Here is a 57,281-nt window from a genome sequence, read left to right as displayed (position 1 = left end):
CGTGCGCGGCGCGGCTCGACCGACGCGCGGCTGTCGCCCGTCGGCCCAACCGATCGGAGCAGCCACGACGGCACTGTCATCTGATCGTGAAGCCCGAGATGATCTTCGCATTGACCGTGGGCACCCGTACCCGTACCCGTACCCCCACCGCCCGGCGTCCCCACCCCCCTCAGCCCCTCAGCCCCTCAGCCCCTCAGCCCCTCAGCCCCTCAGCCCCCCGGACCCTGCCCCGTGGACCCCCGCACCACCAGCTCCGGTTGGAAGACGTACTCCGTGCGCTGGACCGGGGTACCGGCCACCGCCTCCAGGAGGGCTCCGACCGCTGCCGTGGCCATGGCCCGCACCGGCTGGCGGACGGTCGTCAGCGGCGGGTCCGTGAAGGCGATCAGCGGGGAGTCGTCGAAGCCGACCACCGAGACGTCCTCGGGGACCCGAAGCCCCCGCTCGCGGGCCGCTCGGATGACGCCGAGGGCCATGGGGTCGCTGCCGCACACGATGCCCGTGCAGCCGCGGTCCAGCAGGGCTCCGCCCGCCGCGTGGCCGCCCTCCACCGTGAACAGGGTGCGCTGGATCAGGCCTTCGGCCGGGGCGGAGGGGCAGGCGGCGACGAAGCCCGCCTCCTTGCGCGCCGAAGGCACGTACCGCGTCGGCCCGATGGCGAGGCCGATCCGGCGGTGGCCCAGGTCCTCCAGGTGACGGACCGCCATCTCCGCCGCCGCGCGGTCGTCGGGGGAGATGAAGGGGGCCGTGACCTGCTCGTTGAAGCCGTTGATCAGCACGAACGGCACCCCCCTCCCCGCGAGCCGCTGGTAGCGCGACGGGTCCGCGGAGGAGTCCGCGTGCAGGCCCGACAGGAACACGATGCCGGTGACCCCGCGCTCCTCCAGCTGCTCGACCAGCTCGTCCTCGGTGGCCCCGCCCGGGGTCTGCGTGCACAGCACCGGGGTGTAGCCGTGGCCCGCCAGGGTCTGCTCGATCACCTGGGCGAACGCCGGGAAGATCGGGTTGGTGAGCTCCGGGGTCAGCAGGCCGACCAGGCCGTTGCTGCGCCGGCGCAGCCGGACCGGGCGTTCGTAGCCCAGCAGGTCCATGGCGGCCAGCACCTTGTGCCGGGTGCCGGCCGCCACGCCCGACTTGCCGTTGAGGACGCGGCTGACGGTCGCCTCGCTGACCGCGGCCTGCGCGGCGATGTCCGTCAGCCGCAGCGGGGAAGTCACCCCTGCCACCACACCGCCGTGTCGGCGGGCAGGGACGAGGGGTCGCCGAGCGGGCCGCTCGACAGCAGGACCGTGCCCGGCGCGGGCAGGCGTACCGGCTCGTCCGTGGTGTTGACCGTGCACGTGAACTCCCCGCGGCGGAAGGCCAGGACCCCGGCCGGGGCCTCCAGCCACTCCACCGCGTCGCCCGCGCCCAGCGACGGGTGCGAGCGGCGCAGGCGCAGCGCGGCGCGGTAGAGCTCCAGGGTCGAGGCCGGGTCGCCGGTCTGGGCGGCCACGCTCAGTCCGGCCCACTCGGCCGGCTGCGGCAGCCAGCTGCCGCCGTCGCCGAAGCCGTACGGGGCCTCGGTGCCCGACCACGGGATCGGGACCCGGCAGCCGTCGCGCAGCCCGTCCTGCCCGGCGCCGCGGGCGAAGGCCGGGTCCTGGCGGACGGCGTCGGGGAGGTCGGTGACCTCGGGCAGGCCGAGCTCCTCGCCCTGGTAGACGTACGCCGACCCGGGCAGCGCCAGCATCAGCAGCCCGGCCGCCCGCGCCCTCGCCAGGCTGCCGTAGCGCGTGCGGTGACGCACCACGTCGTGGTTGGACAGCACCCACGTCGTCGGGGCGCCCACCGGGCGCATCGCGTCCAGGGATTCGTCGATGGTGGCGCGCAGCGCGGTGGCGTCCCACCCGGTGTTCAGGTAGTGGAAGTTGAAGGCCTGGTGCAGCTCGTCGGGGCGCAGGTACAGGGCCGTCCGGTCGGCGCTCGGCGTCCAGGCCTCGGCGACGCCGATGCGGTCGCCGGCGTACTCGTCGAGGACCCGGCGCCAGGATCGGTAGATCTCGTGGACGCCGTCCTGGTCGAAGAAGGGGAGCACCTGGTTGCCGAGCAGCTTGAGCTGTTCGCCGCGGCCGAGGTCGGGCAGGCCGGGGGCCTTGACGAGGCCGTGGGCGACGTCGATGCGGAAGCCGTCGGCGCCGAGGTCGAGCCAGAAGCGCAGGATGGAGCGGAACTCGTCCTGGACGGCGGGGTGTTCCCAGTTGAAGTCGGGCTGCTCGGGGGCGAAGAGGTGCAGGTACCACTCGCCGTCGGCGACCCGGGTCCAGGCGGGCCCGCCGAAGATGGACTCCCAGTCGTTGGGGGGCTCCGCGCCGTCGGCGCCGCGTCCCGTGCGGAAGTGGAAGCGTTCGCGCAGCGGTGTACCGGGGCCTTCGCGCAGTGCCTGCTTGAACCATTCGTGCTGGTCGGAGCAGTGGTTGGGAACGAGGTCCACGATGATGCGCAGGCCCAGCCCGTGCGCTTCGCGGATCACGGCGTCGGCGTCGTGGAGGCTGCCGAACATCGGGTCGATGGCGCGGTAGTCGGCGACGTCGTAGCCCGCGTCGGCCTGCGGGGAGGCGTAGAAGGGGCTGAGCCATACGGCGTCGACCCCGAGTTCCTTGAGGTAGGGCAGCCGGCTGCGGATGCCTTCGAGGTCCCCCATGCCGTCTCCGTTGGAGTCGGCGAAGCTGCGCGGATAGACCTGGTAGATCACCGCTTCTCTCCACCAGCCGGGCGTGGTGCCGGTGGAGGTGGGGAGGCCGTCCCACGAGGTTTCGGCGGCGAGGTGCTGGGTCATGTCGTCCTTGGGGAGATCGGGCCGGGGGTGGGAGGGGGCAGGCGGCGGGTGGTCAGCCCGTGCTCGCGAGGGCGTCAGCCCTTGGTCGCGCCTGCCGTCATCCCGGCGACGAGGTGACGCTGGGCGAAGAGGAAGAAGAACGCCGCGGGGATGGCGATGAGGACGGAGGCCGCGCTCATGGCACCCCAGTTGGAGGTGTACTGGGTGACGAAGGTCTGCAGGCCACCGGCGAGCGTGAGGTGCTCGTCGCCGACCATGAAGGCGGAGGCGTACGCGACTTCGCCCCAGGCGGTGATGAAGGCGTAGAAGCCGGTGACGGCGAGGCCGGGCTTGGCCAGCGGGAGGATGAGGCGCCAGAAGGTGCCGAAGGGGTTGAGTCCGTCGACGCGGCCGGATTCGTCGATCTCGACGGGGATGGTGTCGAAGAAGCCCTTCATCATCCAGGCGCAGAACGGCACGGCGATGGTGAGGTAGGTGATCACCAGGCCGAGCGGCTGGTTGAGCAGCCCGAGCTGTCCCATGAGGTTGTAGAGCGGGACGATGAGGATGGCCATCGGGAACATCTGCGTGATGAGCAGGGTCCACATCAGCGGCTTCATTCCGGGGAACTTGAAGCGGCTGACGGCGTATCCGGTGGTGGCGGCGATGAACACGCCGAGGACGGTGGTGATGCCGGCGACCAGGACGGAGTTGCCGAACCAGGAGAGGAAGGAGGTCGACTCCACCAGGTAGCGGTAGTTGTCGAGGGTCGGTTCCTTCACGAAGTCCGTGGTGATGGCGTGCTTGGCGGGCTTGAGGGAGGTCAGCAGGACCCACAGCACCGGGAAGACGGCGATCACGGACGCGACGATCAGGGTGCCGTGCAGGCCTGCGGAGGCGAGCGGGGAGCGCTTGCCGCGCGGGCGGGCCCCGGTCGCCGTGGAGGCCGCGGTCTTGGCGGTCGTGGTCTTGGCGGGCTCGGCCGGGGAGTCCGCCGTCTTGGAGGTCGTCGTCACGGTCACCACACCTCTCCCTGCTTGCGCAGCGAGCGCCGGTAGACCAGCGCGAAGATCATGAGCAGCAGGAGGATCAGTACGCCCCACGTCGCCGAGCCGGCGAAGTCGCGCGGGCTGGACACGAACGCCTCGCGGAAGGCCTGGGTCACCAGGATCTCCGTGGAGTCGCCCGGTCCGCCCCGGGTGAGCAGGAAGATCACCGGGAACATGTTGAAGGTCCAGATGGTGGAGAGCAGGATCACGGTCATGCTGACGGTGCGCAGCCCCGGCAGGGTGATGTGGCGGAACCGCTGCCAGGGTCCGGCCCCGTCCATCTCGGCGGCCTCGTAGAGCTCGCCGGGGATCGACTGCATTCCGCCGAGCAGGGCGACCATCATGAAGGGGACGCCGAGCCAGACGTTGACGGCGATGACGGCGACCTTGGCCCAGGTGGGGTCGTCGAGCCACGGGACGGCGGTGATGCCGCCGCCCTCAAGGATCTTGTTGAGGATGCCGTTGTCGCGGTTGAAGAGGAACCGCCAGGCGAAGACGGAGACGAATCCGGGGACGGCCCAGGGCAGGATGAGCGCCATCCGGTAGGCGGCGCGGCCCCTGAACTCGCGGTTGAGCACGGTGGCGAGGGCGAGGCCGAGCGCGAAGGTGATCGACACGCAGGCGACGGTCCACACCACCGTCCACACCAGCCGCTGCAGGAACACCGGGTCGGCGAGGACGGCGGCGTAGTTGTCGAGCCCGACGAACTTGTACGTCGCCTCGATGTGGTTGGCGCCGATCGTGCGGCCGACGTTGCGCTCGGTGGCGTCGGTCAGCGACAGGTAGACGCCGCGGACGAGCGGCCAGCCGATGATCACGCCGAGCACGAGCACCACGGGGGTGACCATGGCCCAGGCGTACCAGTGGGTGGCCAGCGCCCGCCTCAGCCCGGGACGGTTCCTGCTGTCAGTCCTGCGGCTGGGGCCGCGGGCGGCGCGGTCGGCGTCAGGACCGACCTCGCTGCCCGCGGCCTTCGCCACCGACTGGCTGGTGTGAGCAGCCATCTTTTCGCTACTTCCAACCCTTGAGGATCTTGCGGAATTCGACGCCGGACGCCTTGGCCGCGTCCTCCGGGGTCGAGGTCCCGGTGATCGCCTTGGTGTACTCGACCTTGAGCGGCTCGAAGAGGGATCCGTTCTCCGGGATCCAGGCGCGCTCGACGGCCTTGTCCACGGCCGGCTTGAAGAACTGCACCATCTCGTTGGACTTCACGTCGGGCTGCTCGTAGGCGGCGGTCCGGGTGGGGAGCAGGCTCAGCTCCTTGGTGGACTGCACCTGGACCTCCTGGGAGGTCATGTAGTCGACGAAGGCCTGCGCGGCGGGGATGTTCTTGGAGCCCGCGTAGACGGCGAGGTCGTGGCCGCCCTGCGGGGCGCCGGCCTTGACGGAGCCGGCCGGGACGGCGGCGATGCCGAGGTTGGCCTTGTCCTTGAACTGGTCGCCGGCGTAGCTGTCGGCCACCGCCCACGGGCCGTTGATCATCATCGCGACCTCGCCCGACTTGAAGGCGGTCTGCATGTTGGTCCAGCCGTCGGTGGCGTTGGTGATCGCCGCACCCGAGGTGACCAGGTCGCGGGCGGTCTTGAAGGCCTTGACGCCCGCCGCGTTGTCCACGGTGACGGTCTTGGTCTTCGCGTCGACGAGGTCGCCGCCCTCTCCGTAGATGAGCGGGAGGAACCAGTAGGAGTCGTCGCCGCGCAGGTAGAGGCCGGCCTTGCCGCTCTTGGCCTTGATCGCGGCGGAGGCGGTCTTCAGCTCCTCCAGCGTCTTGGGGGGCTGGACGCCGGCGTCGGCGAGCATCTTCTTGTTGTAGAAGAGGCCGAGGGAGTCGATGACCTGCGGGACGGCGTAGGTCTTGCCCTCGTACTTGCCGCTGGCCGCGGCCTGGGGCAGGAACTCGGCGTCGACCTTCTTGGCCGTGCCTGCCGGGACCTCGGCGAGGTAGCCGAGGGAGGCGAAGTCGGCGACCCAGCCCACGTCGGAGCGGATGACGTCGGGGGCCTCGGAGCCGCTGCTGAAGGCGTTCTTGACCTTGTTCTGGGCGTCGCCGTACGGGACGTTGACGTACTTGACGGTCACCTTGGGGTGCTTGGCGGTGAACGCCTCGGCGAGCTTCTGGAAGGACGCCTTCTCGGCGTCGTTCGAGGTGTCCCACCACGTGACCGTGCCGGAGAGCTCCCCGTCGGCCTTGGCGCCGTCGCTGCCGTCCTTGGTGTCACCGCCGCAAGCCGTCGCCGCGAGCGCCAGAGCCGCGACCAGCGCGGTGGCCGCTATGCCACGCCGCATATGAACTCCTTCGATGATCCCGGCCGCGCCTCGCGGTCCCGAGTTGCCGAGAACGTAACAAGCCTGAAAGCCGACCGAAAGAGCTTGCGGCAATTTTCTGCAAGAGACTCTGATCGTTACATCCGTGTGTCCGTACGGTTGCCGCGGCTTGCTGTTAGTTCGAACCGTCTTCGACCGCCCGGGCCCGCAACCAGGGGGTGTGTACGCGCGTTGACCCGATATGACCCACGAGTTGACCGCCTCCCGGCTTGCAAGCGCTTCCAGCAATGCCGTGTCCAGCGGCGGCTGGTGGCGCGATGCCGTCATCTACCAGGTGTACGTGCGCTCCTTCGCCGACAGCGACGGCGACGGCGTCGGGGACCTGCGCGGGGTCCGCGAACGCCTCCCCCACCTGGCCCGGCTCGGCGTCGACGCGGTGTGGCTGACCCCCTTCTACGTCTCCCCGCAGGCCGACGGCGGCTACGACGTCGCCGACTACCGGACCGTCGACCCGCTCTTCGGGGACCTCTCCGACGCCGACGACCTCGTCCGCGCCGCCCACGAGCTGGGCCTGCGGGTGATCGTGGACGTGGTGCCGAACCACACCTCCGAGCGGCACGCCTGGTTCCTGGAGGCGCTGGCCGGTGCGCCGGGGGTCCGGGAGCGGGCCCGGGAGCGCTACCACTTCCACCCGGGACGGGGGCCTGCCGGGGAGCTCCCGCCCAACGACTGGGAGTCGGTCTTCGGCGGGCCCGCCTGGAGCCGGACCCCCGACGGCGCCTGGTACCTGCACCTCTTCGCCCCCGAGCAGCCGGACCTGAACTGGGAGAACCCCGAGGTCGCCGAGGAGTTCGCCTCCGTCCTGCGCTTCTGGCTCGACATCGGGGTCGACGGCTTCCGCGTGGACGTGGCCCACGGCATGATCAAGGCCCCGGGGCTGCCGGACATCGGCCGCGGCGCCCAGGCCACCCTCATCGGCACCGAGCCGCTCCCCTTCTTCGACCAGGACGGCGTCCACGCGATCCACCGCACGTGGCGGCGGCTGCTCGATTCCTACGGGGGCCAGCGCATCGGGGTCGCCGAGGCCTGGGCCCCCACCTCCGAGCGGCTCGCGCTGTACGTCCGCCCCGACGAACTGCACCAGGCCTTCAACTTCCGCTTCCTGAACTGCCCGTGGGACGCCGGAGCGATGCGGGCCGTCGTCGACGAGTCGCTGGCCGCCACCGCCTCGGTGGGCGCCCCGACGACGTGGGTGCTGTCCAACCACGACGTGGTGCGTCACCGCACGCGCTACGGCAGCCTGGCGAGGGCGCGGGCGGCCGCGCTGCTGATGCTGGCGCTGCCCGGGTCGGCGTACGTCTACCAGGGCGAGGAGCTCGGCCTGCCCGAGGTCACCGACCTCCCCGACGCCGTCCGCCAGGACCCGGCGTTCCGCCGCGGGCGCCGCGCGCCGGACACCGGGGCCACGACCACCGCCGGGGCCGGGGCCACGGCCGCCGCCGGGGCTGGAGCCGGGGCCGGTGCCAGCGCCGGGGCCGGGGCCCCGGCCGGGGCCAGTGCCGAGGCCGGGGCCGGGGCCGGGGCCGGGGCCAGTACCGGGGCCGGGGCCGAGGCGGCCGGGCAGGAGGGGCTGCGCGACGGCTGCCGGGTGCCGATCCCCTGGTCGGGACAGGAGCCCCCGTACGACTTCGGGCCGGCCGGGAGCTGGCTCCCCCAGCCCGACGGCTGGGCCGGGCTCAGCGTGGCCGCGCAGACCGGCGATCCGCACTCCACCCTGGAGCTCTACCGCGCCGCCCTGGAGCTGCGCCGCGCCCTGCCGGGCCTCGGGGCGCCGGAGGCGGGCGCGGCCGGGGCCGCCTCCGCCACCTCCGACGCGGCCACCCCCGGCGCCTCCACCCCCGACGCGGCCACCCCCGACACCACCGGAGGTACCGGCATGCAGTGGCTGCCCGCGCCCGAGGGGGTGCTCCTCTTCACCCGGCCCGGGTTCGCCTGCACCCTCAACACCCGGCCCACCGTGCTCGAACTCCCCTCGCCCGGCCGCCCCGTACTCTCCAGCGCTCCGGTCGAGACGGACGGGCGGACCGTCCGCCTTCCCCCGGATTCGTGCACCTGGTGGGCTTTGTAGCGTGCGACCGGTACAGTCCAATCCCGTGACCGCACGGCTAGCCGACATCGCAGCCCAGGCGGGGGTCAGCGAAGCCACAGTCAGCCGCGTGCTCAACGGCAAGCCCGGTGTGGCCGCAGGCACCCGCGAATCCGTGCTGGCCGCCCTCGACGTGCTCGGCTACGAACGCCCCGTACGGCTGCGCCAGCGCAGCGCGGGACTCGTCGGCCTGATAACTCCCGAGCTGGACAACCCCATCTTCCCGGCGCTCGCCCAGGTCATCGGCCAGGCGCTGACCCGGCAGGGGTACACGCCGGTGCTGGCCACGCAGACGCCCGGCGGGTCCACCGAGGACGAGCTGACGGAGATGCTGGTCGACCGCGGGGTCTCCGGGATCATCTTCGTCTCCGGACTGCACGCGGACACCACGGCCGACATGGGCCGCTACGACCAACTCCGCGGCCAGGGCGTCCCGTACGTCCTCATCAACGGCTTCTCCGACAAGGTGCAGGCCCCCTTCGTCTCCCCCGACGACCGGGCCGCGATGCAGCTCGCCGTGACCCACCTGACCGCGCTCGGGCACACCCGGATCGGGCTGGCCGTCGGACCCAAGCGGTTCGTGCCGGTGGTCCGCAAGATCGAGGGCTTCCGGCTGGGCATGAAGGAGCGGCTCGGGCTCGGCGAGGACGAGGTCGAGGAGCTCATCCAGCACTCCCTCTACACGCTGGAGGGCGGCCAGGCCGCCGCGGCCGCGCTCATCTCCCGGGGCTGCACGGCGGTGGTGTGCGCGAGCGACATGATGGCGCTCGGCGCGATCCGGGCCGCGCGGCAGCAGGGGCTCCGGGTCCCGCAGGACGTGTCGGTCGTGGGCTTCGACGACTCCCCGCTCATAGCGTTCACCGATCCGCCGCTGACCACCATCCGGCAGCCCGTGCAGGCCATGGGGCAGGCCGCGGTGCGGACGCTGCTGGAGGAGATCGGCGGTACGCCGGCGCCGCACAGCGAGTTCGTTTTCCTGCCCGAGCTGGTGGTCCGCGGTTCGACCGCTTCGGGCCCGCAGCAGGGCCGGGGCCCCGCGCGCCCCTGAGGTCCGGGCCCCCGGTTTCCCCTAGGGACACAAGGGATCGGGTCGTCCTGAAGGCGGAGAGGCTGCGCCCAAGACAGTCCCAGGGGATGATCGAGGGCGAGAACGCATCTGGCAGACTCTTTTCCTATGGGTGAAGCGAGCGTGAAGACACTGGATACCCGGACGGACGTCTCGTCACCCCCCGTGACCGAGGGCCTGGACCGCCCGGCGCCCACGGCGCCCGGGCCGTCCCTGCTCGCCCGGCTGCGGATGGCCCGGCGGCCCCGGCTCTGGTTCGAGATCCTGCTCATCGTGGTCAGCTACTGGACGTACTCGCTGATCCGCAACGCCGTGCCCGAGCAGAAGGCGGCCGCCCTGGCGAACGCCGACTGGATCTGGAAGACGGAGCACGCCCTCGGCATCGCCGTGGAGCAGAGCGTCAACCACGCCGTGAACTCGGTGACGTGGCTGGTGGTGGGCATGAACTACTACTACGCCACGCTCCACTTCATCATGACCATCGGCGTCCTGGTCTGGATCTACCGCTTTCATCCGGGGCGCTACGCGGCGACGCGGCTGGTCCTCTTCGCCACCACGGGCGTCGCCCTGCTCGGCTACTACTTCTACCCGCTCGCGCCGCCCCGGCTGATGAACGGGCAGAGCTTCGTCGACACCGTGCTGGTCCACCACACCTGGGGCTCCATGGCCTCGGGCAACCTCAAGCACATGTCGAACCAGTACGCGGCCATGCCGTCCATGCACATAGGGTGGTCGCTCTGGTGCGGGCTGACGATCTTCGCGGTCGCCTCCGCCCCCTGGGCCCGGATCCTGGGCCTGCTCTACCCCGCGGCGACGCTGATCGTGATCGTGTCCACCGCCAACCACTTCTGGCTCGACGCCGTCGGCGGCATGCTCTGCCTGGCCTTCGGCTACACCGTCTCCCGTGCCTGGTACGGGTCCCTCCCGCACCGGCTGCCGCGCCGGCCGGAGGAGACCGGCCGCCACCCGGTGGCGGCGGCCGTGCTCAACCGCTTCCGGCGCTGAGCCGCTGAGCGTGAGGCCCGCGGGCCTCACCCCGCCCGGTGCGTGATCCGGCCCCCCGACATCGTGAGGCGGACCGGAGCCCCGGCCAGCTCGTCCGCCGGGGCCTCCACGGGGTCCACGCCGAAGGCCGTCAGGTCCGCCCGGAAACCGGCCGCGATCCGGCCCGCGAGCGCCCCTTCCCCCGCCGCGAGCGCGGCGTGCGAGGTCATGCCCTCCAGGGCCATCAGTCCGGTCAGGGCCGCCCCGGTCCAGGCCCCCGTACCGGCCGAGGCCGCGCCGCGCGGGCTGCGGGCGTCCGCCAGCACCTGGCGGGCGTCGTAGTGGGCGATGGGCCAGTCCGAGCCGAGGGCGAGCACCGCGCCCGCTTCGCGCAGGTCCCGGCAGCGCCAGGCGTGGCCGGCCCGCTCCTCCCCCAGCCGCTTGGACCACTCGTCGCTGTGGTCGGCCCGGGTGTACGCGGTGTGCGGCGGCTGCATCGAGGCGATCACCCCGAGCTCCGCGAACCGGGGCAGCTGGTCGTCCGGGACCGTCTCGATGTGCTCGATCCGGTGCCGCATCCGGGCCCGCTCGCCGAGTGCGGCCACCGTGTCCAGGACGTGCCGGACCGCCGCGTCGCCGATGGCGTGGGTCGCGGTGCGCACCCCTGCCGCGTCGAGGACCCCCACGGCGTGGGCGTATGCCCGCGGGTCGGGCCAGAAGGCGTCCGTACCCTGGCCGTGGCAGTCGGCGTGCTCCAGCCAGGCGGTGCCGCCCTCGACGGTGCCGTCCATGAAGAACTTCACCCCGCCGACCCGCCAGTGGCGGCCCGCGAGCCGCTGGGCCGCGATCAGCCCGCCCAGGTCCTCCGCGGTGGCGCCCGGCATGCACCAGGGCGACAGGTTCAGCCGCAGCGCCAGGTCCCCCTCGTACTCCGCGGTCGCGAGCAGGGCCGGTACGTCCCCGTCCCCGAGGTCCATGACGTGGGCGCCGGTCAGGCCGGTGGCGGCCATGTCGGCGAGGAGCCGGGTGAGGCGTCCCCGGCGTTCGGCGTACGCGGGCTTCGGCGCGAGGGAGCCGACCAGGTCCATCGCCGCTTGCTCGATCAGGTGGCCGGTGGGCCGCCCGGCGGCGTCGCAGACGATCTCGGAGCGCTGGGCGAAGGTGCGCGGTCCGGTGATCCCGGCGGCGGCCAGGGCCGCGCCGGAGGCGAGGGCGGAGTGGCCGTCGTAGAGGCGCAGGAAGGCGGGGGCGCCGGCGAGGGCCTCCTCGACCAGTGCCTTGTCCACGGGGCGGCCGCCGAAGGCATTGTGGTCGAGGCCGAAGCCGGTGACCCAGCCGCCGGGGCCCCGCCCGGCGGTGCGCAGAGCGGCGCGGAGCTGGTCGAGGTCGCCGACGGCGGAGAGGTCCGTACCGGTGGCCATCTCGATGCCCCAGACCGGGTGGTTGTGGGCATCGGTGAGGCCGGGGGTGAGGGTGGCGCCGGCGAGGTCGACGGTTTCCGTGCCGGGACCGCGCCAGTCGCGGACGTCCGCCTCTTCGCCGACGGCGACGATCTCGCCGCCGAGGACGGCTACCGCGCGGGCCTCGGGGCGGGCGGGGTCGAGGGTGCGGACTCGGGCTCCGGTGAGGACGGTGTCGGCAGCGGGCACGGCGGTTCTTCTCCTTGCGGGTGGGTTTGGGGATGGGTTTGCGGGTCGGCTTGCGCCTGGAGCTGCGCGTCGGCTCGCGGGTTCGCGGGCTCCTCGGCGAACCGGGCGTAGACCTCGGGTCTGCGGGTCTTCAGCCGCTGGGCGAGGACGAGCCCGGCCAGGAACACGGCGGGGACGAGGGCCACGAGGAGGGTGTTGACGGTGGTGGAGGCCATGGTGAACAGGCCCACCTTGGAGACGACCAGGCAGATCGCGACGGCCAGCAGCACGGCGGCGGTCACGGGCGCGACCAGGGTCCGCCAGGGGCCTTCACCGTGCCGGACGCGGCGGAAGTAGACGGGTACGGCGATGGCGGCGAGCAGCATCAGGGCCATGAGCCCGATCATGCCCGGGGTGTTCACCCAGAGCAGGAGCTGCTGGTACGGGTCGGCTCCGGCGAGCGCGAAGCCGAGGACGATGACGGCGCCGAGGACGGTCTGGGCGAGGCCCGCGAGGTACGGGGAGCCGTGGCGCGGGTGGATCCGGCCGAGGGCGGCGGGCAGGACGCCTTCTTCGGCGAGGGCGAGTGCGTACCGGTTGATGGCGTTGTGGAAGGCCAGGAGGGAGGCGATGACGCTGGTGACGATGAAGACGTGCATCAGGTCGGCCGCCCAGGGGCCGACGTAGGTGGTGATGGCGGTGAAGAAGAGCCCGGCGGGGTCCTCGGTGGCCGCGGTGATCACCTCCCCGGAGCCGAAGGCCTGGATGACGGTCCAGACGATGAAGGCGTAGAAGAGGCCGAGGAAGGCGACGGCGATGTAGGTGGCGCGCGGGATGGTCCGGTCGGGGTCGCGGGCCTCGCGGCGGTAGATGACGGTGGACTCGAAGCCGGTGAAGGCGGCGAAGGCGAAGGCCAGGACGGCGGCGGTGCCGGGGACGAGCACCGCGCCGGGGGCGAAGGATCCGGCGGAGAGGCCGTGGGCGCCGCCCTCGAGGAGGACGCCCGCGGCGAGCAGGACGAGTATTCCGGTTTCGGCGACGAGCAGGACGCCGAGCAGCTTGGCGCCGAAGTCGATGGAGCGGAAGCCGCCGTACCAGACGAGGCCGAGGCCGGCGAGGGAGACGGGCAGCCAGGGGACGTCGAGGCCGGCCAGGGAGCGGGCGGTGTCGGCGGTGGTGGTGCCGAGGAGGCCGTAGACGCCGATCTCCATGCCGTTGTAGCCGACGAGGGCGAGCAGGGCGGCGCCGATGCCGACGCGCTTGCCGAGGCCCCGGGCGATGTACGCGTAGAAGGCTCCGGCGCTGCGGACGTGGCGGCTCATGGTGGTGAAGCCGACGGCGAAGACCGCGAGGGTGAGGCCCGCGAGGAGGTATCCGGCGGGTGCGCCGATGCCGCCGAGCAGGATCGCGACGGGCGCGACGCCTGCCATGACGGTGAGCGGGGCGGCGGCGGAGACGACGAAGAAGGAGATGTCGGCCGTGCCGAGCGCTCCGTGGCGCAGGTCGGTACGGGGTCTCGACGGGTCCGGCGGCTTCGGCGGCTCGGGCGTTTCGGGCATGCGGGAGCACCCTTCTGCGGACGGCGGGCGGCAGTGATGGGGACGGGACGGGGACGGGGACGCGAAAACCTAAAGGCTTTCGGTTTGCGGCAATGTAGCCTCCGGTTTTGGCGTACGGGAAGACCTGACGGCGGGAGAAATACGATGGCGCGGCCGCGCACCCCCTTGCTCGACCGGGAGCGGATCGGTGCGACCGGCTTGCAACTGCTGGCGGAGCAGGGTGAGTTCAGTGTTCCGCAGATCGCCCGGGCGCTCGGGGTGCAGACCGGGTCGCTGTATCACCACGTGGACGGCCGGGCCGGAGTGATCGAGCTGATCCGGGAACGGGTGTGCGCCCTGATCGACGGCGGGGCCCTGGCCGCCGAGCCCTGGGACGGCGCCCTGGAGGCCTGGGCGCGCTCCTACCGGGCCGCCTTCGCCGCCTATCCGCGCGCCATCCCCCTGCTGATGACCACCCCGGTACGGGCGCCCGCGGTGCTGGCGCAGTACGAGCAGGCGGTGGCGCTGCTGCTGCGGGCCGGCTTCCCCGCGGAGCGGGTGATGCCGCTGCTGACGGGGCTGGAGAACCTGGTCCTGGGCTCGGCCCTGGACCTCGCGGCCCCGGACGCCATGTGGGAGCCGACCCCGCAGACCCCGCTGCTGGCGCGGGCGCTGGCCGCGACGCCGGGCCCGGGCCGCGCGGAGGCCGCCTTCGAGGTGGGCCTGGCGGCGTTCCTGGCCCACGCCCGGACCCTGCGGGGCGGGGGCGGGGGCGGGAACGCGGGCGCGGCGGAGGCGGAGGCGGAGGCGGAGGCGGAGGCGGGCTAGCGGAGCACCGCCTCGCCCTCCTGCGCCCGGCCCGCCTCCTTCGCCCGGTCGTACGCCTCGCGCGCCTGCTGCACCGCATCCATGCGCAGGCCGGTCCAGCGGGCGAGGGCGCGGACCTGTTCGGCGGCCTCGCGGCCCAGCGGGGTGAGCGAATAGTCGACGCGGGGCGGGATGACGGGCTTGGCGTCGCGGCGCACGAAACCGTCGCGCTCCAGCGTCTGGAGGGTCTGGGCCAGCATCTTCTCGCTGACGTTGGCGACCCTGCCGACCTCCCGGCGCAGTTCGCTGAACCGGTACGACCGGTCGAGCAGCGCGTCCAGCGCGAGGACTCCCCAGCGGCTGGTGACGTGCTCCAGGACGAGCCGGTGCGGGCACATGGCCTCGGCCCGGGCCCATTTGTCGCTTACTCCCATGCCAGTACCTTACTTCAAAGTGGGTACTGTCGTTTGGTTAGTGCCCGCCGTACGGTGAGTGCACAAGCCCGGAAACGGGGAGCAAGGAAGCAAGACCAGGGAGTCGTTCACCATGAGCATCGTCGTCACCGGAGCCACCGGAGCCCTCGGCCGTCTCGTCATCGACGAGCTGCTCGCCAAGGGGGTCCCCGCCGGGGAGATCGCCGCCGTCGTCCGCGACGAGGAGAAGGCCGCCCCGCTCGCCGCGCTGGGCATCGAACTGCGCATCGCCGACTACAGCGTCCCCGGGACGCTCGCCGGCGCCTTCCGCTCAGGCGACCGGGTGCTGATGATCTCCGGCAGCGAGGTCGGCCGCCGGGTGCCCCAGCACGCCGCCGTGATCGACGCGGCGAAGGAGGCCGGGGTGGCGCAGTTCGCCTACACCGGCATCCTGGGCGGGCCGGAAGCGGACTTCGAGCTGGCCGCCGAGCACCGGGCGACCGAGGAGCTGATCCTCGCCTCGGGTCTGCCGCACACCTTCCTGCGCAACGGCTGGTACACCGAGAACCACACCGGCAACCTGGCCCCGGTGCTCGCGCACGGGGCGGTCCTCTCCAACGCCGGCGAGGGCCGGGTGGCCTCGGCGGCGCGGGCCGACTACGCGGCTGCGGCCGCTGCCGTGGTGACCGGGGAGGGCCACCTCGGCAAGGCGTACGAGCTGAGCGGCGACGTGGCCTGGTCCTTCGCGGAGTACGCGGCGGCGGTGGCGGCGGCCTCCGGGCGCGAGATCGCGTACAACCCGGTGACCCCGGAGGCCCACCTCGCCGTCCTGACCGGCGCGGGGGTCCCGGCCCCGTTCGCCGAGATCCTGGTCGACGTGGACCTGGCCGTCGGGCGCGGCCGCCTGGCGGGCACCTCCGGTGACCTGGCCCGGCTGATCGGTCGCGCCACGACGCCGATGGAGCGGACGGTCGCGGAGGCCGTGGCCGCCGTACCGAGCGCGGGCTGATACCTGCGCGGCTCCGGGCGACCGGGGTCGGGCTGGGGTCTGGCCCGGGTCCGGCCCAGGTCCCTACGGCTCCGCGCGACGACCCGGGTCCCCTACGGCTCGAGGTGGCCGAATCCGACCTCGAAGCGTTCGACCGAGACGATCCGCTGGCCTTCCCGCTGCGCCGTTTCCTCGCGGATCTGCGCACCGCGGTCCTCGCTCTCGCGCATGGTCCGCTCGTCCTCCCACAGGGTCAGCGACATGGCCCTGCCCGAGGCCCGGTCGACGAGGTAGTACACGCCCCGGAAGCCGGGAACGTCCCGGACCCGCTGGACGATCGCCTCCGAGCTCGCGGCGACGTCTCCGGTCGCGGGAACAGGTGATCCCTGGTAGGTGCTCAGTCTCGCGAACATCTCCCGCAGTCCTTCCCTCGGGTCCCGCTTCGGTCTTCGGTCACTACGGTCACTTCGACCCAGGACCAGCGTCCTCCGGCAGATCACGCGCCGCATGCCGGGCGGCGCGACAATGATGGGGAGGGGGAAAGGAACGCGTCTGCCGTTGCGGAGAGGCGGGACCTCGTGGTGGCGTACATAGCCGTGACCGCCCTGAGTCATGTCGGGCTGGTCCGCGAGCACAACGAGGACAGCCTCGTCATCGGACCGTGGACGCTGTGCGGGACCACGACCCGGAGCCCCCAGACCCTCCTGTTCCCCCTCGGCAGACCGCTCGTCGTCGCGGTGGCCGACGGGCTCGGGGGCCAGCCGGCCGGGGAGGTCGCCAGTGAGCTCGTCGTCCGCCGGCTCGCCCTGCTCGGCCCCTCGCTGGACGGCGCCCTGGCCGTCGAGGACGCGCTGAACCTCTGCAACCGCGCGGTGCACTCGGCCGCCGACGGCCGTCCGGACCTGACCGCCATGGGGACCACGGTGGCCGGCGTCCTCGTGCTGGAGGATTCGCTGCTGTCGTTCAACGTCGGCGACAGCAAGGTCTTCCACGTGACGGCCGGCGGACTGCGCCAGGTCAGCGTGGACGACAGCCCTCCACCGGAGCCGGGGCGGCGTACGACGTCGGTCGTCACGCAGACGCTCGGCGGCAGCCGCGCCGAGCACGTCCTCACCCCCCATGTGGTGAACCTCCCGCTGTCCACGGGCGACCGCTACCTGCTGTGCAGCGACGGGCTGACCGACCCGGTGCCCGAGGAGGCCATCGACGAGGTACTGCGGGTCCACGAGGACAGCAAGGCGGCGTACGAGCTGTGGAAGGCCGCCATCGAGGCCGGGGGCCCCGACAACATCACCCTCGCGCTGGTCCGCATCGGCGCGTGAAAACGCCCTCTTGACCGTCCGCCGATCCGCGGACACGATCTGCTCGCAAGCTCCGCACGCACATTCCAGCGAACTCGACAGAGAGATGGACATGGGCTTACCGAGCGATCATTCGGCATCGACACCATCCAGCCGGCGCGCATTCCTGGGCCGCGCCGCCGGAGCGGGGGCGGGGATCATCGCCGTCGCGGCTGCCGGGACCCTGGTGGGAACCTCATCCGCCACGGCCGCCCCTACCGGCACACAGGCCGATCAGAACAACTGGCGCTTCTGTCAGAAGTGCTACGTGATGTTCTTCTGGGGCTATTCGGGCGACGGCGTCTGCCCGGCCGGAGGTGCGCACGGCGCCCAGGGCTACAACTTCGTCCTGCCCCATGACGTTGCCGAGACGTCCACGGCGCAGAAGAACTGGCGCTTCTGTCAGAAGTGTTACGCGATGTTCTTCTGGGGCTATTCGGGCGACGGCGTCTGCCCGGCCGGAGGTGCGCACGGCGCCCAGGGCTACAACTTCGTCCTGCCGCACGACATTTCCGAAACCCCGACCCGGCAGCGGAGCTGGCGCTTCTGCCAGAAGTGCTACTCGATGTACTTCTGGGGTTATTCGGGCGACGGCGTCTGCGCCTCGTTCGGTGCGCACAGCGCCCAGGGGTACAACTTCGCTCTCCCCCACACGTAGGCCGCCGGGCCGTGAGGGCCGGATCGACCCGTTGGTGACGGGCGATCCGGTCCCTGGGCGGTGGCGGTGGTACCGCTGGTGCCGGAGGTGCCGGACCGCCGGGGGGCCACCGCGCTCCCGCTGCCACCGCTTCCCCTCGCTACGCCCCGTAGAACAGCTCGTCCACCACGCCCCGCGCGCGGCGGGTGATGCGGCGGTAGTCGTCCAGCATTTCGCCGACCCGGCCCTCCTGGTAGCCCAGGTAGCGCCCGATCGCGGCCAGTTCGCGGGCGTCGGAGGGGAAGGTGTCGCCGGCGCGGCCGCGGACCAGCATCACGGCGTTGCGGACCCGGGTGGCCAGTACCCAGGCCTCGTCCAGGATCTGCGCCTCCTCGGTCGGGATCAGACCGGCCGCGTGGGCGGCGGCGAGGGCCTGGCGGGTCCGGGTCGTGCGCAGGCCCGGTTCGGCCCAGGCGTGCCGCATCTGGATCAGCTGGACGGTCCATTCGACGTCGCTGAGGCCACCGCGGCCGAGTTTGGTGTGCAGGGTCGGGTCGGCCCCCCGGGGCAGCCGCTCGGACTCCATCCGGGCCTTCAGCCGCCGGATCTCGCGGACGGCGTCCTCGTGGAGGCCTTCCACCGGGTAGCGCAGCGGGTCGATCAGGTCGATGAAGCGGCGGCCGAGGTCGATGTCCCCGGCGACCGGTTCGGCGCGCAGCAGGGCCTGGGACTCCCAGGTCAGTGACCAGCGGCGGTAGTAGGCGGCGTAGGAGGACAGCGTACGGACCAGCGGGCCGGAGCGGCCTTCGGGGCGCAGGTCGGCGTCGATGAGCAGCGGCGGGTCGGCGGTGGGGAGTTGGAGGAGCCGGCGCATCTCGGCGATGACGGCCTGGGCGGCCTTGGCCGCTTCCTGTTCGTCGACGCCCTCGCGCGGCTCGTGGACGAACAGGACGTCGGCGTCGGAGCCGTAGCCGAGCTCGTGGCCGCCGAACCGGCCGACGCCGATGATCGCGAAGCGGGTGGGCAGGGTGTCGCCCCAGTGGTCCTGGACGGCGGCGCGCAGGGCTCCGGCGATGGTGGCGGCGGTGAGGTCGGAGACGGCGTCGCCGACCCGGTCGACCAGGGCTCCGTGGTCCTCCTCGGCCGGGCTGTCCTCCGTACCGTAGGAGCCGATGATGTCGGCGGCGGTGGTACGGAACAGCTCGCGCCGGCGCACCCCGCGGGCGGCGGCGACGCCCGCTTCGGCGCTGTCGGCGCGGCCGACGGCGGCGAGCACCTCCTGCTCCAGGGCTTCGTGGGTACGGGGCTGCAGTCCTTCGGGGTCGCCGAGCAGGGCGACGGCTTCGGGGGCGCGCATCAGCAGGTCGGGGGCGAGGCGCCCGGCGGACAGGACGCGGGCGAGGTTCTCCGCGGCGGCGCCCTCGTCGCGCAGCAGGCGCAGGTACCAGGGGGTCTTGCCGAGGGCGTCGGAGACCTTGCGGAAGCCGAGGAGTCCGGCGTCCGGGTCGGCGGAGTCGGCGAACCAGCCGAGGAGGACGGGCAGCAGGGTGCGCTGGATGGCGGCCTTGCGGGTGACTCCGGAGGCGAGGGCTTCGAGGTGGCGCAGGGCCGCGGCCGGGTCGGCGTAACCGAGGGCTTCGAGGCGCTGGCCGGCGGCGCGTGGGGAGAGCCGGGTCTCGCCGGGGGCGAGCTGGGCGACGGCGTCGAGGAGCGGGCGGTAGAAGAGCTTCTCGTGCAGGCGGCGGACGACGGAGGCGTGCCGGCGCCAGGCCTTGTTGAGCTCGGCGACGGGTTCGGTGCGCAGGCCCATGGAGCGGCCCAGGCGCCGCAGGTCGGCCTCGTCCTCGGGGACGAGGTGGGTGCGGCGCAGCCGGTAGAGCTGGATGCGGTGCTCCATGGCGCGCAGGAAGCGGTACGCGTCGTGCAGCTGGGCGGCGTCGGCGCGCCCGACGTACCCGCCGGCGGCCAGCGCGTGCAGGGCGTCGAGGGTGGTGCCGGAGTGCAGGGTGGCGTCGGAGCGGCCGTGGACGAGCTGGAGGAGCTGGACGGCGAACTCGACGTCGCGCAGGCCGCCGGGGCCGAGTTTGAGTTCGCGGTCGACCTGGGCGGCGGGGATGTTGTCGACGACCCGGCGGCGCATCTTCTGGACGTCGGCGACGAAGTTCTCGCGTTCGGCGGCCTGCCAGACGAGGGGAGTTATGGCGTTGATGTACTCGGCGCCGAGTGCCTCGTCGCCGGCGACGGCGCGGGCCTTGAGGAGGGCCTGGAACTCCCAGGTCTTGGCCCAGCGCTGGTAGTAGGCGAGGTGGGAGGCGAGGGTGCGGACGAGCGGACCGTTTCTGCCTTCGGGGCGGAGGTTGGCGTCGACGGGCCAGATGGTGCCTTCGACGGTGGTCTCGGAGCAGATCCGCATGAGGTGGGAGGCGAGGCGGGCGGCGGCCTGGACGGCCTTGCCCTCGTCCGCGCCGGGGGCCGCGTCCCCGACGAAGATGACGTCGACGTCGGAGACGTAGTTCAGTTCGTTGCCGCCGCACTTGCCCATGGCGATGACGGCGAGCCGGCAGACGGCCGCGTCCGCGGGGGCGGCGGCGATCGCGATGCGCAGGGCCGCGCGGAGGGTGGCGGTGGCGAGGTCGGCGAGTTCGGCGGCGGTCTGGGCCACGTCGATGGTGGCGCAGACGTCGCGGGCGGCGATGGAGAGCAGGCAGCGGCGGTAGGCGATGCGCAGGGTGACGGGGTCGTCGGCGCCGGCCAGGCCGCGTTCGAACTCGGGGAGCCCGGGGTGCAGATCGGCGGCTTCGTAGGTGACGAGGGCCTGCCAGTCGCTGGGGTGGCGGGCGAGGTGGTCGCCGAGTGCCTCGGAGGCGCCGAGGACGCCGAGGAGGCGGTCGCGCAGTGGTTTGGCGCTGACGAGGGTGTCGAGGAGTACGGGCAGTTCCTCGGGGGTCTGGGCCTCGGCGAGCCGGACCAGCCCGAGGAGGGCGAGGTCGGGGTCGGCGGTGGCTCCGAGGGCGTCGAGCAGCACCGGATCGGTGCGTACGGCGGCCAGCGCGTCGGTGTCGAGCAGCCTGGCGGCGGCGGAGGGGTCGGTGAATCCGCTGCGCAGCAGTCGGCTGAAGGTACTGCTCCTGCGTCCCGGGACTGTCATCCCGTCGCCTCCCGCGTACGTCGGCTGTCGGTGCCTCTGCCCTGGCCGGGCGGTTCGCGGGAGCCGTGGTCCCCGGGAGCCGTGGTCCCCGGGGCTCGTTCCCCGGGAGCCGTGGTCCCCGGGGCCGGTGGTCCCCGGGAGCCGTGGTCGTCGGGTCCCGGTGCGGTCCGTGATCGCCCGGGGAGAGCCTAGCCGGAGCGGCCGTTCGACTCACCGACACGTACGACGGGACGGATTGTCATACTTCTTGCAGAATGTGGCGAGATGGTGTGATGGGGTTCGCTCCCCGCCGACCGGCCAGGAGGAGTCCCGATGCCCGACCGCGCTTCCCGCCCCCGCCGCGGCAGGGCCGCCGAGGCGGTCGGGTTCCGTACCGCGACCGCAGCCGTCACGGCGACCGCCGCCACCGCCGTGCTCCTGCTGGCGGGCAGTGCCGGGCCCGGCGGTCCGTCCGCCGCCGCGCCCTCCGGCGGCGGGGCGGTGGGGGCCGCCGCCGCGCCCGCGGATCCGCCGGACCCCGGCCGGGTGCTCCAGATCGTGGCGCACCCCGACGACGACCTCTACTTCATGAACCCGGACCTGCGGTACTCCATAGCCGCGGGCCGTCCCGTCACCTCGGTGTACCTCACCTCCGGCGAAGCCGACGGCGTGAACGCCGGCGCCGCCGAGGAGGCCACCACCCCGCCCGACAAGGCCGCGTACGCGGACCGTCCCGACAGCCTCCACGGGCTCTGGGACGGCAGGGTCCCGCGTCTGGAGTCGATGTTCGCCTCGGGCAGTCCGGTCAGACAGGGGTTCACGTACACGAAGGACCAGGTCGTCCGGACCCTGGTCGGCATCCTGGAGCGGTACGGGCCGACCACCGTCCGCTCCCAGGACCCGACGCCCGGGCGGTTCCCCGACACCAAGCGGTACACGGACCACCAGGACCACTTCTACGGCGCCCGCTTCGTCCAGGTGGCGCTCGGCGCGTACGCGCGGGACGTCAAGGACCGGCCGCACTTCGCGGTGCAGAACTACCTCGGCTATTTCAACGGTTCGCTTCCCGGCGTGCTCGACCCGGGCGAGGCCGGGGAGAAGCTCGACGTCCTGGACACGTACGCGTGGACGGACCGGAGCGACCACTGCGGCAGCGCCGCGGGCTGCGGCGACCTGAAGGTCGCCGACCATCCGGCCGGCAACCACTGGAGCTCGTCCATCAACTACGCGCGCGGCACCAGCACCTCCTGGCTGGCCTCCGACGCGCAGTACGGCCTGTGGGCGTTCAAGGTGCTCGACGGGCGGCTCGCCGTCTGGCACCGGGCCGGGCTGCTCGGTGCCTGGAGCGGCCCCCGGCTGCTGCCCGACGCCCCCGGCACCCTCATGGACCAGGGGATCTCCACCGTCACCCTGGGGGACGGGCGGATCGCCGTCTTCGGCACGCGCACCTCCTTCGGCGCCGGGCCCGGGGACTACCGGCGCGAGGTCGTCCACGCCGTGCAGAAGGGCCCCGGCTCGGAGGAGTTCGGGGACTGGGCGGTGCTCGGCACCCCGGAGACCTCCGACGAGGACTGGACCTCCGACATCAGCGCCCCCGCGGTGGCCCTCGACGGCTCCGGGCAGCTCGCGGTCTACGTGCGCGACGGCTCGTACACCCTGCGCGGGCGGGTGCGGTCGGCGGACGGCGGCTGGGGTCCGTGGGAGAAGTACGGCGGCGCCGATCTGCACGGCAGCCCGGCCGCCGGGACCGACAGCGCCGGACGGCGCATCGTCCTGGCCGCCACGGCCAGGTCCGTACTGGGCTGGGCGCAGCCGGAGGCGGGCGCGCCGCTCGGCCCGGCCACGGAGACCGGGCTGCCGGAGACCGCGCTCCCGATCACGGCGCAGGGCCGCGGGAACGGCGTACGGCTGTGGCTGCGCAAGCCGGGCTCGGGCAATGTCCGTACCGCCCTGGTGACGGCCGACGGCGGGCTGAAGGCGAGCGGGCTCACCGATGTCGGCGGGCTGTCGGGCTTCGGCGCGGTGACGGCGAGCGGCCACCTGCTGGCCGGGCGGACCTCGGGCGGCCGGCTGGGGGCGGACGTCGGATGGGGCCGGGTGTGGGAGCGGGCGCCGCTGATGTTCGTCGGGGCGCCCTCGTCGACGATGACCGGCACGAGCACGGTGAGCCTGGCGGTGCTGGGGCTGGACGCGCGACTGTACGTGACCTCGGCGGCGGACGCGCCGGACGCGCACCTGGCTCCGTGGCAGCCGGTGGGGCCGCCGGGCACCGCTCCTTAGCCCGCCCGGAGACCGCCATAGATCTCCGCAATCCACTCGACTCGGCAGGAATCAATCAACGCCCCCCACGGGGGCGTTTTTTGCTGCCCTCTGCCGGACTGTCAGCGTCCGCTTAGCGATCACATATGCGCATTTAAACCGCACAAGATGCAATCCCGAGCGGTCGTTTCCGGAAATCAGAAGTCATCGGCGAGCCCGGTGAACCAACTTGCCCGGATTGACCTCTCACTGATCGACCGACAGCACCACGCGGTTCTTCCTGCCGGAACGACTCCAAGGCGTAACCGATGCCCGTTTCCCGCCGACGCTTCCTCCTCGCGACCGTGCTCCCGATGCTCACCATCGGGGTCACCGGCGCGCTCGCGGTCGCCTCCGGTCAGCAGACCGCGGCCGAGGCCGACTCGGGCACCGACTCCTCGACCGCGTTCCCGGCGAGCACCACCTCGGGATCGGTCGTCCAGATCGTCGCCCACCCGGACGACGACCTGTTCTTCATGAACCCCGACCTCAGCCGCTCCCTGCTGGCCGGCACCCCGCTCACCACCCTCTACCTCACCTCCGGCGAGGCCGACGGCCGCAACGAGGCCAACGGCGGCGCGGCCAAGGACCCCCAGCAGCCCGCCGACCGGGCAAAGTACGCGGAGGCCCGGCAGAACGGCATTCGCTCCGCCTACGCGCAGATGGCCACCGGCAACCGCGCCGGCGCGTGGCAGCGTACGGTCATACCCACCGCGGGCGGCGGCCAGGCCGAGGTCGACGTCCTCGTGGCGAAGCCCCACATCAACCTGGTCTGGCTGCAGATGCGCGAGGCCCGCGCGCCCGTCGCCGACACCCCCGACAGCCTGCACGGGCTGTGGGACGGCCGGATACCGGCGCTGGTCCCCCAGCTCGCCACGGGCACGCCCGTCAAGCAGTCGTTCACCTACACCAAGGACCAGGTCATAGCCGCGGTGTCCGGGATCCTGGAGCGGTACAAGCCGACGACGATACGGATGCAGGACCCGACGCCGGGACGGTACGCCGACACCGGCAAGTACACCGACCACCAGGACCACATGTACGGGGCGCGGTTCGCGCAGGCCGCGGCCGCTTCGTACGCCGGCCGGGTCCCGGTCGGGCAGCGGCCCCGCTTCACCGTCCAGAACTACCTCGGCTACCACAACGGCACCCTGCCGCACGCGCTGGACCCGCAGACGGCCGAGACGAAGATCGGCTTCCTCAAGACGTACGCGTGGCACGACAAGCAGAACTACTGCGGCTCGCCCTCCGGTTGCGGCGACCGCAAGGTGGCGGGCAGCCCCACCGGCCACAACTGGGCCCAGTCGCTGCGCTACGCGCGTGCCGACAACTCCTCCTGGCTGGTGCAGGGCACGACCGGCCGGCTGTACGCCTTCGCCGCCCTCGACGGCCAGATGGCCGTCTGGAACCGCGGGGCCGGCACCGGCGCCGGCGCCGCCTGGCAGGGCCCGGTCCTGCTTCCGGGCACCGGCATCGACCCGGGTGCGAGCACCGTCCGCCTCCCCGACGGGCGCGTCGCCGTACTCGCCACCCGCACCGTCCTGGGCGTACACCCGCAGGACTACCGGCGCGAGATCGTCTACGCCGCCCAGTCCGAGCCCGGCGGTCCGTTCGGGGCGTGGGTCGCGCTCGGCACCCCGGAGACCAACGACGAGAGCGGCACCTCCGCGATCAGCTCGCCCTCGGCGGCCGCGGACGCGGGCGGCCTGCTGACCGTGTACGTCCGCGACTCCCGCCGCACGCTGCGCGCCCGCGTGCAGCAGCCCTCCGGCGACTTCACCGGCTGGCAGCAGCTGGGCGGCGCGGACCTGCAGAGCGACCCGGTGACGGCCACCGACTCCGCCGGGCGGCGCCACGTCTACGCCGCCACCACCCAGTCGGTGGTCGCCTGGATCCAGCCCGCCCCGGGAGCCCCGCTGGCCGGGCCGTTCCCGACCGGGCTACCGGCCACCACCGTCCCCCTCACGGCGGCCCCGGAGGCGGCGGGGGTCCGGCTCTACTTCCGGCGCCCCGACTCGGGTGTCGTGCGCACCGCCCTGGTCACGGCGGGGGCCGGCGCCGCGAAGCCGGCGGTCTCCAGCGTCACGGAGGCCGGCGGCCGGGCGGGCTACGGCGCGGTCGGCGTCGCGGGCCGCCTCATCTCGGGCCGCGCCGACTCGGGCACCGTCAGCACCACGGGCCTCGGCGGCCCGCCGGCGTGGACGGAGTCCGGGATGCTCTACGCGGGCGCCCCGGCGGGCACCCAGGAACCGGGCGGCGCGACGACGACGGCGGTCCTGGGCCTGGACGCCGAACTCCACGTCACCACCACCCTCCCCACCCCCACCCGCACCACCTGGCACCGAGCGGTTCCGCAGGCATAGCCGACCGCGGTGGATGCATTAGCCATTGCTAACGACTGCCCTGCGCGGCGCCCCGGAACGGCCCCGGACCCGCTGAAATCAGCCATGGGACGGCGACCTTCGGTCACTTGCCCGTGGAGGGCCCCTCCGGCGACCCCGTCGACAAGCTACCTACCAGTACGATCACTCGAAGTGAGGCTCTGACCTGGCAACACTATGAATCCAGCCCGGCGGCGACACCCCTTGGGGAGCGAGCATCCGGGCGGGAGCACGCTCGACCTGAGGGGGATCAGTGTCGGTCAACGTGGAAAATGATCTTGATATAGGGCTGCTCGGACCCCTGGAAGTCCGGTTTCGCGGGAATCCGCTTCCCATCACCGCGCCACGGCTCCAAGCGGCGCTCGGCTCTTTGCTGCTGCATGCCGACACGGTGGTGCCGCTGGACCAGCTGGTCGAGGCCGTCTGGGAGGGCGAACCGCCGTCCGATCCCGCCAACCAGGTGGCGGCCTGCATGTCCATGCTGCGCAGGACGTTCCGCGCGGCCGGATGCCGTAGGGAGCTCGTCGTCACACAGCCTCCCGGGTACCTCTTTCCGCTGACCGGCGTACGGCTGGACACGCACGTCGTACGCGAACTGCGGCTCGCGGCCCAGCGGTCCGTGTCGGAACACGACCCGGAGTCGGCGCTCACCTCCCTGCGCCGTGCACTGTCCCTGTGGCGCGGGCCGATCCTGTCCGGCATCCGCCGCCGCGCCTGGGAGCCGGAGGTGCACCGCTGGGACGAGGAACGCGCCGCACTGCGCATCGCCTGCGCCGAGATCCAGCTCGAACTCGGCCGCCACGAGGAGCTCATCGCCGACCTGTCGGCCTTCATCCAGCAGGATCCGCTACTGGAGAAGCCCCGCGGCCTCCTCATGCTGGCGCTCACCCGATCCGGGCGGCAGGCCGACGCGCTGCGGCTGTACCGCAACACCGCCGAGCTCCTCCGGGACGAACTGGGCGTCTCGCCCGGGGCCGAGCTGCAGGCACTGCACCAGCAGGTGCTCGCCGGGGGCGCCGACCCCGGCACCTCTGCCCCGCCCGCACCGCCTGCATCACCCGCACCGCGGACGTCGCCACCGGCGGCGGCCGCCCGGGGCGTCCCGGTGGGGCGTCCGGTACCTGCGGGGCGTTCCGTACCGGGCCAGTTGCCGGGGGACCTCGCCGAATTCACCGGCCGGGACCGGGAACTGGGCACGGTGAAGAGCGCGCTGACCCGTCGCTCCGGCTCCGTGCCCGTGGTCATCCTCGTAGGAGCGGGCGGTACCGGAAAGACCGCGCTCGCCGTGCACGCCGCCCACGCGCTGCGGCCGGAGTTCGACGACGGCCAGCTCTACGTGAACCTGCACGGCATGAGCGACACCCCGGTGGCGCCGGAGGAAGCACTGGCGCGCTTCCTGCGCGAACTCGGTTTCCAGGGCCCGATCCCGGAAACCCTGGACGAGCGCGCCGCGGTGTTCCGCAGCCTGGTGGCCGACCGCCGGATCCTCATCGTGCTCGACGACGCCGGCGACGCACGGCAGGTGCTTCCCCTCCTCCCCGGCACGACCAGCTGCGCGGTCGTGGTCACCAGCAGGATGCGGCTGGCCACGGTCCCCATCACCTGTTCGGTGGAGCTGGACGTCCTGGAGGAGGGCCAGGCGCTCGAACTCCTCACCGGGCTGGTGGGCCGGGAGCGGACCGAAGCGGAACCGGAGATCGCCCTTCAGCTGATCCGGTACTGCGGGACGCTGCCGCTCGCCCTCCGCATCGTGGGCGCCAAGCTGGCGGCCAAGCCGCACTGGTCGCTGCGCAAGGCCGCCTCCCGGCTGGCCGACGAGCGGCGCCGGCTCAACGAGCTGTCGCACGAGAACCTGGAAGTGAGGGCGTGCCTCGAACTGTCCTACAAGGGGATCAGCTCGCCCGCCCGGATGCTGTTCCGCCGGCTGTCGCTCCTCAGCGCCTCGGACTTCGCCGAGTGGATCTGTCCTCCCTTGGTGGACCTGCCGCTGTTCGAGGCGCAGGACCTCCTGGAAGAGCTGCTGGACGCGCGTCTCCTCGATGTGACCACCCCGGCCGGGTGTGCTCAGCCCCGGTACCGGATGCACGATCTGGTCAGGCTGTACACCCTGGCTCTCGCCGACGAGACGGAGCCGGGTGAGGAACGGGCCGCCGCGCTGCACCGCTTGGGCACGGCCGCGCTGGCCGTGGCGGACCACGCGCACCGCGTGGTGTGCGGAGGGGACTTCGCCACCGTGCACAGCCTCATCCGCAGGCCGCTGGCGGCGCCCCAGGCCCTGGAGACGATCGGCGAGCGGTCACTGGACTGGTACGAGGCGGACCGCTCCACGCTCACCGCGCTCTGCCAGAAGCTCGCCGCCGAGGGGCAGGACGAGTTGGCTTGGGATCTGGCGGCGACCTGCCGCTGCCTGTTCAGCCTCCGCTTCCACTTCGACGACTGGAGGACGACCCACGAGGTCGCCCTCGTCGCCGCGGAGCGGCACGGCAACGAACGGGGTACGGCCGTGATGCTGCTGGGGCTCGGCGACCTCCACCTCACGAAGCGGCAGTACGCCGAGGCGATCCCCCTGCTCGCCAGGTCCCAGGAGCTCTTCGAGAAGGTCGGAGACCTGTACGGGCTGGCCCTCGCCCTACGCAAGTCCGCCTGCGTGGACCGGGTCCAGGGAAGGTTCGCGCAGGCCCTGAGCAGCTGGGAGCGGGCCCTCGGGACGCTGCGGGCCGAGGGGGACCTCGAGGCCCAGGCCCAGGTGCTCCGGTGGACGGGGCAGACGCTTCTCGAGCTGGGCCGGCCGGAGGACGCCGCGCCGTACCTGGACGAGGCCAGGGTGCTGGTGACCGGATTCGGCGGGCGCAGCGCCGCACAGGTGCGGCTGAGCCTCGGCGACCTCCACCTCGCGCGGGGGGACGCGGGCCTCGCCCAGGAGGAGTTCGGCCGGGGGCTGGAGATGACGCGGCAGAACGGGGATCTGAGCGGACACTGCTACGCCCTCTGGGGCCTGGGCTGGACCGACGCGCTGGCCGGGCGGCCGGCGCAGGCGCGGGAGCGGCTGCGGGAGGGTCTGGACCTCGCCGGTACGATCCACGACCCGCTGATGGAGGCGCAGATCATGCTGGCCATGGGTGAGGTCGAGAAGCGCGCGGGCAACCTCGAGCGGGCGGCGGAGATCCTGCGGGACGGGGCCGAGCTGTGCCGCAGGATGGCGGCGCCGGCCCGCCACGACCTCTTCGTGAGCTCCTTGGCCGAACTGGGCCGCCTGTCCGACCTGACCGATGTGACCGACGTGACCGACGTGACCGATGTGACCGATGTGACCGATCTGAGCGGTCTGACCGGCGCTTCGCGCTGAGGGAGCCGGGCCGGTGCGGGCGGCCCGGCGGGCCCTCGCGGCCCCGTCAGCGCAGCGGCAGGCAGGAGACGTAGCTGCTCGTGCCCTCGCGTACGCGCAGCACGGCGGCGGGCCGCGGAACCGAGGTCACCTGGATGGTCCGCTCGTCGCTCCAGCCCTGCAGACGGAACTCGCCGTCGCCGAGGTGTTCCAGACCGCAGAAGGGGCGCCCGGCCAGGACCAGGGCCAGGGCGCCGCGGTGGACGTCGATGGCGGCGTCGATGTCCGCACCGCTCATCCCGGAGCGGATGCGGTGCCCCGGGTGCTCCCAGTTGCAGAACAGCTCCGGCAGTCTGAAGCGGGCCATGAAGGGCCGCGCCTGCGCCGGCGACAGGGGCACCTCCGGCCGCCGTCGAAGCCCCAGTACGCCGCCCGGGCCCGGGCGGAAGCCGGCGGGGAACAGGTCTTCCGTCTCCGCCGTGTGGAACAGGTCGACGATGAGATGGACGAGGTCCGAGACGTCGCGGTTCACGATCGTGTGGCTGCGCCAGGACGCCGCGAACCAAAGGGATCCCGGGGCCCAGTGCTGGCTTTCCCCGACGAACAGGCACCGGCTCCCCGCGCCCGCGGCCACCGGCAGGTGCAGCCGGCAGAACCCCCACGGGGGGCCGATCTTCGGAGTCCGCATGTCCCGGGTGCGGCTCCGGGGAGCGGCCGCCCAGAGCCGCACCCCGCGCACCGGGCCCGGCAGGCCGGCCAGGATCTCGCCGAAGTAGGGCAGTTGCCCGAGCCAGGGCGTGTCGCGGAACGTTCCGATGCCGGGGCCGCCGGTGGACGTGCGGTACGGGTCACCGTCGAGGCTGCGCAGCGGCAGCACCCGGCGCCCGTTGGCCGGGCTGAAGACGTTGCCGGAGCCGGCGGTGAACCGGGCCAGTTCCCCGGCCATGCGCTCGGCGTCGTACGCACGACCGAGCCGCACCGCGTTGGGCAGGGATGCGCCCTGGGGATCGAAGACCCGCTGGTCGATCAGCACGCCATCAGCCGAACTGGTCGAACGCGAGCTTGACGACCATGCCGCTCACGGCGACCAGCAGGACGCCCCGCACGAACCCCGAGCCGCGGCTCAGGGCGGTGCGGGCGCCCAGGGCGGCGCCCGCGATATTGCAGACCGCCATGCCGCCGGCCAGGGTCCAGAGCACGTGGCCCTGCGCCGCGAAGACGGACAGGGCGCCCAGGTTGGTGCCCACGTTGACGACCTTGGCCATCGCGGAACTCTGCAGGAACTCCAGGGAGAGGAGCCCGGTGAACGCGAGGATGAGGAAGGTGCCGGTGCCCGGCCCGAACACGCCGTCGTAGAAGCCGATCCCGCATCCGGCCAGTGCGATCACCATCATGCGCCTGCGCCGGCTGACGACGTCCGCGCCCTCCACCGCTCCGAAGCTCGGACGCAGGCTCACGAACACCGCGACGGCCACGAGCAGGGCCATGACGACGGGCCGGAACCAGTCCTTGGGCACCATGGAGGCCGACAACGCCCCGAATCCCGCGGCGGGCACGGCGAGCAGCGCGGCCGGCAGGGCGACCGAGCGGGGCAGCTTCGTCCGGCGGACGTAGGTGACGGCGGCCACGGTCGTGCCCGCGATGGCCGTCGCCTTGTTCGTACCCAGCGCCACGGCGGGCGGTAGCTGGGGAAAGGCCAGCAGCAGGGCGGGGATCAGGATCAGACCGCCGCCTCCCACCACCGCGTCGATCCAACCGGCGGCGCCCGCCACGGCCAAAAGGCCGGCTACGTCGAAAACGTCCACGTCTTCTTCCTGGTTCCTGGTTCGTGGTTCGTGGTTCCTGCCCGGCCTGCCCGGCCTACGCGGCCTACGCGGCCCGCGCGGTCCGCGCGGTCCGGAGCGCGACAGGTCAGAAGACGCCGGAGATCTGGGCGAGCTCGGGCACGACGCGACGGCCCCGCATCATGTGCTCGGCCCAGCGCGGGGTGGAGCGCAGCGAGTAGCACCGGCGCAGCCAGCGGTCCGCGCCGTCGTAGCGGGGGGTGAAGGAGGAACGGCCGTGTGCGGCGATGTGGTTGTCGACCAGGACGAGGTCTCCGCGGCTGAGGACGACATCGCGGCAGACGGTTTCCAGCGCCGCCGACAGCGCCTCCAGGGCCGCCTTGCCCTCGGCGTCCGCGGCGGTGGTGTTGTGCGAGTTGAACCGCATGAAGGACTGGCCTTCCCGGCCGAACATCACGGGGTGGGGGCCGGCCGTCGGACGGGGACCGGGGATGTTGCGGGCGAAGGAGGTGGGGTAGGCGCTGTGGAAGCGGGGGGAGCGCAGCACCCGCCGCTGCTCCTCGGTGAGCAGGGACTCGGCCTCCCGGACGGACGCCACCCGGGTGGCCGCCTCCGCGTCGTGGTCCTGGCGCAGGCACAGCAGGCCGAGGAAGTCGGGCCGCAGCGGGTGGTGCACGTTCTCCGTGTGGAAGTCGAAGGCCACCGACCCGCTGTTCTCGATCCGGGTCTCCTCGCCCCGTACGGGGTGCACGTCGTGGATGAGGGCGCCGCCCTTCTCGTCCTGGTACCCGATGAGCGAGCCCACCAGGTCGGCGACGAGCGCCATCGTTCCCGACGTGGGGTGCCCGTCCAGCGCGTTCGCCTCGTGTCCGGTGGGGGTCGGGGGGAGCTCGCCGATCCGCAGCCCGCGCAGGAGCAGGTACCCCGTGCGAGAGGTGCCCTCCGCGAAGTCGAGCAGCGGTTCGCGGACGGCCGCCGGTATGTCGAGCAGCATGTCGGCCAGCTGGGTGGTGGAGGCATCCGGGAGGGTGGCGGCCCGCGAGGACAGCTCCCACATCCGGTGGCTGTCCTCGGCGGACACCTGAACCTCGGACTGCTCCAACGCCGCCAGTTCCATCAAAAACTCCTTATCGGGAAGGGCGGACGACCCGCACGCCGCCTGCTTTCTTCCTTCACCGTAGGAGGCGTCGATGTCGAGTCGATGTCAAAGCTCTGCCATCCGCATGTTCTTGACAAACCGGCGAGAACACTTCTAATTTCGACCAGCCGATCCCCGCGCTGCCGCCCCGAACGAAGGAGTCCTCTTTTGCATGCCCTGATCGACGGCGGCAGGAACCCCGGGGAGCGTGAGCACGTTTCGGATCGCGCGTTCAGAGTCCTCAAAGCAATGCGCGATCTGGGGAACGGTCCGCATTCGCTCCGGTCCATCATCGGCCGCACCGAACTGAGCCGTTCCACGGTCCAGCGGCTCATTCAGTCGGGAATGAAGAACGAAGTCATCTGGCAACCCCGGCACGGATACTATGCACTCACGGAGAACCGTGAGAAAGCCGATCCCCATCCCTGGCAGTGCGTTCCCGCGTCGGCGTCGACACCTGGACGCCACGCTCTCGGCTTTCTCGCCGAACAGTCCGGCCACACGGCGGGGCTGCACGCGGCCGTATTGACCGACGTTCCGGTCCAGGTGTGCGTCGGTTGTCTGGACAGTCCGAACGGCGTGTCACAGCGGACGTCGCTCGGACGCCCCCGCCCGCTGGCGGAGAACGCCGCCGGGCTCGCCATCCTCGCCCACCTCGGCCTGCCCCACCCCAGACCGGGCGAGCGGCACGCCATCCGCTTCCGCGGGTGGGCCTCCTCGCCGGGTCCGGCGCCGGATTCGCAGATGATCGCGGTACCGCTGCTGCGCTTCGGGCTCCCGGTCGGCGCGCTCAGCATCACCTCGGGGACGGACGAGATCCGCGGACGGCTCGCCGCCCACGTCACCGCCCTCAAGCGGGCGGCCGGCCACTGGAACAGCCTGACCGCCCGCTCCACGGCGGCGGAAATCCGCAATTCCCAGTGTTATCCCAAGCCTGATTCTCGGGCTGATTACCGGGCTGATCTCTAGTAGACGTAACGGGTCCAGCCCTGGCCCGGAACATTCACTTCGTGACCCTTGCGGTTGACGTAGGCGAAGCCGCAGCTGACGCTCGCCGATCCGGTGCCGGAAATCGCGGATCCGGTCCGCTGGGTCTTCACCCCGTTCTCGGCGACGCATTCCACCCAGGCGCGCACCTGACGGCTGCACGGGTTACTGGACACGCGCACCGTCACGGTACCGTCCGAGGATGTCGCATTGGCGCTCGTAATACAGCTGGGGTCCGCCGCGGCCGTCGACGTGAGCGCGGGAAGGCCACTCACCACAACGGCTGCCGCCAGTCCGAGCATCGCCTTCTTCATGGGAATACGGGTGATCTGCACGATGTTTTCCAACTCTCTTTCCGCCACTGAGATCAACTTCTGCAATTGATCAAAGCGACCGAAAAGGAGCTGGTCAACGAATGCCTTCGAACAGGTCAACGCATGACCCGAACCCGGCACCACGGGTCCTGAGACGACTCAGGGCCGGTGGTCGACGACCACCGGCCCTGAGTGCTGGATGACCCGCGCCTACAGCACCGGCATCATCTTGCGGAGCTCGAAGGCCGTGACCTCGCTGCGGTACTCCTCCCACTCCTGCTTCTTGTTGCGCAGGAAGTCATGACCCCGGTACGCCACCAGGCGGGCCGCCTCCCACCCTTGACCCAACGGGGCTCAGGATGGCTGTCATTGGTCGTTGCCAGTCGTCTCCGGCCACCCTCCGACGGCCCACAGACGGCCCAGCAAGTGGGGAGCTTCGCCTCTGAGCACGACTCCGGAGGCCGTCTTGGAATCTGCTCCGACGTGCCACTGACCTGCGTAGACGGCTGCTGAAGGGTCCACACATGGCGGCATTACACGCCGGTCACACGTGGGGCTCGGGGGCCATGATCGGGATGAGTAACCGCTGGGGCGTGGCTGTCCTCGTAGAGACCAGGCTCGGCGTGTAGAGGCCGTGGTGACGGGGTCGATGTGGGTGATGCGCTGCGGTGGTGTATATGTGCGAATACCTGACGCCCATATGGACCTGAACGTAGGATCGGGCCGGATGTGAGGGGGCCTGTGGACATCAGCCAGATGCGCAATCCGTACGACTTCCGGAACCCCGTACGGGATGCCGAAGTTTTTGCTGGCCGCAAGCGGGAGAAGGGGGTCATCCGATCCGAGATCGAACAGGCAGCAATCGGTAAACCCTCCGTGTGTGTAGTCCTACACGGTCCGCGCGCTGCAGGTAAGACCAGCCTGCTCAATGCTACCGACCAGATGGCACGTGACCATGGCTTGGCTACCGTACGCGTGGAACTGATCGAGGGCGACGGCGAGCCGGTCGTGTTCTTCCGTAAGGTGTACGACGAATTGTTGGCAGTCGTTGCCGAGGTGCTGGGCGCCCGCGGTAGCGAGCTACCTTTCGAGCCTTCCGTGGTGCGAAGAGTCATGGCGGGAGTGGCTACACCCGGGCCGGACGCGAGGCTCGCTTTCCCCGAAGCCGTGGCCCTGGCTAGGATGCGGGGCGACGATCGGGTGCCGGAGCTTGCTTTGCGGGCTGACCTTGGCTTTTTCGTGGAGTTGCTCGGGTATCCCATTGCGCTGCTGGTCGACGAAGCGCAGCACCTGGCCGAGGATGCGCGTGTCCTGTCTGTTTTGAGGCTCCTCACAATCCGAGTCGACGGACTGGTTTTGGTGCTAGCTGGCACGTCTGGCCTGATTGACCAGATCAGGGCAGTCCATTCTCAGATTCTGCGTCAATTTAAAGAGATTGAAGTCAATCGCTTTGTTGAGCACGAGGATGTATGGGAATGTGTGGTGCAGCCCCTGAGTTCACGGGGTATAAGTCTCAGCCTTGCGCGGAACGGCCTAGTCGGAGAGCTTATGCAGCTCACGGACGGAAACCCCTACGAGATTCAGCTGTATTGCTATGAGATGTTCGCCCGCATGCAAGCGGGTCAGGCCGATACGATGAAGCTGACGCCCGAGGTCCTCGAAACGATCCGCTCGCTGTTGGAAAGCGGACGTAACCTCATGGAGCGTCCACTGATTAAAGCTGTCCGTTCGATGACCACGTCCGAACTGACGGTTTTCAGCATCCTGACCTCGGCGCTCGGTCGTGCGACGGCAGATCAGGCGTGGTTTGCCCATGTGGTCGCAGGAGAGCCGCTGATTAGCCGGCAGGTGTACGACGGCTACCACAGCGCCCTGGTAAAAAAGGGGGTGCTCACGTCTGATGAGATTGTCACGCTCGCCGTCGAGACGGAACTGCTCGACGAGGTCTATGTGCGTGTCTACACGGGCAGCCGACTGAAGACTGAGCCGCACGGGCAGCTCACCAGACGTGGAAGCGTCAGGGGTCTATTCGTGAATCGCATCCTCGGGCTACTGCATACCTTCGAGAAGGGTGGGCCGCTGCAAATCATGCCTACTTGCTGCCAGATGATGCAGATGGCCAACATAGAGGCGAACCTTGCAGCGCTTGAGACCTTGCCGAAGGATGGTCCAGACGCTACGCGTACGGTCGACCTCCTCCACAAGGCGGTCTTGCGGGCAGGGGAACCAGCTGCCTTGGACCTGACGTCCGTCACTTGCCAATTCGGGGAGCTATCCGTTGAACGGTGGCTGTTTTCGCCAGATGCGGAGGACGCGGTTCTCACGGACTCACCAGCGTTCGCGCAGGCCGTCAACCGAATTGCCCAGTACGGGGGTTCGTTGACGGCAGACCGGGTCCGCATCCCGCTGCGGACCTGGCCGGCCGACGAATGGTTCGGCCTGGCCACGGGGCGACTGCGTGCGAGCTTGGCTCACAACCACCGGCACACTGCATACGACGTATACCGGACTGGGGACAGAGTTGGCGCTCTGCGGCACTTTCGTGCAGCGTACGAGTTGACCCCAGCTTGGGAGTATGCCAACTCTCTCACCCATGTCTCGCTCGCTTGCGACGAAGTCGATGAGGCGCTGCGATGGTCTCGTATCGCGATGGAACTTGCCTCGACGCCAACCGACCGTGCGCTGAGCGCCTACAACGAGGCCATCGCCTACCTCAGGGCCGGCGATTTGGTGAAGGCTCGTGGATCGCTGACCCAAGCGGTGAAGGAGCTCCTGTACTTGGAGGTGAATGAGTATCCTGTCGGGTTCCTCATGGTGTCGGGTGTGGGCGAGGTCGCCGAGATTCGAGAGGAGGCCGACGCCGACCTTTGCGAGGAGGTCCGTCGTTTGCGAGAGGCGTTGGGGTTCGAGGCAGAGGTCGAACAGGTACTTGCCGAGACCTCGGATCGGCCGACAGTCGTCCTAGCCGTTGCGACCGAGTGGGCGTCCTCTCACGGTGGCCTGAGTACCTTCAACCGGAGGCTCTGTTGCGCCCTGGCGAAGGGCGGCGCTGAGGTGTACTGCGTTGTCCTGTCCGCTTCACCAGCCGAGTTGGCAGATGCTACCGGCGCGGGTGTGACGCTGCTTCCGGCGCCGCCATTTGTTGGGGAGTCGGACGGCATGCGGCTCTCTAGCCGCCCCTCATTGCCCCCTGGGGTGGTCCCAGACTTGGTCGTCGGGCATAGCCGGATAACTGGGTCTGCCGCACGGCGGCTGGCAGAAGTGTTCTATCCGGAAGCTCGACGTCTCCACTTTATACACATGGCGCCCGACGAGATCGAATGGTACAAGCCCGGGCGTGAGACGGATGCGGTGCTTCGTGCCGAGCAGCGGACGGAGATAGAGCGCGAATTGGGCATCGGAGCCTACCGGGTGGTTTCCGTGGGACCCCGCCTGCACGACCAATTCCTCACTGAGTTCACCAAGGCGCCGCTGCCGCCGCTTCGGCTGGACCCTGGCTTCGACATTGTTGGTCCATCTGGCGCCCGAACGCCGCCGGATGGGAAGCCTCTGCGAGTCCTGATGCTCGGACGTACTGAGGACTCGGAGCTCAAGGGTGTGCGGCTGGCGGCAGCCGCCTGCGGGCAGGCGGACAGGTGGCTAAACCGGGATGGTGAGCCGCGTATACGGCTCGTTGTTCGAGGTGCTCAGCCAGGAACAGGCGCGGATGAACGCGAAACCATCTCCGCATGGGCCGGAAATGCGGATCTTCAGATAGTGGTGCGGGAGTACACCGCCGAGGAAGCGACGATCGAGCATGATCTGGACACGGCGAGTTTGGTGCTCATGCCCTCGCGTTCCGAAGGCTTCGGCCTCGTCGGGCTGGAGGCGATCACCCGAGGCGTACCAGCGCTGGTCAGTTCTGCAAGTGGTCTCGGCCAGCTGCTGAGTGGGGTTCTAGGTCAGACTGCGAACCGGTTCGTAGTCCCCGTCACAGGTGACGCAGTCCAGGACGCCGGCACGTGGGCGCGGGCCGTCGACCGCATCATGCGTGATCGCGAGAGTGCCTTCCAACGTGTTGCCGAGCTGCGGGATCTCCTTAGCGAGAAGGTCACATGGGCTGCGGCCAGCAACGTAGTCCTGTCGCAGGCGCCCGCCCGGGAGTGACAGGCGCTATTCGGATCCCCAACGCGGCCCGCCACTTGCAGGGATGGAGACGTTGGTCAAACGCGGTAGAACCGGGGAGTGGTGCAGCCGGTTGTGAAGCCGAACAATCGGGACAGTCCCTGGTGGGGCTGTCCGGACCGTTTCCGCAGGTTGGAGTCTTGGCCGAACAGCCTGGCACCCCGGGGCTTGTCACACCTGGACTATTGGGGAGCGACCTCTTGGCCGCGCTCCAAGTAGCTGACCAGTCCGGCACGCCGCGCGGTCGCTGCAGCTTGGATGCGCCTGGCCAGGCGGGGGATGGTGAGGCTATCGACCGCATCAAGCGAGTGATAGGCGTACGCCCGGATCTCAGAGGTCTCCAGCTGGATCGCTCGCTCTTGCTCGGGGCTCAGGGTGCCTCCGTCGAAGATATAGAGGACCTTGTCCCCCTCTGCGGGGCTGGGTGCCCAGTCCACGGCGAGGAGGCGGCCGATGGCCGGCGCGATGCCCAGTTCCTCTCGAACCTCGCGCACGCATGCTTGGAGCGGGGACTCTCCGGTCTCGACGTAGCCACCTGGGATGTCCCGGTAGTCCTTGTACGTCGGCTCAAGCAGTAGGACCTGGCCCTGGTCATCGAAGAACAGCGCACCCGATGCCATCCTCGGGTGCGCCATCTTTGCCTCGTGCTCGTTCTCGCTCACGGGGCCGAGCCTACCCACGTCACACCACGCGGAGCCTGTCGGCCAGATCGGCGATCGGCTGCGTCGGCCGGCCCCGCGTTCCGCGGACCCAGCCGAGGACGAGTTCTCGGCTCATGTAGTGATGCCGGACCTGCTCGGGAGCGATCCGTTCAGCCTCCAGCACCATGGCGAGCGCGTCGTCCGTACGGTTCCAGGCACTGAGGGCGCGGGCTACCTCCAGGTTGTGGCGGACCCGACGCTCTACGGGGAGGCCGCTCGTGTCTACGGTCGGGCCGAGCTCCGCGGCGATCTGCATGTCGCCGAGCTCGCCGGCCGTTGCCACGCGGTGGATCGCCACGTTGGTCGGGCCGAAGGCTGTCCACATGTGGTTCGCGTCCGACCCGAGCCGAGCGGCCATCGTCTCGGCCTCCCGCAGGAAGGCTTGGGTCGTGGCTCGGTCCTCGGCCCGTGCTGCGGCCATGGAGCCGGTAAGGAACAGGGTGCCGTACACGGACAGGTAGGCCGGGGTGGCGTGGCTGAGGCCGGGCTCCAGGAATCCGGCAGCGTCGTTGACGAGCTGGACGGCGGTCTCGAAGCGGCCGGTGGACAGCAGGGAGTGCGTGACGGATCGGAACAGGGATGCGGTGATCACGTTGTCACCGCTCTGCTGTGCGGCGGCGAGTCCGCGGTCTGCCGCGATCCACGCGAGTTCGTTTTCTCCGAGCTTGCCGAGCACCATCGCGGCGCCCTGGTAGGTCAGCGCCAGCAGCCCGTTCGCTTCCTCTCGCTCAGTCCCCGAGCTGGCCCGTACGGCGAGTAGGGCGTCCGCGAGCAACAGGGGGATCTGCCGAGCGGCGAAGCCGTACCGGGACCCCTGGTAGGCGTCCCAGACCTCGCCCACGTCGGACCGCAGGGCCGCGAGCGTTGGCGGTTGGCCGTCGGCTGGCGCGCCGAGGAGTGGGGTGAGGAGCCGGTAGTCCATGAGCGCTTCACGCAGCGCGGGGACCGTGCCGCGGCCGCTCTCCTTCGACCACTCCAGGAGGGTTGGCTCCCCGATGAGGTCCCCGATGGAGACGTCCAGGGCGTGGGCAAGCGCCCGGATCACCGAGAGGCGGTCGAGTTCGATGCGGTTGTTCTCGGCTTTGCCCAGCCAGTCAGCGGTACGGCCGACCAACCCGGCAAGGACTTCTTGGGACAGGCCGCGGCGGTGGCGGTACCAAGCAACGCGTTCGCCGGTCGTCAGGTGCTGCGTCATTCCTCGCATGACTTCAGCCTCGCCTCCGTTCGCGAAGAGACCCCGGAAGGATTTTCCGGGGTCGAGCTGCGGGTGCGCCATAGCTTCGTGAACGTCCGATGCACGACGTCCTGTGGTGCCAACGGGGAGGTACTGCCGTGGCTTTGACTATCCGTGAGCGACGCCAGGTGATGGCTGCTCTTGAGCAGATCAGTGCCGAGATGTGTGACCTGACACGACGGGTGGAGCGGGTGGTGGAGTCCGTCAATCCGAGCCCCTTGTCTGCTCGACCTGTTGAAGGCGCTGGTCGAGGCGGGCCAGGTGGTCTCGGATCGCTTCGATCTGCTGCATGATCGCGGTGAACTCCCCGCTGGGCTCGGCGGGTGCCTGCCTCTCTGGCTGAGCGCGTACGAAGTAGCCGCGAGTCGAATCAGGGCGGACTACGCCCCGTTGGGCGAGTAGCTGCAGCGCTTTGGTGGCAGTGCCGGGAGCTACTCCGAAGTGCTCGGCGATCGTTCGCACGGCCGGCAGCTTCTCCCCGGCCTTGTACTTCTCCGCCTCGATGTCTCGCTGGAGATCGTCTGCGATCTTCTCGTTCACGCGGCGGGCGGCATCGGAAGTGGGCGTCATGCCTCCGATGCTAACCGGATTCCTCTCAGTTCAACCGGCACGACTGACACAACCTGTTGTGCTGCTTGTGTCAGTCGTGCTAGAACAGTCTCGTTGGCCTAGCCAACACGCACCACCTCGCCCGGAGGGCCCTCGAAAGGGGTCTGAAGGAAGCACCTGCCTGTTGAGAACTGAACAGCGTGCCAAGTGAGACGAGACGGGGCGTGACCCCCGTCCCCATGGCGACGGGCGGTCGCCGGCGGCCACTTCTTCCGCGTGCTGGCTCTGGAGAACACCCCTCGGGGTGCCACCCGGCACGTGCCGCCCTGCTGGCGTCAGAGCAGTGACGATGACGCACCCGATCCTCAGGCTCGGGACCGGATGGCCGTGGCAACGGCGCCGGTGAAGCCTCGCCCCTCCGGCTTGGAGGTTGCTGTGTTCCACCGACATCTGCGGGCGCTGGCCGTACTCGACCGGTACGGCCGGCCCGCCCTTCGCGTCACCGCTCAACCGCCGTGCGAGGCGGCCCCGGGCTTCACCGTCCGGCCCCGCTCGTACGGCCTTCTTGCCCTTCCGCAGCGCTGATGGCGCTGCGGCCGGTTGCCTCCCCCGCCCGTCCGGTGCCCTTGGCGCTGTACGGGCGGGGTGGAGGGGAGCCGCGGAGTTCGGGCTTCATTCCCGGGGCTGGTCGTCTCTCGCCAAAGACCGCGACCGCTCCGGCATCCCTTCGACTTCAGGAGAACAGTGATGCGTACGTACATCGGCGGCCAGGAGGCCGTCAGCGTCAACGAGTTCATCGAACTGGCCCTGGGTACCCCGCTGGAGCTGTGGCTCGGCGTGGAGGGTGAGAGTGCCGAGGAGCGCGCAGCCCGCCTGGACGCGGCCCGCGACATCCTCGCCGACAACCCGGACCTGCCCGACGACGTGAGCCGGGTCGCCGCCCAGGTGATCGAGGCCAACGCCCCGGAGCTGTTCAACGTCGTCCCGCTCATCCGGCCGGCTGCCCGCCGTCGGACCCGCTCCCGCAAGGGGGCCGCGGCATGAGCGCGAACCTTCGTCGGTCCCTGGACCAGTACCTGATCTGGGCCGGTTCGCTGGCGGTGCTGGTGGCCGTACCGGGCGCCGTCGCGCTGCACGAAGCCTGGCTGCTGGCAGCCGCCGGGGCTGGCTGGTGCGTCCAGCACCTCGGCTGGGCCCGGCACCGCCGCGCGATTGGCGGTGCGGCATGAACCGCACCGCCAAGGGCTTGCTGGTCGCCGCTCTCGTCGGCGTGGTCGCCATGGCCTTCCGGGTCTCCTGGAACGCTCAGCGGGACGTGGCGCGGACGGTCGGCGCGGACGGCACGGCCGCCCTGCTCTACCCGTTCGTGGTCGACGGCCTGATGGCCCTGGCCCTGGTCGCCACCCTCGTGCTCACCGGCAAGGACAAGACGTTCGCGCTGCGGGTGCTGGCCGGGTACACGGTCGCCTCGCTGGTCCTCAACTACGTGCACGGCCTGGTTCCCGAGTTGCACGGCGGTGGACGGGTGCAGTTGGCCGACTGGGACCCCGCCAACTGGGTCCTCGTGCTGCTGGCGACCTCGCTCCCGGTCGGGTCCATCTTCTTCGGCTCCGACCTGGTCGCCAAGGTCCTGCACCACCGCCCGGCCCGGATCGCAGATCTGGATGAATCAGATCAGCCCACCGTAAATCGGTTGGGGTCTGACCTGCACAAGTCGGCCCCCGCAGCCCCGGCTGCCGTAACCGAACCCCCCGCCATCGAGTCGGCCGACCCGGTGCCAGTAGGGCTGCCGCAGTCGGCCCCGGCCCTGGCTGTCGCCGCTGTGCAGCACGCTCCGCGTCGGGCGACCGGTCGGGTGCCGGAGTCGGCCCGCACACCCCGACCGACCCGCACGGCTGACGAACTCCTCGGCGAGGCCCGGTCGGCTACCGCCGACTGGCCGGACGCCGAGCTGACGGCGGAGGCGATCCGTAAGGCGGTCCGTACCTCGTCGGCCAACGGCCGCACCCTGCGCGACGCCCTCAAGGCCGAGCGTGCCGAGCAGGCGGCTGTGGTCGCGGTGGTGGCCGGATGAGCCTGACGTTCGCCCGCTGCTTCGACCCGACCGGGGCCGTCCACGGGATACCCACCTTCCCCTGGCGCCTTGCCCCGGACGGTCTCGCCACCCGGCGGCAGCTCCGGGCCCTCGGGCTCCGTCCCGGTGGCCAGGACATCGCCGGTCAGGTGCTCCGCCCGCGCTTTCGGCGGGGCCCGCTGGCTGCGTTCCTGTACCGCGTCGACCGTGCGAAGCCGGTCCGGCCGATGACCCCGGCCAAGACGGCCGCGCTGGCCAAGGCCAACACCGCCCGCCGCACCTGCCCCGAATGCCGACGTGACGCGGGATATGTGATCCCCGCCCAGCTCGGCGTGTGCATCCCTTGCGCCTACCCCGAAGGAGTCGAACCGTCGTGACTGAGATCAACCCGTTCCCGCACGCCGAAGGCCCGGACGAGAACACGGCCAAGGTGATGCCCTTCCCCAGGAAGACCCCCGGACCCGACGCCCCCGGCGTGGGGGAGGTCCGGCCCGGTGAGTGGCAGGCCGAACTCCCCGACACCGACGACGAGGCCACCGACATCGCGGACGGCGCCCCGGTCGACCCGCCCCGGGAGGTGTACCCGCCGTCGGTCGCGGAGTGGATGCAGGCCCACGACAAGACCCGACAGCCGGTCCTGCCCGACTGGGTCAAACTCCCCGACCAGCGGACCGCCGTCCGCCGCTGGGCCGCCCGCCACTACTCCACCCTCGTCGGCTACCACGCACTCCGCCTGCCGGTGGTCTACACGCCGAAGATCCTGGCCTACGCCCCCCGCGGCGCCTGGCGCTGGTCGGCTGCGGCCGGCCGCTGGGTGTTCGACGCCGAGGGCAAGAACCTGCGCCTCGCCGCCGTCCGCGCCGAGGACGCGGGGGAGTACCTGAGCCTGTCCCGTCAGCGCAACGACCGCGTCCGACTGCGCGGCATCGTCGCCACGGTCGCCGGATTCGTCGGCCTGGCCGCCGCCCTGACCATCTACGTCATGGCCCCGTCCTGGATGCTCATGCTGTCCATCGCCGCGCTGACCACCACGCTCGGCGTGGTCGGGGCCCCGGCGGACAAGCCGCTCATCGACCGGGCCAAGGTCACCTTCCGCAAGCGCCGCCTGTCCTCCGACATCATCACCCGCGCCTTCGCCGCCGCCGGCCTGACCGTGAAAGACCAGGGCATCGCCTTCCCCCGCCCGATCGGCCGCGACGGCGACGGCTGGCGAGTCGTAGTCGACCTCCCCTACGGCAAGACCTTCGAGGACGCGCTCAAGAAGCACGTGCCGCTCGCCTCGGGCATCGACATCTCACCCACCCAACTCTTCCTGGACCGCGACGAGACCAGCGCCCGCCGGGTCTCGATGTGGATCGCCGACCGCGACCCGCTCGCCGTCCCCGCCGGCCGCACCCCTCTGCTCGGCGCGACGCGGGTGGACTTCTGGAAGCCGTTCCCGTGGGGCGTGGACGAGCGCGGCAACCCGGTCATGGCCAGCATGCTGTGGCTGTCCCTCCTGGTCGGCGCCGTACCGAGGCAGGGCAAGACGTTCTCCGCCCGCACCATCGTTCTCGCCGCCGCGCTGGATCCGTACGTGCGGATCATCCTGTTCGACGGGAAGGCCTCCCCGGACTGGCGGTCCTTCTCCAAGGTCGCGCACCGGATCGGGTTCGGCATCGTTCCCCGCAACGGCTTCGACCCCGTAGAACACCTCATCAACGCCCTCACAGAGCTCAAGGCCGACGTCGAAGACCGCTACCACCGTCTCTCCGAACTGCCCCTGCACATCTGCCCCGAGGGCAAGCTCACCCCGGAGATCTCCCGGGACAAGAAGCTCAACATGCCCCTCACCATCGTCGTCGTGGACGAGGTGCAGGAGTACCTGCAGCACCCCGTCCACGGCAAGGCCGTCCTGGAGCTGCTGGTCTACCTCGCCCGCGTCGCGCCGGCCGTCGGGGTATCGGTCCTGAACTCGACCCAGAAGCCCGATGACCAGGCCTGCCCGTCCGTGCTCCGTGACCAGCACCAGGCCCGGTTCTCCCTGCGGGTCGGGTCCTGGCAGGTCTCCGATGTTGTCCTCGGCGCCGGCTCGTACTCGGAGGGCCTGGACGCCTCCCGGCTCCTGAAGTCCCACAAGGGCGTCGGTCTGCTCAAGGGCATGAGCGACGACTCGGGGATCGTGCGGACCTACCTCGGTGACGGTCGCGACGCCGACAGCATCCTCGTCCGAGCCCGCGCCCTGCGCGAGGAGGAGGGCACCCTCACCGGCGACGCGATCGGCGAGGTCCCCGCCCCCCGCAGCGCCGACGCGATCCTGGACGACATCGCCACCGTCCTCGGCCGGTCCGAGGACAAGGTGTGGTCCGAGGTCATCGTGGACCGCCTCGCCGAACTCGACCCCGGCGCGTACGGGCCGTGGGCCGAGCTGGAGGGCCGCGCGAAGGCCGACCAGCTCGGCACCGTCCTCAAGCCGTTCGGCATCAAGACCGACCAGGTGTGGGGCAAGACCGAGACCGGCAAGGGCGCCAACCGGCGCGGCATCGAGCGTCAGCACATCATCGACACCATCACCAAGCGTGACAAGAACCGGGCCGCGAAGTAGCCCGAGAGGCCGCTAGGTCTAGCAACCCATGTCGCTAGACCTAGCAACCTCGCTAGCGACCCAAACCGCACCTGATCAGGTCGCTAGCGTCTAGCGGCCCACCTGCGAGAACCCCGGAAACCTGCCCAGGAGGGCCCTTATGAGCCTTGCCCTGCTCGCTAGCGCCTGCCTACTGATCGTCACTCTCGGTTACGGCGTCAGGTGCTGGCTGTCCCCGTTCGGCACCTGCCGCAAGTGCGACGGCGTCGGCCAGCTCCTCAAGTTCGACCGCAAGGGACGACCCAAGCGCGGCAAGGTCTGCCGCCGCTGCCACGGCCACGGCATACGCGTCCGCGTCGGCCGACGCCTCCACAACCGCGCCACCCGGATCCACCGCGCCGGCACCCGCTAACCCCAAGGGAGTACCCGTCATGGCCCGCGAGAAGTTCGCGCTCACCGACAAGGACCCGCACAGCCTCGGAGAACTGGCCCGCGTCGTCTACCTCGGCGCCAAGGCCGTCCGCCGCCAGCAGCGCGGCAAGTCCACCAAGCGCATCGAGAACGAGATCGACCGCATCCGCGAGGTCGCCCAGGCCCGCGAGGACGCCCGCGCCAAGCGCCGCAAGTAGCCCCTCCTCCAACCCCGAGCAAGGAGGCCTTCCTTGGCCGTCACCATCACCCTCGTCGCCCTCTTCGGGCTCCTCCTCGCGCTCCTCCTGCGCTCCAAGACCCTCGGCGTCGGCTCCGCCTTCGTCGCCGTGATGTTCGGCTTCTACCTCGCCTCCACCGGAGCCGCCCCCGCCGTCACCGAAGTCATCAACTCGCTCATCAACGCCATACCCGACCTGTAGGAGGCACCCCTTGAACCACCACGACCCGACCCGCTGGGAGACCGCCGAGATCCACCACCCGGTCCCCATGGCCCCGGCGCCGCTGGTCGTCCAGCAGCCGCACCCGCTGCCGGACGTCCAGACGATCCAGCTCCCGGACGGCCGCATCATCACCGGCTACGCCATCGCCCCCACGAAGGCCCCCGAGCCCGTCGCGGAGCGGCCGGCCATCAACCCGCTCGCCGTCAACATCGCCCTCGGCGGCATCGGCTTCGCCGCGGCCTGCGGCGGCCTGATGCTCCTGACCACCTTCATCGCCGCCGTCGCCGCGCTGATTCAGCAGCTCGTCATCCTGGCCGCCGTCATCTTCGGCGGCTTCATCGCTGCTCAGGTCCTCGGGACCAACCACGGCCGCACCGGCGGGACGGTCGTCAACATCCGCCGGGCGGTCATCAAGCGCAACCACTTCCACAACTGAAGGAGCCCTCCATGAGCACGAGCCCCACCCTCGCCGCGACCCAGCACCCCACGCTCCACACCCAGGTGGACGGGGCCCGGTACCGGCCCGAACGCCTCACGGTGATCTCGGTTCTGTCCCACATCCGCAGCGCCCGCAAGAGCCCGCAGAACGTGGACACGGTGAACGTCTACGCCTTCACCAGCCGCGACGGCATCCCGCTCCACGTCGTCTACATCCACCACACCCCGGGCCGCTGGCACGGCGTGAAGGACGTCATCGACGTCTACGAGATCCCCACCGCCACGCTCACCGACCTGTAGCTGTGCCCGGGGCGGTCGCCTCTCACCACAAGACCGCGACCGCCCCGGCTCTCCGTCCCTTCGACAGAAACAGGAGACCACCAGCATGACCCACCCCATCGACATTCCGCGAGAGGCCACCGTCCGGCCCCCTCGCCTCCTGGCATTGGGCGCCGGGTACGGCGGCATCAGGAGCGCGACATGAGCGTGCCGACGAACGCACGAGGACACCTGCGCACGGCGCTCTGGCTCGCAGAGATCGGCCTGCCTGTCCTGCCGCTGAGGGAAGGGAAGGAGCCGTTCGGGAACTGCCCGGCCTGCACCCGCTCGGCGTGCGGGGATCGGCCCCACATGAAAGCGGCCGGCCCCTGCCAGTGCCCGGCTCCCTGCCACGCATGGGGCGCTGCCACCACCGACCCGGACATCCTCACCGGCCCGGCATGGGCCCGCGCCTGGCGTCAGGCCGGGGCCGTCGCCTACCACCCGGGCGGCGCTGGTCTGGCCGTGGTGGACCTGGACGACGCCGAGGCCGTCGCCTGGGCCCGGCAGACCCTTCCCGCCACCACGGTCGTGCCGACGACGCGGGGTGAGCACTGGATCTACCGGGGCGCCATGCAGTCGAAGAACGGGGTCCGCCCCGGGGTCGACGTGAAGTCCACGATGTCCTATGTCCGCTGGCGCGGCCCCGGCGCCGGAACGATGGCCGCGCTGCCGGACGTCGTGCGCGGGCTCGTGGTGAAGGAACCCTCCGCAAGGCAGACCCGGCCCACCATCGTGGCGGTGCCGGCCGGGGGTGGGCAGTGCCCGCACCGCTCGCCCGTCTACCTGGAACGGGGCATCGCCATGGCCGAGCAGCGCATCACCGCGGCGACCGAAGCCATCCACACGACCGTGTACGGCACGTTCCTTGCCGTGCTGTCCGCCCACGGCCGGTGCGGCTGCCTGACCGAGGTCCACACCGGACGCCTGTTCACCGCCGCGCAGGGCAAGGGCGAATCCGTCCGGCACTGCGAGGACGCCTGGACCAACGCCCGCACCGCATTGGGGATGTGACCGTGCCCGAGGACGAGAAGAACCCGGCCCGGCAGATCATCACCGACTACGCGCAGGCCCACTTCCGGTACTTCCGAACCACCGAAGGCACCGTCTACGCGCAGAAGAACGGCCACCCCGTCGCCCGCCCGATCCGCTCCCAGGGAACGACCGGCAGCCACCGGCAGGAACTCATGGTCGGCCTCTACAACGACAGGGTCGGCTCCTTCAACGGCACCGCACTCAAGGAGGCATTGGACTTGATCGAAGCACTCGCCCTCAGCCAGGACGTACAGGCCACCCACATTCGCGTCGCCCCCGGGTTCGACGGCGCGACCTGGCTCGACCTGGGCCGCGACGACGGCCAGTCCGTCCGCATCCACCCCACCGGCTGGGACATCCGCACCCCCGACCCGCGCGAGGTCTGCTGGCGACGCACCCAGCTCACCGGCGAACTGCCCCTTCCCGAGAGGGACACCGACGGGAAGGGCATCGACGCTCTGCTGAGGCTGTGCAACTTCGCCGGGGCAGAGAGCGAGTGCCTGGCCGTCGCCTGGGTCATCGGCTGCCTGGAACCGTCCGTGCCCGTCCCCGCGCCGTTCCTCACCGGCCCCCAGGGCGCCGGCAAGTCCACCGCGGCTCGCATGCTGATGCGGATCGTGGAGGGCATGACCGGCGACCTTCGGCGCGCGCCGAAGGACGAAGAGAACCTGATCACGGCCGTGGCCGCCGGATGGATCACCGCCCTGGACAACCTCTCCCACCTGCCGCCGGACCTGTCCGACCTGATGTGCTGCATCGTCACCGGAGCAGAGAGCATCAAGCGCGCCCTGTTCAGCGACGGCGACGTCTACCGCTCCCGCTACCGCCGGCCCCTGCTGCTGACCGGAATCGACGTGGGCATCATCCGTCCCGACCTCGCCGAACGCCTCTTGCCCCTGCGCCTGGTGCGGCCCCGGGTGCGGCGGACCGAGGCGGAGCTGTGGGCGGAGTACGCGCAGGTGCTGCCGGTGATCCTCGGCTCGCTGCTGGACCTCACCGTCAAGGTCCGGGCCGCCGACGCCGACATCCCCGCAGACCTGCGCATGGCCGACTTCGCGCACCTGTGCGCGCAGCTCGACGCCGCGAGCGGCTTCGGGGCCCTGAATGCCTACCGGGCGGGCCTGGACGAACTCAACGACGACGTGATCGAGGGCGACCTCATGGCGCAGACCGTCCTCAAGCACGCCGCCGGCACCGAGCCGGGCGAGGAAGTCCGGATGACCTCGGCCGAGTGGCTGCACGCCATCACCCAGCTCTACGCCGGCGAGGACTTCCGTCCCCTGCCCAAGGGGTGGCCCACCACGGGCAAGGTCTTCTCCGACCGCCTCAAGCGCCTTCAGCCGACCCTCGCCGCACGCGGCGTCCTCGTCGACTGGGGCCGCACCAAAGCCGCCCGCTACATCGCCATGACCCGACCCGCCCCCGAGCCGCCGGGCCAGCAGCAAGAGGCGTTCTGACCCGCGCCCCCAGGGCCGCACCCGTACAAGCAAGAGGAGCACGCCCCGCCGGGCGGGGGTGCTCCTCTTGCCTGTCCGGAGGCTTGCCGCCGCCGCAAGAGGTCGTGCCGCGAAGCGGCCCCTGCTTCGCCTTGAGCGGGGGTGCACCACAACAGAAACCACCCCGCTCTTTTTCCTAATAGAAGAGATGCTGCGTCACCCGCGTCACCAGAGGCCCCTAAACGGCCTTTGAGCTGCGAATACGCGGGTGACGCAGACGGCCAACGGCTGCGTCATCCTGCGTCACCTGCGTCACCTGCGTCACCGCCTCCGATACTCGAAGACGCGCGGTGACGCAGCCGGTGACACACAGCCCCTCACTGCGTCACCCCAAAACCGCAGGTCAGAACGGTAAATGACGCAGATGACGCGATGACGCAGAAATCCGGGGCTCGGACAGCACGCGAACCCCGCACCCACCACTCCTCGCCCCGCCAACCCCCGCCGGAGGAGCCATGCCCGCCCCCAGCGACCCCCACGCCACCCTGCGCGGCGGCCTTCCCGACCGCTACCTGAACCCCGACGACGTCGCCGAACTCCTCGACGTGCCGGTGGAAACCCTCTACCAGTGGCGCAAGAAGCGCACCGGCCCGCCCGGATTCCGCGTCGGCAAGCACACCCGCTACGACCCCGTCGACGTCTATGGCTGGATCGCCGAACAGAAGCGCAAGGACATCAGCCAAGCCGCCTGACCCCACCACCATCACCGCCGAGGGCGGGCCCGCCCGGGCCCGCCCTCCCTGCTTCCCAGAAAGGCCCAACGTGGCAGGCCACATCCAAGACCGCTGGTACAAGACCGAGCAGGGCCCCGACGGCAAGGCCAAGCGGGTCAAGAGCGACCGGCACGGGAGCGGCATGCGGTACCGCGCCCGGTTCATCGGACCGGACGGGACCGAGAAGTCGAAGAGCTTCCCCGACAGGCAGAAGCGGCTCGCCGAGAAGTGGCTGGCCCACATCGAGGCGGACATGTCCCGGGGGCAGTACATCGATCCCAGCGCCGGCCGGATCACGTTCCGGGAGTACGGAGAGAAGTGGCTCGCGTCGCTGACAACGGACGTGACCACGCGGTCGTCTGTCGAGGTGCAGATCCGCAAGCACGCCTTTCCCTACCTCGGTACGCGGCCGCTCGACTCGTTCCGGCCGGAGCACATCCGCGACTGGCTCAGCGAGCTGGAGCAGGTTCTGCGGGTCTCCTCGTACAGGCGCGTCATCTTCGCGAGCGTGTCAGCCGTACTCGCGGCCGCGGTGGATGACGAGTTGCTGGCGAAGAACCCGTGCAAGGCCCGTACCGTCCGGGCCCCCGCTCCGGTCGCTCCGCGGGTCAGGCCGTGGACGCCCGAGCGACTCTTCGCCGTCCGGGCGGCGTTGCCGAAGCGGTACCGGGCGGTGGCCGATGCCGGCGGGGGGCTGGGGCTCAGGCAGGGTGAGATCTTCGGCCTGCAGGACGACCCCGAGGACTTCCGCGGTGAATGGCTACGGGTGGCCAATCAGGTGAAGGTGGCGAACGGGCACCTCGTCTTCGGTCCGCCCAAGCGGGAAAAGGAACGGGATGTGCCGCTCCCCCGCCGTATCGGGCAGGTGCTGCGGGAGCACCGCGAGGAGTTCCCGCCGGTGGAAGTGACGCTTCCCTGGCTGAAGCCGGACGGGCCGCTCGTCACCAAGCGGCTGCTGTTCTCCCTCCCGGGCGGGGGCGCGGTGCGGCGCACCGACTTCAACACTCGGGTGTGGAAGTTCGCCCTCGTGCAGGCCGGCGTCATTCCGCAGCCGCGGCCGGGCGAGCGCCACCAAGCCGCGCGCGAGCACGGGATGCACGCGCTGCGGCACTTCTATGCGTCCGTCCTGCTGGACTCCGGGGAGAACGTCAAGGCCCTGAGCACGTACCTCGGACACGGCGACCCCGGCTTCACGCTCCGGGTCTACACGCACCTGATGCCGAGCAGCCACGAGCGCACCCTGCGGGCCGTCGATGAGGTCTACCGGGCGGCCGATCCGGCACCTGACGGCCCACAGACGGCCCAGGAGGGTTGAAACGGGTCCGGGCCGACGGCTGAGTGCCGTCGGCCCGGGGTGCCGTGTGACTGGAGTATCGCCGCTGACCTGGGGTTACAGCACCGGCATCATCTTGCGGAGCTCGAAGGCCGTGACCTCGCTGCGGTACTCCTCCCACTCCTGCTTCTTGTTGCGCAGGAAGAAGTCGAAGACGTGCTCGCCGAGGGTTTCGGCGACCAGTTCGCTGCGTTCCATCAGGGAGATGGCCTCGCCGAGGTTCTGCGGGAGGGGCTCGATGCCCATCGCGCGGCGTTCCGCGTCGGAGAGGGCCCAGACGTCGTCGTCGGCGCCGGCCGGGAGTTCGTAGCCCTCCTCGATGCCCTTGAGGCCCGCCGCCAGGAGGACGGCGTACGTCAGGTAGGGGTTGGCGCCCGAGTCGATCGAGCGGACCTCCACCCGGGAGGAGCCGGTCTTGCCCGGCTTGTACATCGGGACGCGGATCAGGGCCGAGCGGTTGTTGTGGCCCCAGCAGATGTACGAGGGGGCCTCGCCGCCCGAGCCCGCGGTGCGCGAGGAGCCGCCCCAGATGCGCTTGTAGGAGTTGACCCACTGGTTGGTGACGGCCGCGGTCTCGGCCGCGTGCTTGAGGAGGCCCGCGATGAAGGAGCGGCCGACCTTCGAGAGCTGGTACTCGGCGCCCGACTCGTAGAAGGCGTTGCGGTCGCCCTCGAAGAGGGAGAGGTGGGTGTGCATGCCCGAACCGGGGTACTCCGAGAAGGGCTTCGGCATGAAGGTGGCCTGGACGCCCTGTTCCAGGGCGACCTGCTTCATCACCAGGCGGAAGGTCATGATGTTGTCGGCCGTCGAGAGGGCGTCGGCGTAGCGCAGGTCGATCTCCTGCTGGCCCGGTGCGCCCTCGTGGTGGCTGAACTCGACCGAGATGCCCATGGATTCGAGCATCGTGATCGCCTGGCGCCGGAAGTCCATGCCGACGTTCTGCGGAGTGTGGTCGAAGTAGCCCGAGTTGTCGGCCGGGGTGGGCCGCGTGCCGTCCAGCGGCTTGTCCTTCAGCAGGAAGAACTCGATCTCGGGGTGGGTGTAGAAGGTGAAGCCCAGGTCCGAGGTCTTGTTCAGGATGCGCTTGAGGACGTAGCGGGGGTCCGCGTACGACGGGGAGCCGTCCGGCATCAGGATGTCGCAGAACATCCGGGCCGTTCCGGGGGCCTCCGCGCGCCACGGCAGTATCTGGAAGGTGCTCGGGTCCGGCTTGGCGATCATGTCGGACTCGTAGACCCGTGCGAACCCCTCGATCGCCGAGCCGTCGAACCCGATGCCCTCGTCAAAGGCCTGTTCCAGCTCCGCCGGCGCGACCGCGACGGACTTGAGGAAGCCCAGTACGTCGGTGAACCACAGGCGCACGAAGCGGATGTCCCGCTCCTCGAGCGTCCGGAGGACGAATTCCTGCTGCTTGTCCATACCTTCATCCTCGCAGTTCAGGCGGCCTGTGCACCACTGCCCCGGAGGTCGGGGGCACAGTCGGGCCGGCCCAGTATCGCCAGCGGTGGTTTCCGCCAGATTACGCACCCCGGAAAGCCGACGGCACCCCCGCACTGACCTCGGGTCCGTCATGAGCATTACCATCGGCGCCCATGGGGGGCCATGAGACCACGGAGCTCGGACGTCAGCGACGTCCGCTGCCCCGGCGCGCCCTCCTCCTGATGACCTTCGGGATGGCCTTCGGAGTGCTGGCCGGCTCGGCCTTCCTGTGCGCGCGGCCCGGTACGCAGGCCGTGACCGGCGCGGAGCACGCCTCCGCCCACGCTTCCGCCCGCGCCTCCGCCCACGCTTCCGCCCGCGCCTCCGCCCTCGCTTCCACCGGCGCCCCGCCCCGTACGGAGCACGTCTTCTGCGTGTCGCCGTACGACCTGCCCGGCTGCTCCTCGTGCTCGCACCTGACCCCGGCCGTACTGCCCGCCCCGCCGCCCGCCGTCGTGGTGGTGGCCGGGGCTCCCGTGCCCGTCGTGCGCCCCGCGCCGGCGGGGCGGATCCGGCCGCCCCCGGCGCTCGCGCGCGGCCCCGACCTGTACGCCCTCCAAGTGCTGCGGACCTGACGGGTCCCGGTCCGGCTCGGGCAGCCGGCTCCGACAGCGCGTTCTCCCTCCACCCCCCTCAGCAGAAGGATCCAGGGCAATGGCCAGCAGGAAGTCCGACAACAACTCCCGCCAGTCGCGCATAGCCGAGATGCGCCGCGCCGACCAGGCACGCGACCGGCGCAACAAGGCCGTCGCGATCACCGCCTCGGCCGCCATCGTCACCGCGCTCATAGGCTTCGGCGCGTGGGTGATGGTCGACCGGCAGAACAAGACGGACGCCAAGGTGGCGTCCGCGAAGGCGCCGGTCGACGGCGAGCAGAGCTGGGACGCGGCGAAGCTGGGCCGCAAGCACGTCGAGACCCCGGTGAAGTACGAGATGAACCCGCCCGTGGGCGGGGACCACAACCCCCGCTGGATGAACTGCAACGGCGACGTCTACAAGAACGAGCTTCCCGAGGTCAACGCCGTCCACTCGCTGGAGCACGGCGCCGTCTGGGTGACGTACAACGAGAAGGCCGACAAGGCCGACGTCGACAAGCTCGCCGGGACGGTGGCCAAGACCCCGTACACGCTGATGAGCCCCGACAAGGCGCAGGCCGGCACGATCATGCTCAGCGCCTGGGGCAAGCAGCTGACCGTGGACAAGGCGGACGACCCGCGCGTGGCGCAGTTCTTCACCAAGTACGTGCAGGGCCCGCAGACCCCCGAGCCGGGCGCGGCCTGCACGAACGGGCTGGCCGACAAGTGATCCGGACGGCTGGTAGCCGCGGCACGGCCCGTACGTACTGGGCCGCGGGCTCGGCCGTCGGTCTGGCACTGCTGTTCGCGGTGGGGGCCACGGTCGCCACCGCGGGCGGGGCCGACTCGGCCGCGTCCTCCCGTGCGCCGGGCCTCTACTCGGCCGACGCGGGCTTCGCCCGTGACATGGCCGTGCACCACCAGCAGGCGGTGGAGATGTCCTTCATCGTGCGCGACCGCACGAAGGACGAGCCGGTGCGCGGCCTCGCCTACGACATCGCCAACACCCAGGCCAACCAGCGCGGCATGCTGCTGGGCTGGCTGGACCTGTGGGGGCTGCCGAAGGTGGTGGCCGACGAGCCGCCGATGTCCTGGATGGGGACCGGCGGCGGGCACGGCACGGCCGGCATGGAGGGCATGGCGGGCCACGACATGGGCGGGGCCGTGACCAAGCCCGGAGCGCTGATGCCCGGCATGGCCACCAAGGAGGAGCTGGACCGGCTGGGCTCCGCCGAGGGCCGGGACGCCGAGGTGCTCTACCTGCGGCTGATGACCGAGCACCACAAGGGCGGCGTCGCCATGGCCCAGGGCTGCGCCACCCTGTGCGGGACCCCGGCGGAGCGGGCGCTGGCGCAGGGCATGGTGGCGGCGCAGCAGTCGGAGATCGCGCTGATGGCCGACATGCTGAAGCAGCGGGGCGCGGAGCCGGCGCCCTCCGGGTGACGGGCCGGGGGCGCGTCACCCGTACGGCCGCGTCCCACCCGTCTGGAGTCGCGTGGTCCGAACGGGCGAATGACGATGGGGACGCCGAGGCGGGCGCACCCGTGCCCGGCCGCTACGGCGCGCTCAGGAGGTTTACGCGATGAAGACCGCCGGAGAGATCATGCACCCCGGGGCCCAGTGGATTCCCGCCACCGAGACCCTGGACCGGGCCGCTCAGCTGATGAGCCGGCTCAACGTGGGCGCGTTGCCCATCAGCGACTCCAACGAACGGCTCTGCGGCATCCTGACCGACCGCGACATCGTGGTCGGCTGTGTGGCCAAGGGGCACGACCCGTCGAAGATCACGGCCGGCGAGATGGCCAAGGGCACCCCGCGCTGGATCGACGCGGGCGCGGACGTCGGCGAGGTCCTGGAGGAGATGCAGAGCTACCAGATCCGGAGGCTCCCCGTCATCGAGAACAAGCGCCTGGTCGGCATGATCAGCGAGGCCGACCTGGCCCGGCACCTCTCCGAGGAGCAGATAGCCGGCTGGGCGGAGAAGGTCTACGCCCGGGGCTAGGCAGGATCCGGAAGAGCCGGCCTAAGCCTCCGCTTCCGCCGCGTGCAGGACCGCCCGCGCCACCTGGTGCGGGCGGTCCAGCATGACCAGGTGACCGGCCGGCTCCGCGACCACGAAACGGGCTCCGAGCACGTCGGCCAGCTCCGCCTGGCGGGCCAGCCAGCGCAGGGCGGGGCGGCGGGCGCCGGGGTCGTGGCCGGCCAGGACGGTGGCGGGCGCGGTCAGCGGCCGCCGGGCGCGCAGCGCCAGGACCTCGGCGGCCATGTCGGGGTAGCGGGAGTTCTCCAGCAGGGCTCCGCGCCAGACCCGGCCGGTCCGGTAGCAGCGGCGCACGAGCTCCCGCGCGGCCGGGTCCGCGCCGCCCGCGCGGGAGGCCCGTACGGCGGCCAGCCGGGCCGGGGGGCCCAGCGCGGCGGGCAGCCCGGCGGCGGTCACGGCCACGCCGAGCGCCCGGGCGGCGGCGGTACGGACACCGGCGGGCAGGACCGTACGGGGCCGCTCCTCCACGCTGCTGTCGACCAGCACCAGTGCGGCGGTGCGCCCCGGGTACAGCCGGGCGAAGGCCTCGGCGTGGAACCCGGCGATGGAGTGCCCGGCCACGGTGACGCGCTCGGCGCCCAGGCCCAGCGCGTCCAGCAGCCCGGCGATCCGGCGGGCCTCCCCGGCGGCGCTCGGCGGGGCCGCCGCGGAGGCGCTCAGCCCGTGTCCGGGACGGTCGAAGCGGACGACGGTACGGCCCGCGGCGACGAGCAGCTCCGCGACGGGGTCCCAGTCGAACCAGGCCATGGCGAGCCCGGCGCTGAGGACCACCGCGGGGCCGGAGCCCTCCACGACCACGTGCAGCGGCACCCCGTCAACGGCGTGGAGGCGTACGAACCGGCCGGGCGGGGCCGGGGGCCGCCCCCTCACGTACGGCGTTCGCGGTGGACGGAGTACGCGAGCAGTCCCAGCCAGACGGCCACGAAGAGCACCTGCAGCCGCTGCCCGGCGCCGAGCGCCCAGGTGCCGTGTCCGGCGGTGAACAGGGCGATGGAGACCAGGGTCCAGACGGTGGCGAGCAGTTCGAGCGCGACGAGCACGGGGCCGAAGCGGGCGAGCGGGGCGAGGCGGCCGTAGCGCCGGGCGGCGACCGTGAGGGCCACTATCCCGACGAGCGCGCCCGTCATGGCGAGACTGCTGCTGATGGCGTGCGCCTGATGGGTGGCGGGGACCAGCCCGGCGGTCTCGCGGGCCGCGCATTCGGGGTCCGCGGTCGGCGCGCAGCTGAGCGGCAGCCAGGCGTCGGTGGCGGTGGACGCGCCGAAGAGGGTCACCCCGGCCCAGCCGGCGACGGACCAGGGGCGGCGGGCTTCGGCGCGTCCCGCGAAGCGGGCCAGGGCCAGGAGTCCGCCGAGGAAGACGAGCAGGCCGGCGGTGAAGTCCGTGGCCCGGAACAGGCCGCCGAGCGGCTGGTCCTGGGCGGCCAGTTCGCTGACGTACGTCTCGATGGGGTTGAGGCCCGTGGAGAGGACGACTTCGAGGACCCAGGCGGTGTAGGCGGCGGCGCCGAGCCCGATGAGGACGGCGACGCGGCGGGCGCCGCCGTCCCGGGTGCCGGCGGCACGGCCCGGGGCCGTGGCGGGGGTGGTCACGGACTTCCAGGACTTCACGGGCTTCAGACGCTTCAAGAGCGGGCCTTTTGTGGACATAGTGTGACTAATCCTAAACACGGCGAGCCCGGTCCTCTGATCGGATACCCACCCGGGGTAGGGTTCCGCGCATGACCCGCCCCGCCCCGCGTACCGCGCGACGAGCCGTCCGGTGGCACCGGCTGCCGCTGCTCGCCACGCTACTGCTGGGCATCGTGACCATGCACACGCTGGGCCATCCGACTCGGGCACATGCCATGGATGACGTGCCGTCGGTCCGATTCGTTCCCCTGGCCGGCCATGCGCCGTCCGGGTCGGCGCCGGGCGACTCAGCACCGTCCGGGGCCGCGCTTCACGGCGCGATGCGGGACGACGGAGCTCGGGCCGGCGGGATGCGGGACGACGGAGCTCGGGACTACGGGACTCGGGCCGGCGGGGCGCCGGGCGCCGGGGCCGCCGCGCACTCCGTCCCGGACGCGCGGGCCCTCGCCGCCGACGCCCCGCGCCCGCACACCGGCATGGACCCCATGTCCGTGTGTCTCGCCGTGCTCGGCGCGCTCACCCTGCTGTTCCTCGGCGCCGGACCGGCCGGCCCGCGCCGTGCCGCGCCGCTCGGGGGTGCGGCACGCGCGTCGGGCCGGTCCGGCGGTCCGGACCCGCCGCTCCCCCGCGAACTCCTCACCCTGCTGGCGGTGCTGCGCGTATAGGCCGGGCCCCGTCGCCGCCCCCGCACGTCCGCGGGGCGGCGGCAGACGGTGCCCACCAGCCGCTCCACGCCATCACGAGGTGTTCCGCCATGCGCTCCCACCCGCGCTCTTCCGCTTCCGCTTCCGCCTCCCCTCCCTCCGCCCCCGGCGCCCCCTCCGCGCCCTCCCGCCGCGCCGTACTCGGCGCGGGCGCCGCCCTCGCCGGATCCGGGCTGCTCGCCGCCTGTTCGGGCTCCGGCTCCGGCATGGCCGGCATGGACCACGGCTCCGACGCGATGGGCGGGGCCTCCCCCGCTGCCGCGCCCGGGGGCTACGTCGACCCCGCCGGCGCCGAGGTGCGGGCCGCCGAAGCCGCCCGCGGGGCCGCCGGCCCGCTCACCGAGGTCCG

Annotated in this window: 52 protein-coding genes and 1 pseudogene (1 of these 53 cut by a window edge); 32 read left to right on the top strand and 21 right to left on the bottom strand. The window is 71.2% G+C overall.

Features of this window, described 5'->3' with window-relative positions:
• Positions 1-209: 209 nt before the first annotated feature.
• From OG904_RS22205 to OG904_RS22185, 5 genes are all read right to left on the bottom strand, one after another.
• Positions 210-1,229: a LacI family DNA-binding transcriptional regulator gene (locus OG904_RS22205; protein WP_405493588.1), complete on the bottom strand. Its 1,020-nt coding sequence runs from the start codon at positions 1,227-1,229 to the stop codon at positions 210-212.
• Entirely contained in the window at positions 1,214-2,818 is a 1,605-nt protein-coding gene (locus tag OG904_RS22200) for a glycoside hydrolase family 13 protein (RefSeq protein ID WP_405493586.1), read from the bottom strand. The genes OG904_RS22205 and OG904_RS22200 overlap by 16 nt, the downstream gene beginning before the upstream one ends.
• A 74-nt stretch (positions 2,819-2,892) precedes the next feature.
• Positions 2,893-3,684 (bottom strand): sugar ABC transporter permease, encoded by a 792-nt coding sequence (locus OG904_RS22195; RefSeq protein ID WP_405498187.1) that lies wholly within the window; start codon positions 3,682-3,684, stop codon positions 2,893-2,895.
• A 131-nt stretch (positions 3,685-3,815) separates the two neighbouring features.
• Complete coding sequence (locus tag OG904_RS22190; RefSeq protein ID WP_405493584.1) at positions 3,816-4,850, bottom strand: carbohydrate ABC transporter permease; 1,035 nt, start codon at positions 4,848-4,850, stop codon at positions 3,816-3,818.
• Positions 4,851-4,857: 7 nt separating this feature from the next.
• Positions 4,858-6,132 carry an extracellular solute-binding protein gene (locus tag OG904_RS22185; protein WP_405493582.1) on the bottom strand — a complete coding sequence of 425 codons (1,275 nt, stop codon included), beginning with the start codon at positions 6,130-6,132 and terminating at the stop codon, positions 4,858-4,860.
• Between the two features lie 220 nt (positions 6,133-6,352).
• Between OG904_RS22185 and OG904_RS22180 the strand changes: the two genes are divergently transcribed.
• The 3 genes from OG904_RS22180 (at position 6,353) to OG904_RS22170 (ending at position 10,328) form a co-directional block, all read left to right on the top strand.
• Complete coding sequence (locus OG904_RS22180; protein ID WP_405493580.1) at positions 6,353-8,239, top strand: glycoside hydrolase family 13 protein; 1,887 nt, start codon at positions 6,353-6,355, stop codon at positions 8,237-8,239.
• Between the two features lie 25 nt (positions 8,240-8,264).
• Positions 8,265-9,305, top strand: coding sequence for a LacI family DNA-binding transcriptional regulator (locus OG904_RS22175; protein ID WP_405493578.1), 1,041 nt, complete (start codon positions 8,265-8,267; stop codon positions 9,303-9,305).
• A gap of 126 nt (positions 9,306-9,431) precedes the next feature.
• Positions 9,432-10,328, top strand: coding sequence for a phosphatase PAP2 family protein (locus tag OG904_RS22170; RefSeq protein ID WP_405493576.1), 897 nt, complete (start codon positions 9,432-9,434; stop codon positions 10,326-10,328).
• A 26-nt stretch (positions 10,329-10,354) separates the two neighbouring features.
• Here the strand turns inward: OG904_RS22170 and OG904_RS22165 are convergent, their stop codons facing one another.
• Together OG904_RS22165 and OG904_RS22160 are read right to left on the bottom strand one after the other, a co-directional pair.
• Positions 10,355-11,956 (bottom strand): amidohydrolase, encoded by a 1,602-nt coding sequence (locus OG904_RS22165; RefSeq protein ID WP_405493574.1) that lies wholly within the window; start codon positions 11,954-11,956, stop codon positions 10,355-10,357.
• The gene (locus OG904_RS22160; RefSeq protein WP_405493572.1) at positions 11,878-13,494 is read right to left on the bottom strand and encodes an amino acid permease; all 1,617 of its coding nucleotides are present in this window, start codon (positions 13,492-13,494) and stop codon (positions 11,878-11,880) included. The genes OG904_RS22165 and OG904_RS22160 overlap by 79 nt, the downstream gene beginning before the upstream one ends.
• Before the next feature lie 144 nt (positions 13,495-13,638).
• Here OG904_RS22160 and OG904_RS22155 point away from each other — a divergent pair, with 144 nt between their 5' ends.
• On the top strand, positions 13,639-14,301 hold the full coding sequence (locus OG904_RS22155; RefSeq protein WP_405493570.1) for a TetR/AcrR family transcriptional regulator: 663 nt from the start codon (positions 13,639-13,641) through the stop codon (positions 14,299-14,301).
• On the opposite strand, the gene OG904_RS22150 is transcribed toward OG904_RS22155, so the two are convergent.
• Positions 14,298-14,714, bottom strand: a complete 417-nt coding sequence (locus tag OG904_RS22150) for a winged helix-turn-helix transcriptional regulator (RefSeq protein WP_405493568.1) — start codon at positions 14,712-14,714, stop codon at positions 14,298-14,300. The two genes, OG904_RS22155 and OG904_RS22150, sit on opposite strands and share 4 nt — an antisense overlap.
• Positions 14,715-14,826: 112 nt before the next feature.
• On the opposite strand from OG904_RS22150, the gene OG904_RS22145 reads away from it, so the two are divergent.
• Positions 14,827-15,702, top strand: coding sequence for an SDR family oxidoreductase (locus OG904_RS22145; RefSeq protein WP_405493566.1), 876 nt, complete (start codon positions 14,827-14,829; stop codon positions 15,700-15,702).
• 92 nt (positions 15,703-15,794) lie between these two features.
• Here OG904_RS22145 and OG904_RS22140 read toward each other — a convergent pair whose 3' ends face one another.
• Entirely contained in the window at positions 15,795-16,094 is a 300-nt protein-coding gene (locus OG904_RS22140) for a hypothetical protein (protein ID WP_405493564.1), read from the bottom strand.
• A gap of 168 nt (positions 16,095-16,262) precedes the next feature.
• On the opposite strand from OG904_RS22140, the gene OG904_RS22135 reads away from it, so the two are divergent.
• Entirely contained in the window at positions 16,263-17,003 is a 741-nt protein-coding gene (locus tag OG904_RS22135; RefSeq protein ID WP_405498185.1) for a PP2C family protein-serine/threonine phosphatase, read from the top strand.
• Between the two features lie 10 nt (positions 17,004-17,013).
• Positions 17,014-17,679, top strand: coding sequence for a hypothetical protein (locus tag OG904_RS22130; protein ID WP_405493562.1), 666 nt, complete (start codon positions 17,014-17,016; stop codon positions 17,677-17,679).
• A 139-nt stretch (positions 17,680-17,818) separates the two neighbouring features.
• On the opposite strand, the gene OG904_RS22125 is transcribed toward OG904_RS22130, so the two are convergent.
• Positions 17,819-20,806, bottom strand: coding sequence for a bifunctional [glutamine synthetase] adenylyltransferase/[glutamine synthetase]-adenylyl-L-tyrosine phosphorylase (locus tag OG904_RS22125; RefSeq protein ID WP_405493560.1), 2,988 nt, complete (start codon positions 20,804-20,806; stop codon positions 17,819-17,821).
• 312 nt (positions 20,807-21,118) lie between these two features.
• Here OG904_RS22125 and OG904_RS22120 point away from each other — a divergent pair, with 312 nt between their 5' ends.
• The 3 genes from OG904_RS22120 to OG904_RS22110 all read left to right on the top strand — a co-directional run bounded on the left by OG904_RS22120 (position 21,119) and on the right by OG904_RS22110 (position 28,810).
• Entirely contained in the window at positions 21,119-23,065 is a 1,947-nt protein-coding gene (locus OG904_RS22120) for a PIG-L family deacetylase (protein ID WP_405493558.1), read from the top strand.
• Between the two features lie 287 nt (positions 23,066-23,352).
• The gene (locus OG904_RS22115) at positions 23,353-25,446 is read left to right on the top strand and encodes a PIG-L family deacetylase (protein WP_405493556.1); all 2,094 of its coding nucleotides are present in this window, start codon (positions 23,353-23,355) and stop codon (positions 25,444-25,446) included.
• A 388-nt stretch (positions 25,447-25,834) separates the two neighbouring features.
• Positions 25,835-28,810: an AfsR/SARP family transcriptional regulator gene (locus tag OG904_RS22110; RefSeq protein WP_405493554.1), complete on the top strand. Its 2,976-nt coding sequence runs from the start codon at positions 25,835-25,837 to the stop codon at positions 28,808-28,810.
• A 46-nt stretch (positions 28,811-28,856) separates the two neighbouring features.
• Here the strand turns inward: OG904_RS22110 and OG904_RS22105 are convergent, their stop codons facing one another.
• From OG904_RS22105 to OG904_RS22095, 3 genes are all read right to left on the bottom strand, one after another.
• Positions 28,857-29,822, bottom strand: coding sequence for a hypothetical protein (locus tag OG904_RS22105; protein WP_405493553.1), 966 nt, complete (start codon positions 29,820-29,822; stop codon positions 28,857-28,859).
• 4 nt (positions 29,823-29,826) lie between these two features.
• A complete protein-coding gene (locus OG904_RS22100) occupies positions 29,827-30,594 on the bottom strand; it encodes a TSUP family transporter (RefSeq protein WP_405493551.1) in 768 nt (255 codons plus the stop codon).
• A gap of 106 nt (positions 30,595-30,700) precedes the next feature.
• The gene (locus OG904_RS22095; protein ID WP_405493549.1) at positions 30,701-31,690 is read right to left on the bottom strand and encodes a TauD/TfdA family dioxygenase; all 990 of its coding nucleotides are present in this window, start codon (positions 31,688-31,690) and stop codon (positions 30,701-30,703) included.
• 189 nt (positions 31,691-31,879) lie between these two features.
• Here OG904_RS22095 and OG904_RS22090 point away from each other — a divergent pair, with 189 nt between their 5' ends.
• Positions 31,880-32,680, top strand: a complete 801-nt coding sequence (locus OG904_RS22090) for a helix-turn-helix domain-containing protein (RefSeq protein ID WP_405493547.1) — start codon at positions 31,880-31,882, stop codon at positions 32,678-32,680.
• Here the strand turns inward: OG904_RS22090 and OG904_RS22085 are convergent.
• The gene (locus OG904_RS22085; protein ID WP_405493545.1) at positions 32,677-33,132 is read right to left on the bottom strand and encodes a hypothetical protein; all 456 of its coding nucleotides are present in this window, start codon (positions 33,130-33,132) and stop codon (positions 32,677-32,679) included. The two genes, OG904_RS22090 and OG904_RS22085, sit on opposite strands and share 4 nt — an antisense overlap.
• A 90-nt stretch (positions 33,133-33,222) precedes the next feature.
• Positions 33,223-33,309, bottom strand: a pseudogene (locus tag OG904_RS22080) (glutamine synthetase); the annotation flags it as partial.
• Between the two features lie 444 nt (positions 33,310-33,753).
• Here OG904_RS22080 and OG904_RS22075 point away from each other — a divergent pair.
• On the top strand, positions 33,754-37,158 hold the full coding sequence (locus tag OG904_RS22075; RefSeq protein ID WP_405493543.1) for a glycosyltransferase: 3,405 nt from the start codon (positions 33,754-33,756) through the stop codon (positions 37,156-37,158).
• Positions 37,159-37,358: 200 nt separating this feature from the next.
• On the opposite strand, the gene OG904_RS22070 is transcribed toward OG904_RS22075, so the two are convergent.
• The 3 genes from OG904_RS22070 to OG904_RS22060 all read right to left on the bottom strand — a co-directional run bounded on the left by OG904_RS22070 (position 37,359) and on the right by OG904_RS22060 (position 39,681).
• Positions 37,359-37,838 carry an NUDIX domain-containing protein gene (locus OG904_RS22070; protein ID WP_405493541.1) on the bottom strand — a complete coding sequence of 160 codons (480 nt, stop codon included), beginning with the start codon at positions 37,836-37,838 and terminating at the stop codon, positions 37,359-37,361.
• 19 nt (positions 37,839-37,857) lie between these two features.
• Complete coding sequence (locus tag OG904_RS22065; RefSeq protein WP_405493539.1) at positions 37,858-39,081, bottom strand: helix-turn-helix domain-containing protein; 1,224 nt, start codon at positions 39,079-39,081, stop codon at positions 37,858-37,860.
• Between the two features lie 234 nt (positions 39,082-39,315).
• Positions 39,316-39,681: a winged helix-turn-helix domain-containing protein gene (locus tag OG904_RS22060; protein WP_405493537.1), complete on the bottom strand. Its 366-nt coding sequence runs from the start codon at positions 39,679-39,681 to the stop codon at positions 39,316-39,318.
• Between the two features lie 726 nt (positions 39,682-40,407).
• Between OG904_RS22060 and OG904_RS22055 the strand changes: the two genes are divergently transcribed.
• The 14 genes from OG904_RS22055 to xerC all read left to right on the top strand — a co-directional run bounded on the left by OG904_RS22055 (position 40,408) and on the right by xerC (position 50,484).
• Positions 40,408-40,704 carry a hypothetical protein gene (locus OG904_RS22055; RefSeq protein WP_405493535.1) on the top strand — a complete coding sequence of 99 codons (297 nt, stop codon included), beginning with the start codon at positions 40,408-40,410 and terminating at the stop codon, positions 40,702-40,704.
• Positions 40,701-40,889, top strand: a complete 189-nt coding sequence (locus tag OG904_RS22050; protein ID WP_405493533.1) for a hypothetical protein — start codon at positions 40,701-40,703, stop codon at positions 40,887-40,889. Before OG904_RS22055 ends, OG904_RS22050 begins: the two co-directional genes overlap by 4 nt.
• A complete protein-coding gene (locus OG904_RS22045) occupies positions 40,886-41,734 on the top strand; it encodes a DUF2637 domain-containing protein (RefSeq protein ID WP_405493531.1) in 849 nt (282 codons plus the stop codon). The genes OG904_RS22050 and OG904_RS22045 overlap by 4 nt, the downstream gene beginning before the upstream one ends.
• Positions 41,731-42,111, top strand: coding sequence for an RRQRL motif-containing zinc-binding protein (locus OG904_RS22040; RefSeq protein WP_405493529.1), 381 nt, complete (start codon positions 41,731-41,733; stop codon positions 42,109-42,111). Before OG904_RS22045 ends, OG904_RS22040 begins: the two co-directional genes overlap by 4 nt.
• Positions 42,108-44,318 (top strand): cell division protein FtsK, encoded by a 2,211-nt coding sequence (locus OG904_RS22035; RefSeq protein ID WP_405493527.1) that lies wholly within the window; start codon positions 42,108-42,110, stop codon positions 44,316-44,318. The genes OG904_RS22040 and OG904_RS22035 overlap by 4 nt, the downstream gene beginning before the upstream one ends.
• Positions 44,319-44,457: 139 nt before the next feature.
• The gene (locus tag OG904_RS22030) at positions 44,458-44,709 is read left to right on the top strand and encodes a hypothetical protein (RefSeq protein WP_405493525.1); all 252 of its coding nucleotides are present in this window, start codon (positions 44,458-44,460) and stop codon (positions 44,707-44,709) included.
• Positions 44,710-44,728: 19 nt separating this feature from the next.
• Positions 44,729-44,926, top strand: a complete 198-nt coding sequence (locus tag OG904_RS22025; RefSeq protein ID WP_271244203.1) for a hypothetical protein — start codon at positions 44,729-44,731, stop codon at positions 44,924-44,926.
• Between the two features lie 33 nt (positions 44,927-44,959).
• The gene (locus OG904_RS22020) at positions 44,960-45,148 is read left to right on the top strand and encodes a hypothetical protein (protein ID WP_271244202.1); all 189 of its coding nucleotides are present in this window, start codon (positions 44,960-44,962) and stop codon (positions 45,146-45,148) included.
• 10 nt (positions 45,149-45,158) lie between these two features.
• On the top strand, positions 45,159-45,605 hold the full coding sequence (locus OG904_RS22015) for a hypothetical protein (RefSeq protein ID WP_405493522.1): 447 nt from the start codon (positions 45,159-45,161) through the stop codon (positions 45,603-45,605).
• A gap of 11 nt (positions 45,606-45,616) precedes the next feature.
• Entirely contained in the window at positions 45,617-45,907 is a 291-nt protein-coding gene (locus OG904_RS22010; protein ID WP_405493520.1) for a hypothetical protein, read from the top strand.
• Positions 45,908-46,087: 180 nt separating this feature from the next.
• Positions 46,088-46,939, top strand: coding sequence for a bifunctional DNA primase/polymerase (locus OG904_RS22005; RefSeq protein WP_405493518.1), 852 nt, complete (start codon positions 46,088-46,090; stop codon positions 46,937-46,939).
• A gap of 2 nt (positions 46,940-46,941) precedes the next feature.
• Positions 46,942-48,417, top strand: coding sequence for an ATP-binding protein (locus OG904_RS22000; RefSeq protein ID WP_405493516.1), 1,476 nt, complete (start codon positions 46,942-46,944; stop codon positions 48,415-48,417).
• A 494-nt stretch (positions 48,418-48,911) separates the two neighbouring features.
• A complete protein-coding gene (locus OG904_RS21995) occupies positions 48,912-49,148 on the top strand; it encodes a helix-turn-helix transcriptional regulator (RefSeq protein ID WP_405493514.1) in 237 nt (78 codons plus the stop codon).
• Between the two features lie 70 nt (positions 49,149-49,218).
• Positions 49,219-50,484 (top strand): tyrosine recombinase XerC, encoded by a 1,266-nt coding sequence (gene xerC, locus OG904_RS21990; protein ID WP_405493512.1) that lies wholly within the window; start codon positions 49,219-49,221, stop codon positions 50,482-50,484.
• A 75-nt stretch (positions 50,485-50,559) separates the two neighbouring features.
• Here the strand turns inward: xerC and glnA are convergent, their stop codons facing one another.
• A complete protein-coding gene (gene glnA / locus OG904_RS21985) occupies positions 50,560-51,921 on the bottom strand; it encodes a type I glutamate--ammonia ligase (protein ID WP_214952336.1) in 1,362 nt (453 codons plus the stop codon).
• A 173-nt stretch (positions 51,922-52,094) separates the two neighbouring features.
• Between glnA and OG904_RS21980 the strand changes: the two genes are divergently transcribed.
• The 4 genes from OG904_RS21980 to OG904_RS21965 all read left to right on the top strand — a co-directional run bounded on the left by OG904_RS21980 (position 52,095) and on the right by OG904_RS21965 (position 54,558).
• The gene (locus OG904_RS21980; protein ID WP_405493510.1) at positions 52,095-52,556 is read left to right on the top strand and encodes a hypothetical protein; all 462 of its coding nucleotides are present in this window, start codon (positions 52,095-52,097) and stop codon (positions 52,554-52,556) included.
• A gap of 79 nt (positions 52,557-52,635) precedes the next feature.
• Positions 52,636-53,286 carry a DUF3105 domain-containing protein gene (locus OG904_RS21975; protein WP_405493508.1) on the top strand — a complete coding sequence of 217 codons (651 nt, stop codon included), beginning with the start codon at positions 52,636-52,638 and terminating at the stop codon, positions 53,284-53,286.
• Complete coding sequence (locus OG904_RS21970) at positions 53,283-53,999, top strand: DUF305 domain-containing protein (protein WP_405493506.1); 717 nt, start codon at positions 53,283-53,285, stop codon at positions 53,997-53,999. Before OG904_RS21975 ends, OG904_RS21970 begins: the two co-directional genes overlap by 4 nt.
• A 139-nt stretch (positions 54,000-54,138) precedes the next feature.
• On the top strand, positions 54,139-54,558 hold the full coding sequence (locus OG904_RS21965; RefSeq protein ID WP_405493504.1) for a CBS domain-containing protein: 420 nt from the start codon (positions 54,139-54,141) through the stop codon (positions 54,556-54,558).
• 21 nt (positions 54,559-54,579) lie between these two features.
• Here the strand turns inward: OG904_RS21965 and OG904_RS21960 are convergent, their stop codons facing one another.
• Both OG904_RS21960 and OG904_RS21955 read right to left on the bottom strand, forming a co-directional pair.
• Positions 54,580-55,407, bottom strand: coding sequence for an alpha/beta fold hydrolase (locus OG904_RS21960; RefSeq protein ID WP_405493502.1), 828 nt, complete (start codon positions 55,405-55,407; stop codon positions 54,580-54,582).
• 56 nt (positions 55,408-55,463) lie between these two features.
• The gene (locus tag OG904_RS21955) at positions 55,464-56,114 is read right to left on the bottom strand and encodes a DUF998 domain-containing protein (RefSeq protein WP_405498183.1); all 651 of its coding nucleotides are present in this window, start codon (positions 56,112-56,114) and stop codon (positions 55,464-55,466) included.
• Positions 56,115-56,317: 203 nt separating this feature from the next.
• Between OG904_RS21955 and OG904_RS21950 the strand changes: the two genes are divergently transcribed.
• Both OG904_RS21950 and OG904_RS21945 read left to right on the top strand, forming a co-directional pair.
• The gene (locus tag OG904_RS21950) at positions 56,318-56,893 is read left to right on the top strand and encodes a hypothetical protein (protein ID WP_405493500.1); all 576 of its coding nucleotides are present in this window, start codon (positions 56,318-56,320) and stop codon (positions 56,891-56,893) included.
• A gap of 89 nt (positions 56,894-56,982) precedes the next feature.
• Positions 56,983-57,281, top strand: the 5' end (the start) of a protein-coding gene (locus tag OG904_RS21945) for a multicopper oxidase family protein (RefSeq protein WP_405493498.1). Its footprint extends 1,387 nt past the window's final position; the window shows 299 of its 1,686 coding nt (coding positions 1-299); its start codon is at positions 56,983-56,985; the stop codon falls past the right edge of the window.

Source organism: Streptomyces sp. NBC_00096 (assembly GCF_045041305.1).
Taxonomy (GTDB): Bacteria; Actinomycetota; Actinomycetes; order Streptomycetales; family Streptomycetaceae; genus Streptomyces.
This window is presented reverse-complemented; position numbering and strand designations above follow the sequence as displayed.

Coding starts and splice junctions, on each gene's coding strand:
- OG904_RS22005 (WP_405493518.1), top strand. CDS start 46,088: ATGAGCGTGCCGACGAACGCACGAGGACACCTGCGCACGGCGCTCTGG.
- glnA (WP_214952336.1), bottom strand. CDS start 51,921: ATGGACAAGCAGCAGGAATTCGTCCTCCGGACGCTCGAGGAGCGGGAC.
- OG904_RS21995 (WP_405493514.1), top strand. CDS start 48,912: ATGCCCGCCCCCAGCGACCCCCACGCCACCCTGCGCGGCGGCCTTCCC.
- OG904_RS21980 (WP_405493510.1), top strand. CDS start 52,095: ATGGGGGGCCATGAGACCACGGAGCTCGGACGTCAGCGACGTCCGCTG.
- OG904_RS22200 (WP_405493586.1), bottom strand. CDS start 2,818: ATGACCCAGCACCTCGCCGCCGAAACCTCGTGGGACGGCCTCCCCACC.
- OG904_RS22190 (WP_405493584.1), bottom strand. CDS start 4,850: ATGGCTGCTCACACCAGCCAGTCGGTGGCGAAGGCCGCGGGCAGCGAG.
- OG904_RS22095 (WP_405493549.1), bottom strand. CDS start 31,690: ATGGAACTGGCGGCGTTGGAGCAGTCCGAGGTTCAGGTGTCCGCCGAG.
- OG904_RS22060 (WP_405493537.1), bottom strand. CDS start 39,681: ATGACGCCCACTTCCGATGCCGCCCGCCGCGTGAACGAGAAGATCGCA.
- OG904_RS22140 (WP_405493564.1), bottom strand. CDS start 16,094: ATGTTCGCGAGACTGAGCACCTACCAGGGATCACCTGTTCCCGCGACC.
- OG904_RS22025 (WP_271244203.1), top strand. CDS start 44,729: ATGGCCCGCGAGAAGTTCGCGCTCACCGACAAGGACCCGCACAGCCTC.
- OG904_RS22160 (WP_405493572.1), bottom strand. CDS start 13,494: ATGCCCGAAACGCCCGAGCCGCCGAAGCCGCCGGACCCGTCGAGACCC.
- OG904_RS22155 (WP_405493570.1), top strand. CDS start 13,639: ATGGCGCGGCCGCGCACCCCCTTGCTCGACCGGGAGCGGATCGGTGCG.
- OG904_RS22185 (WP_405493582.1), bottom strand. CDS start 6,132: ATGCGGCGTGGCATAGCGGCCACCGCGCTGGTCGCGGCTCTGGCGCTC.
- OG904_RS21950 (WP_405493500.1), top strand. CDS start 56,318: ATGACCCGCCCCGCCCCGCGTACCGCGCGACGAGCCGTCCGGTGGCAC.
- OG904_RS21965 (WP_405493504.1), top strand. CDS start 54,139: ATGAAGACCGCCGGAGAGATCATGCACCCCGGGGCCCAGTGGATTCCC.
- OG904_RS22055 (WP_405493535.1), top strand. CDS start 40,408: ATGCGTACGTACATCGGCGGCCAGGAGGCCGTCAGCGTCAACGAGTTC.
- OG904_RS22010 (WP_405493520.1), top strand. CDS start 45,617: ATGAGCACGAGCCCCACCCTCGCCGCGACCCAGCACCCCACGCTCCAC.
- OG904_RS22150 (WP_405493568.1), bottom strand. CDS start 14,714: ATGGGAGTAAGCGACAAATGGGCCCGGGCCGAGGCCATGTGCCCGCAC.
- OG904_RS22180 (WP_405493580.1), top strand. CDS start 6,353: ATGACCCACGAGTTGACCGCCTCCCGGCTTGCAAGCGCTTCCAGCAAT.
- OG904_RS22065 (WP_405493539.1), bottom strand. CDS start 39,081: ATGCGAGGAATGACGCAGCACCTGACGACCGGCGAACGCGTTGCTTGG.
- OG904_RS22115 (WP_405493556.1), top strand. CDS start 23,353: ATGCCCGTTTCCCGCCGACGCTTCCTCCTCGCGACCGTGCTCCCGATG.
- OG904_RS22125 (WP_405493560.1), bottom strand. CDS start 20,806: ATGACAGTCCCGGGACGCAGGAGCAGTACCTTCAGCCGACTGCTGCGC.
- OG904_RS22145 (WP_405493566.1), top strand. CDS start 14,827: ATGAGCATCGTCGTCACCGGAGCCACCGGAGCCCTCGGCCGTCTCGTC.
- OG904_RS22050 (WP_405493533.1), top strand. CDS start 40,701: ATGAGCGCGAACCTTCGTCGGTCCCTGGACCAGTACCTGATCTGGGCC.
- OG904_RS22030 (WP_405493525.1), top strand. CDS start 44,458: ATGAGCCTTGCCCTGCTCGCTAGCGCCTGCCTACTGATCGTCACTCTC.
- OG904_RS22040 (WP_405493529.1), top strand. CDS start 41,731: ATGAGCCTGACGTTCGCCCGCTGCTTCGACCCGACCGGGGCCGTCCAC.
- OG904_RS22045 (WP_405493531.1), top strand. CDS start 40,886: ATGAACCGCACCGCCAAGGGCTTGCTGGTCGCCGCTCTCGTCGGCGTG.
- OG904_RS22170 (WP_405493576.1), top strand. CDS start 9,432: ATGGGTGAAGCGAGCGTGAAGACACTGGATACCCGGACGGACGTCTCG.
- OG904_RS22120 (WP_405493558.1), top strand. CDS start 21,119: ATGCCCGACCGCGCTTCCCGCCCCCGCCGCGGCAGGGCCGCCGAGGCG.
- OG904_RS21975 (WP_405493508.1), top strand. CDS start 52,636: ATGGCCAGCAGGAAGTCCGACAACAACTCCCGCCAGTCGCGCATAGCC.